The following is a 57671-nucleotide window of genomic DNA, read 5'->3' on the forward strand; positions in this document are numbered from 1 at the left end:
GGACGTCACAAGCGCAGGAACAATTAACGGCACGATAATTTTGTAGAAGATGCTGTACTTGCTGCATCCATCCATTTTGGCTGCTTCATCCAGCTCCGGTGGAATCGTACGAATAAACTGCATGATCAGAAAGATGAAAAATGGAATTCCAAAAAACTGCGGAACAATGATCGGTTTGAACGTAGATAACCAGCCAATTTTGGCGAATAAAATGTACTGCGAAATGATCGTCACATCTTGCGGCAAAAGCAGCGTCAGCATAACCGCCGAGAACCAGAATTTGCTCCCGAAAAACTTGATGCGCGCAAACCCATAACCGACTAACGCAGAGGAAACAACCGCACCAATCGTGGAAAGAATAACGATAATGAACGAGTTTTTCATAAATGTGGCAAAGGTTATGCCAGCGAAGCCTTTCCAGCCCGAAACATAGTTGCTCCACGCCAGTCGGCTCGGAATCAAACTGGTTGCCGTGGTGTAAATTTCATCGTTTGGCTTCAGCGAGCTGGCAACCAACCAAAGAATCGGATAAATCGCTGTGATCGCGATCAAACAGACAAGCACATGATACAGTATGGTTCGCACACTTTTCATTCGTATAACCATGTCAGATCCCTCCTAGCTTTCGTAGTGAACCCAATATTTCGATGTTTTGAAAATAACGAAGGTAATGACGCCGATCATAATCAGCATGAACCATGCCATGGCCGAAGCGTAGCCCATTTCGAAAAACACAAACGCGCGGTGGAATAAATAGAGCGAATACAGCAAGGTATTGTTCAGCGGCCCGCCTTCACCATTGGAAATAATATAAGCCGGCGTGAAGGTCAGGAAGCCTGAAATCGTTTGCAGAATTAAATTAAAAAGAATAATCGGGCTCAGCAAAGGCAGCGTTATATGAAAGAACTTGCGGATCGGCCCTGCGCCATCTACACTGGCGGCCTCGTAATAGGTGCCGGGAATATTTTTCAATCCGGCAAGAAAGATGAGCATGGAGGAACCAAATTGCCAAACGGACAGCAAGACTAAGGTACCAAGCGCGGTAGCCGGAAAGCCAATCCAGGATGTCGTCGTGGGGATGCCAATGTTGCCGAGAAAAGCATTAATGAGTCCTTTATCGCCAAAAATTTGACGCCACATGATGGAAACTGCAACACTTCCTCCGATCAAGGAAGGCAAGTAATACGTAGCCCGGTAGAGCCCAATGCCTCGAACAGCCCGATTGAGCAGCATCGCGACCAGCAAAGCGATGATGAGCCGCAAAGGAACAGACGTAAGCACATAAGTTAACGTAACGCGGATCGAATCCAGTATTTTATCATCGTTCGTAAACATCTTCTCGTAATTAGAGAAGCCCACCCATCTGGGCGAAGATAACAAGTCATATTCGGTAAAAGAAAAATACAGCGATGAGATCATCGGAAACAGCGTGAAAATCAAAAATCCCAGGATGAAAGGTGATATAAACACATAACCGACTATGTGATCATTTTCACGTAGTTTCATAGTTCCACTCCCTTGCCTTCGTCAATTTCTATTTATTAGCGGTTGGGCAGCCTCTCATGAAGCCACCCTTCAAACGATCAGAACTTCATTTCTTATTTCTAGCCAAGATGGCATTCGCTTCATTCGAGAATCTGGCCGCGGCCTCTTCGACCGACAGCTTTTTATACAGGATTTGCTCCTGCATATCCCGAAGCAGCTTGCTGACTTCCGCGGCACCAATCGGATCTGGAGGATCCATGCTGCTGCTGTTCTGCTCGACCCATGCCATGTAGTTGTAAATTTGCTGATCTTGCTCGGACAGCGTAGGTTTCAAAGCATCTTTCACCGTTTTGGAAATGGGAATGCCACGGTCGCCTTTAATGAGTTTGTTCGCTTCGATATCATTCAGAAACCATGAAATGAATTTGGCTGCTTCCGTTTTCTGCTTGGAGCTTTTGGCAATGGAGAACAGCATTGTGGGCTTAAGGTATAGACCCAACTTTCCATTCGGACCCGGAAGACCAATGAGTGTTAACGGTTTCTTCGCCGCTTCTTGCAAGGAAGCAAATTGATTGGACCAAGCCATCGTCATGAACCCATCGCCCAGTACAACCGGATTCTCTTCCGGCGTCAATTTGGATAAAGCTTCTTTATCCCAATCGCGCATATAGCCAGCTTCGTACCATTTCAGATACATCTTGAAGTAATCTATAAAATAGCGGGGATCCTTATACCCAAGACTCGTACCATCCAAGCTAAAATAGTGCTGACCTTGCGTTCGCAAGTAGTACGGAAAAAACTGATCAAACCGCATGTGATCGAGCACCTTGCCCTGCGCTTTCATCCGCTTCGCAATGACTTCTAAATCAGACCACGTCCAATCCGGCGGTATGGAGGAAATTCCCGCTTGCTTCAGCATGGCGGCGTCAAAGGTGGCCCCCATTGCGTTCATCCCAAGGGGAATGCCATACAGCTTGCTGTCGACTCGTCCGGTATTAACTGTTTCGGGCGTTGCGGCACGAACATCAATCGTCCCGCTGCTCGTCAGCGTTGACAAGTCCTCTAATTGGTCCTTCGTGCCATATTGCGTCAAGTAAGATATATCCATCTGGATAATATCTGGAAGCTGATTGGCTGCGGCTTGCGGCGCCAGCTTTTTCCAATAATCATCGAATCCCGCGTATTCCGTATCAATCTTCACATTCGGGTTCAGTTGTTGATACATCTCAATCAGCTTTAACGTGTAATCGTGCCGAGCTTGGCCGCCCCACCAGGCGATGCGAAGCTTTACGTCCTTATTGCTTTCCGATTTCCCGGTTTCAATCGTTCGTGGTATCCCCGTTCCCCCATTCGCTGAACCTTGATTCGAGCTGCATCCCGTGATGCTTGCCGCTAGCAGAGCGAGGAGCAGGATTGTTAGGGTTGTGTGTTTCATAGTTAGCTTCCTCCGATGCGTCACCTGCGCTCCACATGTCTATTATCTACTTGCAGGAGCGAAAGTTGAATCTAAATTACCGCGATAAATGTTCAAAAAACAGTGAAAACCATATCTACTGCGATAGCTTCTTATACTCGGAGGGAGCGCAGCCCGCAATCTTTTTGAACACCTGAGAGAAGTATTGCGGATTATCGCCAAAGCCCAGCTGCTCGGCTAATTCAAACATTTTCACATCCTCATTATGCTTGATCAGATCCATAGCTTTCTTAATTCGCACGGTAACGACATAGTTGGAGAAGCGCTCTCCAGTCTCTTTTTTGAACAATTTCCCGAGATAATCCGGGTTCATATACAGCATGCGGTGGGCAACCCAGTTCAGTGAAAGCTCTGCGTTCGCAAGCTCCGCATTCACAATATCAATCACCTTCTGCACGACTTGCGAGTGCTTGTTTCTATTCTGTTCAAAATTGGCGTGTGCGATTTCGGAGGCCATCTGCTTCAACTGCTGAATGATGGCTTGCATCGTTTCCATTTGCGAAATTTGACCCATAAGTCCCATGTAAATATCCATTTGGTGCTCGCTGCACAGTCTGGTTATCGAAATAAACAATTGAATGACATACGATTTGGTCGTTTGTATATCAAGTCTGGAATGAATGAGCTGATCGTGAAACAGATCAATACTTGCTTCAGCTTCTTTCCAGTTGCCTGCCCGGATAGGAAATAGAATCCGATCATCGTCATACACGAAATCAGCCTTATTCGGCATGCTGGAATCCAGAATATCGCGCATGGTAATCAGCCCGCCTTCACCAAGATAGAAACGGTGGCTTAAGCAATCAAGCGCTTGCAAATAAAGGCGCCTTGCCTCCACAATCTCCCCAGCTTCACTGAGCGCAACTGTCGTGTCCATTTTGTAGTAGAGCGTGAAAATACGCCTAATTTCTTTGATTTGCTCTTGCAATCGCTCCATTTCCTGCTGATCCTCGATCAGAATCAGAATTTGTTCGGCAATGGTGGAACTGAGCAAAGGCTCATCGAGCAGATCTTCGGCAATATTTTTCACAGCAAAAAGATGCTCGTATTCGAACTTGTCTTCTAACCGAAATAACAACAACCGGACTTTCTTCCCGCTGACCTGCAGTCCAAAAAGATCCTGATAATAGTCCCAATCCCGGCTGCCATACGATTTATTCGTCACGAATTCCTTCAGAAACTGCTCTTTGACATGCGGCAGCACCTTCTGCAAATTAGCTTTCATGGACTGGACGAAGCCTTCCTTGCTCTCCTCCATCTGGTATTCGGCCACTATTTCACGCAGGGCATTCAGAATGCTGTTCTCGTTGCAAGGCTTCAGCAGATAATGCTTTACACCATACTGCATCGCGATTTGCGCATATTCGAACTCGTCGAAGCCGGAAAGCATGATGAAGCGGGTATGCGGATGCGTTTCCTTCACCTTGGCCACCAACTGCAAGCCATCCATGCCCGGCATCCGAATATCGCTGATAATAATATCAGGTGCATGCTCGGCGACGAAGTCATACGCTTCAAGGCCATTTCGCGCCGTTCCGATCAATTCCGTTCCCACCGATTGCCAATCCACAATAGTTGAAATTCCCTCAAGTATCATTCGTTCATCATCTACCAGCAGCACTTTATACATAGGCGATTACCCTCTTTTCATCATTGGAAGTCGAATTGAAATACGCGTACCGCCATCCAAGCGATTCTCCACTTGAATACCGAATTCATCCCCATAGGACAATTTAATTCGTTCATCAATATTTTTCAGGCCGATTCCCGTCCCCTTCGATTTGCGCTCCCCGGTCAAAATTTGCTCCAAATACACTTCGTCAATACCAGGTCCGTTGTCTTCAACGATTAAAACCACAGCATCCGCCTCTTCCCTGCCGCTAATCTGAATCACACAAGGCTCAAGCATGACTTCTACCGCATATTTAATCGCATTTTCCAAAAGGGGCTGCAGTGTCAGCTTTGGAATGCTTTGACTTAACAAGTGCGCTGGAACATCCAGTCTGAAATCAAGCCGCTCTTCAAATCTAACGCGCTGGATTGTAATATAGTGCTGCACGAGCTGCAGCTCGTCTTCCACAGAAATCATATCCTGCTTCAAGCTTATCGACGAACGGAGCAAATAGCCAAGCGATTCAACCATTTGCGATACCTGCTTCTGGCCATTCATCTTGGAAATCCAATTGATAGATTCGAGCGTGTTGTACAGAAAATGTGGATTAATTTGCGCTTGCAGGGATCTGAATTCGGTTTCCTTAATGATCAGCTGCTTGGTGTAATTTTCTTTAATCAGCTCCTGAATCCGCACAATCATCATGCGATACGTACGCTGGAGCAAACCCACTTCATCCATTTGCTGTGATAAAGGGGCAAGCGTCGGCAGCTCTGAATTCTCCAGATCGCTGATCTGCAAGCCGCGCATACTGCTTATCAAGCCATCGATCGGTCTGGTCACGCTGCGCGCAACGGTCATGCCAAAGCCAACAAGGAGGAAGAAGCTGACCAGAAAAGCGGCAATCATCCAATTTTTCATCAGAATAATATGGCTGAAAATCGTTTGAAACGGCAGCCTATTGTAGTACGTCCAGCCCAAATAGTCCGAGTGGATATGAGAAACGAAATATTTCTCACCGTCTTGTTCCATGATCCGAAAACCTTTGGCTGCCGATTCAGACGGAAAGCTGTCATTCATGAATGACTTCAAGTTAGCGGTATGCGGATAAATCATATTTCCTTGCGAAACAATCAGCAGCTCGCCATCGCGTATGACCGCTTCCCGCGCATATTGATTGACAATTTTGTCTAAATTCACATGCAGCACGAGAGTGCCCAGCTTGTTTAAATCCAGATTATCAAAGGAACGAATTTGCCTTGTTGCAACCAGACTGTAATCCTGAGCATCAGGGTTCACCCAGCCTAAGCTGCCGCCTCCCTGTTCGGAAATTCGCTCTATTAAGGCTCGCCGCTCTGGAGAAAGCGTTGTCAAATTTCCGCTGGAATAACTGTTTCCCCGTAAATCAGTAATATCCGCTGCCGTAATATAGGTCTCCGTATTGATATATTGGACAAGCCGATCCACCAGCTTCGCTCGGGATTGAATGCGAGTATAGTCCGATTCGTTCGAGTTCATGACCATGAGATTTTGTTGAATCTGCTCGTCGGACATGATGCTGAACGTTAATCGCTCCACTTTGTTCAATTCGTTTTCAATCAAGGTGGAAGATAGATTAAGGACTTGGGACGATTTCTCATAAATCTGCTGATCATATATCGAATAGGCGATCTGCAGCCCTACCAAGGAAATACACGAGCTGACCGCCATGGAAACAGTAATCAGCAGGAACAGCTTCGCTTTAATGCGTAAATTGCGAACTTTATTAAACCATAAGCGAATACCTGATCTCATTCGAAATTCACCACATTTCTTCGCTGAATAAGGGCTAATCTGGAGAGACTCTTCGCGATGAAGGCTGCTTATTCCTCTAAGCGCATATAAAAAGGATGCTGGAATCTAATCCCAGGCATCCCATTATGGTTTAAATTAGGCTTTGCAATGGAGCGTGTCAACGCTGCTCCCGTTTTAGAATTCGCACCCCATACGGCTGAAGCAGCAGACTTTTGTCAGCAACCTTTTCCGCTGAAAGCATATCCATGTAGGTATGATCATCCAGTGTGAGCGTATGCGGCTTCTGACTGAAATTCATGATAAAAATGAACTCATGCACGCCGTCTGTCCGAATTTGGGCGGTCACTTCGGCTGGCAATTCAACTTCCAAGGCACCCTTAACCCCCGCTTCCGCCACTACCTTTTGGTAGAAATAGTTCAGGTGGGACTGCTCGGTCCGTGTCGCCACATAGTAGGCTTTGCCTTGACCAAACGAATTCACGGTCAGCGCAGGGCGTCCAGCGTAGAAATCATCCCCATAGACAGCAAGCACCTCGGCACCTTCTGTATGAATTAAATCACAGAGCTCACGCGCCTCATATTCTCCGGAAAGCTGCAAGGCATTGCCGTCTGTGAAAATAATTCGGTTCTTCTCATGATCATGCAGGCCGTCAATTTCCTCGGACCATATGCCCAGCGTCTTGCGCAGCGGTCCAGGGAACCCGCCAAGGAAACAGAGATCGTTCTCACTGACGATGCCGGACCAGTACGTCGTCACGAACGTTCCACCGCTGGCAACAAACTGTTCAACTTTCTCACCGACACCCGGTCGTACCATATACAACATCGGTGCAACGATAAGCTTGTATTTACTGAAATCGCAGTCCATATCAATCACATCCACTGGAACGCCTTGCTCCCAGAAAGCGCGATAATGACGAATCACCGTTTCCTCATATTTAATCCCGATGTTGCGAGGTCCTTGCGAATCCTTGACGGCCCAACGGTTTTCCCAATCCCATATGATGGCGGTTTGCGCAGGCACTTGAGTGCCGATAACGTCAGACAGTTTCTCCAAAGCATCGCCAAGTTCAGCTACATCTCGGAATACGCGTGTATGCTCATGTCCAACATGATCAATGACAGCCCCGTGCAGCTTCTCACTGGCGCCTCTGCTCTTGCGCCATTGGAAATACTGAACTGAATCCGAGCCATGAGCCACTGCCTGCATGGAAGCCAGCATATGCATGCCAGGCTTTTTCAATTTGGAAACCGCTTGCCAATTCGTTAAGCTTGGCGTGCTTTCCATCAACAGAAAGGGCTGTCCGCCCTTCAATGAGCGGAACACATCATGGTTCATAGCGAACCAAGCCGCCAGCTGGCTTTGATCCTCAGCATCATGCCAGGTCGGATAGGCATCCCAGGAGATGACATCCAGAATATCGGCGAATTTCCAATAATTCAGCCCTTCATAACCTTCCATCAAATTCGTAGTGACGGGCAATTGTGTGTTATATGCTTTAAGCGGAGCGATTTCGTGACGGCAGAAATCCACAGTTTGATCCGTCACAAACCGTTTCCAGTCCAGATTCATCGCATGCACCAAGTTTTCGCCATGAGGTGCCGGAGACTCTAGCTGTGACCAGCTTGTATACGTATGGCTCCAAAACGAAGTCCACCACGCCATGTTGAGCGCATCCAGTGTGCCGTATTTGCGCTGCAGCCAACCGCGGAACGCTTCCTGGCAGTAATCGCAGTGGCATTCGCCGCCGTACTCGTTGGAGATATGCCAGCCAACGACCGCCGGATGCTGCGCATAGCGTTCAGCTAGCCGCGTGTTCATGATGCTTACCTTTTCCCTGTACACAGGGGAGGTGAAGCAATGGTTATGACGCGCCCCATACAAGTTGCGCAACCGATTCGCGCCAACTCGCAGTACCTCCGGATATTGCTCCGCCATCCAGGCGGGTCTTGCTCCGCTTGGAGTTGCCAGCCAAGCGTAAATGCCGTTCGCAGCGAAGGCATCGAGCACACGATCGAGCCAATCGAAGGTAAACGTCCCTTCGACTGGTTCAAGCGCTGACCACGCGAAGATGCCAAGCGCCATCACATTGCATTTGGCCAATTTCATGAGGCGAATGTCTTCTTCAAGCACTTGCGGATCGTGCTGCCACTGATCAGGATTGTAATCGGCACCGTGCATGAAAACTGGTAGCTTAGAGCTAATAGGCGGATATTTATGAGACATGAACTTTCACCTCTTGAATCAATTTATCAAGTTACTATTTCTTCGCAATCAATGGATCTGCTTGGCTTTGCATCTCAGCGACAATTTTCTCGATGCCGGCTTGCTTCAGCTTGTCATTGAATATTTTCAAACCATGCGCAGCATCGTTCGGATCTACCAATCCGTAGAAAAGCGGTTTACCGTAAGTATCCATCACATTGCTGACAGCGGCTACTTCATTTTTCACTTTGGTATCGTCAAACGTGAATGTTTCCAGTGGATGGTTCACCGTAACAGCCTTCTTCCAGTTTTCTGTAAAGGCCTGTGTTTCTGTGGCAACCGTGGAATCCATACGCTCATGCAGCGAGTTCCAACCCCAAGGATCCGTACCGGATGGCGGGAAATCCGCAGAAGCCGGAAGCGGCTTGAACTGATCATTGCCTACTGGCTCGTAGTGCTTGCCTTTAATGCCATAGTTCGTCAAATCATGAATGTCAGGGTCATAACGAAGCAGGTCAATCGCCATAAGGCCGCGCTCATAGTTTTTGGAACCCGCATGGATCGACATGCCGTTGTTAATAAAAGGATTAGACAAACGCTTCTTATCGGAGCTCAAATCATACAATTCTACTTTCCAATCCGGATGTGTCGTTTGCATTTCGGATTTGGTACGCAGCAGCGTTCCTAAATTCCATTCCACAGAAGCCAATTTCCCGTCTTTAAAAGCTTGTGTTTTATCCACTTTGTTGGCTATCGCATCACGGGACCATGCGCCAGTTTTTTGCGTATCAAACATTTTCTTGGAGAACGTTGCAAATTCAGGCGTATCCACATAGTTGAATAATTTGCCAGTACCTTCTGTTACTTTATAAACGACAGGCAGCTGAGGGACAACGAAATTCCACTCATTTGGCTGCAGCAGCTCAACCGCATTAAACTCACTCACACCGATACTAGGCTTGAAATCCTTCTCTTTCTCCGCAACCGTTTTCAAATAGGTCACATAATCATCATAGGTTTTCAGTTCCGGCAAATTGTATTTCTGACGCAAATCACCGCGAATCCCAACCATATGATAACTGTATTCAAAATTATTTTGCGGCACCATATAAATTTTACCGTTAATTTTCGCTTGCTCCCATGCAACTTTTGGCTCTTCTGCCCACGTTTTTGGAGCGAACTTCTTAATCATGTCTTCGGTCAGTTCCATAAAGCCGTTTTTGGTAGCTTGCTGGGCATAATAGGACCAAGTCGCGGAGAACACAAGATCGAAATCCTCGTTGGCTGCGAACATCAGCGGATATTTCTGTTGGTACTCGCCCCAATCCAAGAAACTGACATCGAGCGTGGCATTAATCTTTTGCTTCATCAATTTATTGACTTCCCCATAAACCTCGTCAAACGCTTTGGGCTTGGAGCCCAGCAAAACCATCTTCAGTTTCACTTCTTTGCTTGTATCAATCCCCGAGCTTGACGTCGCGGAAGCGCTTGCTTGAGTCGCCGCAGAAGCGCTTGGCGTTGGTGCTGCATCTTTCGATCCGCAGGCTGTCAGAACAGTTCCCATTACAAAAAGCGACGCAAGACTGAGTGTGGCTAATTTCTTCGTATGTGCCATATTATTCTCCCCTTATAAAAGTATAATAGTTTATGATAACCGGGAATGTAAATTCCCGGGGTTACCCTTTGACAGCTCCAACCGTCAAGCCTTGAACAAAATAACGCTGTACGAACGGATACAAGAAGATAATCGGACCTGTGACAAGAATGGCGAGCGCCATCTTCAAGCTTTCACCAGGCAGTTCTGTAACCTGCATGCCGGTAATCGCCATCACCTTGCGAATCCCCTCGAGATTGCCCAGCATTTTATATAATAAATATTGCAGCGTGTACAGCTTCTCATTCTGCACAAACAGCAAGGAGTTAAACCAATCATTCCAATAATTCAAGGCCGTGAACAAACCAATGGTGGCAAGCCCCGGCTTAGCCAGAGGCAGAATCAAGCGAAGGAAGATCGTGAAATCACCAGCTCCATCAATCTTCGCAGATTCCGTAATCGCGTCCGGTATGGTCCGCAGGAACGTTCGCAAGATAATGATATAGAACACATTCAGCAGCGGAGGCACCAGCAGCGCCCAAAACGTATTTTTCATGTGTAAATAGTTAACCATCAAAATGTACCAAGGAACGAGCCCGCCGTTAAACAACGTCGTAAAGTAGAAAAAGAAGGAGAACCCGCTGCGCCATTCAAAATCCTGACGCTGCAACACGTATGCTGTCATCGCAGAAATGAATAGCCCCACTATCGTACCTGTTACGGTTAAGGCGATGGTTAACAAATACGAACTCACAAATTGCTCTGGATGTTTCAAGGCAAAGGCATAAGCCCCCCATGAAAATTCTTTCGGCCATAAGCGGAAGCCATCACTTGTAATCGACGATTCACTCGTTAAGGAACCGCTGATAATTAACAGGAATGGGATTAAACAAGCTAAACAGATCACAGTAATAAAGACATAGCCAATGATATCCAGCAACCGCTGATCGATGTGGCTTTTTTTTACGCTAGTCGTACTCATAGGATCACCCCGCAATGGACTTTATGTTTAAAATAAGGCATTATCTTTATCCGATTTGCGCACAAGGAAGTTCGTCGCCATAATCGTCACAAAGCATAAAATTGACTGATAGAAACCAATCGCTGAAGACATCCCGATTTCGTTATTAACGAGAAGTGAACGATAGACATACGTGTCGATGACATCGGTCGTTTGATAGAGCAGCCCATTATTGCCAACTAGCTGATAAAAGAGTCCAAAGTCACCACGGAAGATACCGCCGATTGCCAATAGAACCAGAATCGTAATCGTCGGACGCAGCGATGGCAAAGTAATGTAACGAATCCGTTGAAACACATTGGCACCGTCAATTTCAGCAGCTTCGTAGGTTTCACGGTCAATGCTCAGGATAGAAGCCATATAGAACACCGCGCCGTAACCGACCGCTTTCCATGCTGAGAAGAAGATAAGAATATATTTCCAATATTCAGGCGTTGTGTAGATGTCTAATTCAGGCAAGTGCAGCGAGCGCAGCAGCGTATTGATCGTGCCATGCTCGAAGTTGAACAAGTTATACGCAACCGCTCCTACAACAACCCATGATAAGAAATAAGGCAAAAACATCAACGTTTGCGCGGTTTTGCGAAACAGCTTTGAGCCGATCTCAGCCATAAAGATAGCGACAATAATCTGCAAAACATTGTTGAGTAGAATAAAAACTGCGTTATACAGCATGGTGTTACTCGTCACTCTAAAGGCGTCGCCAGTCATGAAGAAGAATTTAAAATTATCCAATCCAACCCACGGCGAACCTATAATTCCTAAATCATAGCGATACTGTTTGAAAGCCAGCACAATTCCCGCCATCGGCACATAACTGAAAAGCAGGAAGTAAATGACAGCCGGCGCAATCATGAACAACAGTGTTTTCTTGGACCTCATTCGGTACAGGAGCCCTGTTCTCATCTCTATCCAATCCCCCATCCGGTTCTAGTTGTCTCTCTCATGTATCTAAATTATCAGGATCGGCGAAGCGTGATAACCCGACAAAATATCGATTCCCTGTAAATTTTGCAGATCACCGCTTCAGCCAGTGGTATTGGAGGAGAATATGCGATAATCTATAGCTACGTCTAAGGGGGCTGCCTGAAGTGAAACTTTTATTTGCAGAAGATGAGAAATTTACGAGAGAAGGCGTACTCAAATCTGTCGCTTGGGAACGTCTAGGAATTACAGAACTTAGAGAAGCTGTGGATGGATTAGAAGCTGTTGCCCTTGCGGAGCAATTTAAGCCAGACATCGTTCTTACTGATATACGAATGCCTCGAATGGATGGCATAGAGCTTGCCTTTCACCTGCGCCGGAAATATCCGCAGTGCAAAATCGTCTTTATGAGCGGATATGCCGACAAAGAATATTTAAAGGCAGCCATCACTTTGAAAGCGGTTAGCTATGTGGAGAAACCGATTGATATTGAAGAGCTCGAAGATGCCTTGCAAGGCGCCATCACCATCATCCTCGAGGAGCAGCGGCATGTGGCGAATGATACAGTTGCCAAGGAAAACAAGAGCTATATGAAGCAAGAAGCAGCGCTGCAGCTCATTCGAGGCGGATACGAGGATGACATCCTGCGCAGCCGCCTGCTCGCTGCGGACTTCACCGCACCCTTGCATGCCCCTGCTGCAACTGTGCTTATTAAGTTGGTTTCTCCCAAGCCTAGCAAGGAAAAACTGGAAATAATGCTTGATTCCGCGCTTGCTCCCAGCGACAAGCCTTACTTGTACGCTTGGAAAGATGAAAGCCATGTCATCGTTCATTTCTTCTCTCTTCCACAGGACGTGCTTGAAAGCAGCAGCTTGCAGCATATGTGTTATGAGCTCTCCTCTGCTTTGAAGCAAGAGTTCAGCTTATTTTCTATTGCCGCAGGGTCCGTTGCATCTGCGGCCAAGAAGCTGCAAGAATCATACACAAGTGCTGTCCTTCGGCTTCAGGAGTCTTTTTTTCATAAGCCATGTACGTTAATCCTGCACGACAACAGGGGCAGCGATGCCCTTTCGCAGCATTATCAAGCCCAGCCCGAACACTTCAACCGCTTCACAGAAGCATTGATCGAAGAAAATTCCGACATGGTTCTTCAATTGCTGACGGCCATCACGTCCGATATTCGCCAGCATCCTGGCACCTTGATTGTCAGTGTGAAAGAGCTGTACTATCGCTTCCTCCTCGAAATGGATAAATTCGCCCAAAGCCGCAACATCACGCTTTTCGATACTTCTGCGGAAAACGATGTCGCCTGGAAGCTGATCTTGGAATGCCACTATTTGGATGATATTCATCGTGTGATGACCCTTAAGCTAGAGGAGTTAACAAGAGCCTTGAAAGAGCGAACAGCCGGAGGCATGACTTCAACCAGCTCCCGAATCGTTCGTTATATTCATCTCCATTTTGCTGAGGATGACTTGTCTGTGCAGGATGTCAGCGATCATATGCAGATGACGGCCTCTCATCTCATCTCGATTTTCAAAGAAGCCACCGGCAAAACTATCAAGCAATATGTCACCGAATATCGGATGGAAAAAGCGAAGGATTTGCTGCGCAACAATCGGCTGAAGGTGCTTGATGTAGCTTCTCAAGTCGGCTTTAAGGATGGGGAGCATTTCGCTAAAATATTTCGAAAATCTACAGGAATGACGCCTTCTGAATACCGGGAGCGATGCCAGCTATGATATTCTCCTTCATTCAAATCTTTCGGAAATGGCTGTACAATACCAAATTACGCCACAAAATCATGTACAGCTATTTGCTGCTCATCATGCTTCCGCTTGGCTTTTATCAATTCATCGCATCGGAGAAAATGTCCGAAATCATTATCAATCATGTCACCTATTCAGCCAAACAGGGTTTCGACCAGACCTACTCTTTTCTCAATTATCGGGTGCAGCGCATCGCTGAAACGACGAATATTTTGGTTTCCAACTCCACGATTTCCGATATTTTGATGGATAATAATGTGACCCAAGATATTAATCGCGAGCTTCAGGATTACAGCAATCTCAAAAAGCTGCTTCGCTCTATGCAAGACAGCCTGGATATTTCGCGTGTTATTTTGTATGTCCCGAGCAGCTTCATTTTTGCCAATGAGACGGAGAATTTCCTCCCCTTGGGCGAAACTTCGGAGAGCCCTTGCTTTGACCGTTTGAAGGAGCTTCATTCCAAATATTTGTGGTGCTCCGCACCCGAGCTGGGCCAACATGCCTCGCATGACGACTCTTCCCTTTATGTGGTCAGAAGTATTTTGGATCCTAACAATTATTCCTTGCCGATCGGTCAATTACGCGTGGATGTTCAAGCTGAAACCATTCGGTCTATGCTGCGCAAAGCCAACGTTGTAAGGAACAGCACGACCTTTCTTGTTGATCAAAATCATCAAATCGTCCTTGCCTCCGATCAAGTCCATTTAACCGAAATGGATTTGCCGGAAACGACGGCTGACACCGTCTCCACAACCTGGCAAACCAATAACAACTACTACTTATTCAGGCAGCTTCCTTCGAATTGGGGCATGGTGACCGTCATTCCGCTCGATGAAGTCGTGAAGCAAAGCCATCAGCTGCGCAATGATTTGCTTGTCATCCTGCTCATTGTGAGCGCTACTGCCTACTTGCTCGCTTATTTATTTTCTTTTTCTGTAACAAGGCGCATTACCCAATTGACCAGCCGTTTGCGGGATGTGCAGAAAGGGAACCTGATCGCGCTTGCCCAAACACAGGGCAAAGATGAAATCGGTGAACTGATCCAAACCTATAACTACATGATTGAACAAATCAGCTCCATGAATAAGGAACAATACCGGCTGGGACAAGAAGTGAAAAATGCGGAATTGAAAGCTCTGCAATCGCAAATCAATCCCCATTTTCTATACAACACGCTGGATCTGATTAACTGGATGGCCGACAGCGGCTTAAATACCGACATCAAAAAAGTCGTCAAAGCCCTAGCCCGGTTCTACAAAGTCAGCTTAAGCAATGGCAAAGACATTATCACACTGCGCGAAGAGCTGCAGCATGTTTCCTTCTACGTGCAAATTCAAAATATTCGTTTTGAAAATAAGATCAATTTTCAAATTGATGTTCCGGAAGAGCTGCTGAATCATCCCATTCCCAAAATCACCCTGCAGCCGCTCGTTGAGAATGCCATCCTGCATGGGATCTTAGGGCGAGCGCAGCGCGAAGGCACAATCACCATCCATGGGATGCCGGTGGACGGAACCATTCGCTTGCTGATCACAGATGACGGCGTCGGCATGAGCGCCAACCAGATCGAAGATATGCTCGCGGGCATCAGCCGCAGCAAAATCGGGGGCAGCAGCTACGGAGTGAAGAATGTCATGGAGCGAATCCGCCATTACTTCGGCGCTCCCGCGAACCTCGCCTTCCGCAGCGTCCCCGGAACGGGAACGGAAGTGGAGATTACATTTCCGCGTGTGGAGGAGGGGGAGTGAGGACGAGTGGGACTGAGGTCGAGTGAGGCTGGGGAGAGTGTGGGACTGAGGATACACGAAAGGAACTGTTTGGGGAAGATGCGCTCTGAGCAAACCAGAATGGGAACTACAGTCCGCTATTTAAGCAAAAACAGGCAATTCCCAGCTGAAATGGAACTAGGATACGCTATTTCACCAAAAACAGGTGGTACGAGCATGAATTCCTCTAAATAGCGGACTCCAGTTCCTTTTCGAGTTCTAAAGCAGCCTATTTGCTTAAAATAGCGTATCATAGTTCCGCTTCAACGATCTCATCCCCCATCCACACAAGGTACGCATCAAAAAAGAGCACATAGTTGGCCAAATGACTTGAGTAGTGCAGCACCCGGATACTGCCTTCTACTTACTACTTGCTACTTGCTACTTACTACTTTCTACTTTCTACTTTCTACTTTCTACTTTCTACCTCTACCATCTACTTACTACTTACTACTTACTACTTACTACTTACTACTTACTACTTACTACTTACTACTTACTACTTTCTACTTTCTACTTTCTACTTTCTACTTTCTACCATCTACTTACTACTTTCTACCTTCTACCCTCTACTTACTACTTACTACCTTCAACTCTCTACCTTCTACTTTCTACTTTCTACTTTCTACCTTCTACTTTCTACCTTCTACCTTCTACCTTCTACCTTCTACCTTCTACCTTCTACCTTCTACCTTCTACCTTCTACCTTCTACCTTCTACCTTCTACCTTCTACCTTCTACCATCTACCATCTACCTTCTACCATCTACCTTCTACCTTCTACCCATGCCCAACACTCAGCTCATCATACTAATAGGCTGTCCCTAAGTAGAAAACTACTTATGAACAGCCCATTTTTGTATCTGACTCTTATATAAAAGTCTGAATATAGTAGTGTCCAAGCTGCCCGTTGGCGTGTCACTGTTCCTCAGTAACGACTCAAGCGAGCATTTTGGGCATATTCCCTGCGAATATGCGTTTCTTTGGGTTCTCGCTCGAAGCAACTCAGAGCATTAAATGCCTGCGATTATGCATCTTTTTTGCTCATGAAGTCGCGCAAACCATGGAATTCCTGCGATTGTGCATCTTTTCGGGGCCATTTCGGGATTCCAAGAAGAAAAACCTTAAAATGCCTGCATTATCGCAGGCATTTCCATTTTTCACAGGATTCCGTCGAAAAAGCCTGCACTTTTGCAGGCTTACACCACCAGGCGCCGCTCTGCGGCCTTGCCGGGTGTGGATCCACACCCAGCGCAAGGCTAGCCTCATCGCCTATTTCAAATAAAAAACCTCAGGCATCGGTTGAATCGGCACAGCCTCGCGGAAATCGAAGGAACCAACTACCATCTTCGAGGTGATTGCGTTCCAGCGGTTGCAAGCCTCGCTTTCGGCTAAGTAAGCAAATGCCGCCTCAAGGTCATCGCACTGGAAGCAATAAAAAAACTGTGCTCCATTTTGGAAAATGGAGTAGTCTCGAATGCCTGCTTTGCTATGTTCTTCCATTATCTCCGGCCATGGAGCAAGATGCATACGAACATATTCCTCCAAATCTTCCTCTCGAATCGTCCATGTCCATGCGAATTTCCCGCTTTTGATCATGCGAATCACCCTTCCCCTCTGCCGTTTGCTGCACAGCATTTAAAATTCAACTATACTTTACTTCGCCAACCTCGTCCCGTCAATGCTCATTCCGAAACGCATCGATCTATGTTCCCGCCAACTGTTTCATCAGGGCAGCCAATTGCGCCATCCCCCATTCAAGTTCATCCGGCTTGGCATAAGCATAAGAAATCCGCAAATAATTGCCTGTTTGCCGATGATAGATGGTTCCGGGATTCAGCAGAATCCCTGCTTTTAAAGCACGCTCAAACAGCACCTGCATCTTGATCTCTACTGTAATTTCAACCCAAATATAGAAACCGCCTGCCGGCACATGCCAAGCAGCCATTCCGGTAAAATAGGTGGTCAATAACTGTACCGTCAGGTCCCGTCTTCTCTTCAGTTGATCTCTCAGAGAAACGAGATGCTCTTGATACAAGCCTCTCTGGAGCCATTCGGCTGCTGCCCACTGGGAGATGGAACTCGATCCGTAGTCGCTTTGCATTTTGATATCTGCTAAACGATCAATGACCGGCTCCGGGGCAACGACCCAACCAATCCTTAGACCTGGACTTAAGGTTTTCGAAAAGCTTCCCAAATAGAGAACTAAAGCATGTGGATCCCTAGCTTTCAATGGCAACGGTGGCGGTGTATCGAACCAAAGCTCGTTATAGACATCATCTTCAATGATAGGAAGTCCTTCATTCGTACAAATCCTCATCAGTTCCTGACGCCTGGCTTCTGACATCAACGCACCCGTTGGATTATGAAAAGTAGGTATCGTATACAGCAGCGAGGCGTGATAGCCCTCTTTGTAACGACTGATCAGATTCGTTTGCACGCCTTGTTCGTCCATAGGCAGCCCAACGAGTTTAATGTTGTTTGATTGAAACACATGCACAGAGTACAAGTAGGATGGTTTTTCTACAAGAATAGAAGAGCCCCGCGGCAATAGCCCCATGGATATGAGCTGCAAAGCTTGCAGAGATCCTGATACGATTAAAATATTGGATGGCGAAGCGGAAACGCCGCGTCCTTGCAAATAGTCAGCCAACTGTTTGCGCAGGTAGAGATTTCCCTTTGGTTCCTCATACCCCAATGAGAATGCATTCATCGAGCTTCCTGCAAAAATGCTCTTCATCTGCTCCGAGGGCAGTAAATCCTCGGAAAGCTCCCCGGTTCCCAGCCGGACAATGCCTTGCTGAAATTCGGCGCGGTTAATATTTTGAATAACAGGCTGGTTCGGATAATACGTGCCGGCTTGCACGTAGGAACTCCAGTCCGGTGGCGGCGCGGCGGCTAATAGGTTCCAAGAGTTATTAACAACCCTTGTCCCCCCTTTGGTATTGCCTTCCAGCAAACCTTCGGCGATTAAATCATGGAGCGCTGTCACGACCGTGCTTCGATTCACGTTATAAAGGGCAGCCAAAGCCCGCTGCGAGGGGATTTTGGTGCCGACCGACCATTCGCCAAGCGTTATTTTCGTTTTGATGAACTCTTTTATCTGTACATATAGTGGGATTTCTGACGAGAAGTCGGGTTTCCAGTTCATATGACGCCACTCCTTACCGTTTCACTATACCATTTGGTTGGGTCGGTCACCACCCATTTGGAGGGAGACAACGGACGAGAACGCCCTATACTAAAGAGAACTGGTCGAACAAAAGGAGAGATTCGTTGTGATATCCGCATTTTTGCATGGAATTATTTTGAGTTTTGGTCTGATATTACCGTTAGGGGTCCAAAATGTTTTTGTTTTCAACCAAGGTGCCCGGCAGCGTTCTTATATCAAAGCTTTGCCTGTTGTTCTCACAGCAGCGGTTTGCGACACACTTCTAGTTGTTGCCGCTGTTGCAGGCGTTTCGCTTATCGTGCTGACCTTCGCCTGGCTGCAAACAGCGCTCTATGGCGTCGGGTTCATCTTTCTCATCTACATGGGATGGGTGATCTGGACTAGCAAACCGAGCAAGCTTGCATCCCAACCAATCAATGACTCGCGAAAGCAAATCTTGTTTGCTGTTTCCGTTTCTTTAATGAATCCTCATGCGATTCTCGATACGCTTGGTATTATTGGCACGAACTCCTTAGCCTATGTCGGTGGTGACAAATGGGCTTTCACCTTGAGTGTAATCTTGGTTTCCTGGCTCTGGTTTTTTGGCTTGGCCTATGCAGGTCGACTTGTCGGGAAGCGAGATACCACAGGCATTTTTATTGCAAAAATAAACAAGGTATCTGCTTGCATGATATGGGGAGTAGCGATCTATATGGGATTGCACGTCTTTTAAAACGGTCAAAAAAAAACAGCTGCAAAAGCAGCTGGCTGATTATCGCTTCACAAGATCTTCGCGAATCGGTGTAAAAACGTCTAGTAAAGCAGATTCCTCTAACGCTGTAACGCCATGTTTAGCTTCGCTAGGGATGTAGATTGTCTGGCCTTGCGTAATTATAGTTACTTCACCATCTATGGTAAACTCGATTTTCCCCTTCAGGCAATAGGACATTTGTTCATGCACATGGCTGTGTTGATATCCGATCGCACCAGGCTCGAAGTGAACCTCCATCATCATTAAACCAACTTCCGCTTTCAGAATACAGCGTGTTACACCAGGCTCTGCTGCTTCCCATACGCCAATATTAGACATCTGACTTTCTCCTTTCGTCTTGGAACGATCTTGGTACTCATGAGAAAAAGGACCGCAAGCGGTCCTTCACTTACTCACATATTATAACTTAAAAGAACCTAAATGAACACACTTGAATATAAACGAACATTATGAACACCTGTTAGTACCTATGTGTTCACAATTGCCCGATCTTTGCCTTTATCCGCTTCGCCGGCATTTTTGTTGGCTGCATCACGATCCTGCTGCATTTCCTTCACCGTCTTCACCTTCAAGCGAGCAGCGCCTTCATTCTGCCGGGTTGGCACCAGATTCCCTGCGGCAAGGCGCTCTTTGGATTCAGCGATAGCTTTGCCATATTGCGGCAGCCATGCTTCCTGCGCGACGAGCATCTCGTCGACCATTTGCCATATTTCCTTAGGATTGCAGACAGCTCCAACAAGCGGATCCATCATGAATGCTTGGCGCAGCAGCTTGTCATTCCCATGCACTGCTGCTTCTACGGCAAGACGCTGCACCGATATACTGACATTGCACACAGCCGCCGGCCCAAGCGGCAAATCGCCTACAAGCGGCATCGCAATGCCATTGCGATCAACATAGCCTGGCGCCTCAATGACCGCATCATCGGGCAAATTTGAGATCACACCGTTATTGATCAAATTAAAGTGTCCACGATATACGCGTCCGGTCTCAAGTCCTTCAATGATATAAGAACCATGCTCCTCACTGCGTTTCTCCGCCGCATACACAATAGCCGGATCTTTCATCCAATTCGGGAAATCCGTCTCGAACCAGCTGCGTCCTTCCGTACATACGCGCAAATAACCGCCTGTCTCCCCGTTAATCCAGCTGCCCATGTCGATCCACTCGTGGATTTCGCTTGCACGTTTCCGATACCAAGGCACATATTCGCTCAAATGCCCGTTGGATTCTGTGCTGTAGTACCCGAAGCGGCGCAGCATATCGATGCGCACTTTCTCGGTGCGTGCGAATTCGGCATGATTTTCAAAAGCTTCAAGAAGCCCTTCCGTCAAATCTTTCCCCTCATGGCGAGCCTCGATATACCACGTTTGGTGATTGATCCCTGCGCAGATGATATCGACCTCTTTTTTCGATAAGCCATATACGTCAGCAATTTGTTGATGCCCATGCTGTACACCGTGACATAAGCCAATTGTCCGCACGTTGCCGTATGTATTGCAGGCCCAGGTCAGCATAGCCATCGGGTTGGCATAGTTCAAGAGCAGCACGTCAGGCGAGGCGACTTCACGAATATCTTGGCAAATGCGCAGCATTTCCCAAATGCCGCGTTGTCCATACATAATGCCGCCAGCACAAAGCGTGTCACCGACACATTGGTCAACGCCATACTTCAGCGGAATATCTACATCGGTTGTAAAAGCTTCTAAACCCCCGACGCGTATTGTACACAAAACGTACTTTGCATCTTTCAAAGCCGCTCTTCGCTCTGTTGTTGCTTGAATCGTAATCGCTAACCCATTTTCATGAATATCTCGTTGACATAGCTCCGTCACCATATCTAAATTGTGTTGATTGATGTCTGTAAAAGCCACTTGAATATCGTGAAATTCCGGTACAGCAAGCAGGTCACGCAGAAGACCGCGGGTAAAACCAATACTTCCTGCACCAATAAAGGCTACTTTAAATGACATATGAATCGTCCTCTCTGTTGTTTGCTCTACACATTTATTGTAGCAAGCATCCTCCAGAAAACGTTATCAAATTCCTAACTTCCTTCGCTGCATTTTGTCAAAAATTCTAACTTTCCTGTGGATAGTCCATATGCTGCTTATTCATGGAATTGCGAAATTCCGTAGGCGTGAGGCTCGTATAATCTTTGAAAAGCAGATGAAAATACTGCCGGCTTCCTACCCCGATATAGTCGCTGATTTCGGAAATCGGTACGTCCGTTTCCAGCAGCAGCATCTTGGCTTTCTCCATCCGAATGACCGTTAAATACCCCATTAAGGTTTGGCCTGTGACCGTTTTGAAAATACGCTGGAGGTAGCCTGGATGCAAATTAACAGCTCCCGCGATATCCTTCACTTGGATGTCACGATCGTAGTTCTGATGCAAATAGTCCATGCTTTGCTTCACATACCACTCACTCTGCGCTAGACCGCCTGCCATTGCCTCCTGCCGCAGTCGCGCAATTCGAATGAGAAGCTGCGCAAAGAGCAGTTGAACCATGGTTTCGCTTTTGGTCGCAGCTTTATCCAACTCGAGCACCAAGCTTTTCATGATGTGATACACTTCATCCGGGTCGCGCAGAACAAGAAAAGGCGTCTGCACCTCCATCAAGGAAGCTAGGAATTTATCCTCAGAAGCCAGCTGCTGAATGGATGGAAACACACCCTTTTGCTCCATCAGACGAAACTCAACATTCAACATGCGGCATGGGAGGGCCTCATCAACCATCAAGCGATGTGACACATTGGCATCTATGACGATGAATTCCCCTTTTTTTAGACGAACACTTTGCGTTTGTGCAGGTTCCGTTTGGACTTCAATGTCGCAGACCCCTTGAATCGTGTACATAATCTCAATGGCATCATGACGATGGAAGGGCATATGAAAGCCTTGCCACTGTTTAAAATAATAAGCCATCACATGCGGATGGCCATGCGGCTCCGTCAGATGCGCCGGGAAAAGCATCCCTTTCTTCTCCATTGAAATCTCCCTTTCCATAGATATGTAAAGCTATTGTAGCTTGCTGCAGACCAAAAGAAAATCCCTACGCAAGGCAGGGATTTTCAACGACTTACTTTCCAAAAAGCTGATCCATCACTTTGCATAAAATATGTATCATTTCGTCAATCTCAGCTTTGGTTACGATATAGGCGGGCATCAAACGAATAGCCGTTGGACTTGGCGCATTAATTAACAATCCTGCTGCCATGCAGGCTGACACCAGTTCGGCTCCCAGCGGCTTAGGAAGGTCAAAAGCGAGCAGCAACCCTTTCCCGCGAATCTCGGTGAGGCCGTACTTGGCTTGAACTTCTTTGAGCTTAGCTTGCAAATAGGCCCCCTGCTCAGCGGCTCGTTCAGGCAGCTTGCGCCCAATAATCTCGCCTACAACCGCTAAACCTACTGCCATGCCAAGCGGCTGTCCTGTGTACGTTCCTCCTTGATCACCTGGCTCGAACAGGTTGTAAGCTTCTTTCGCCAACATGGCGGATAACGGGAAGCCGCCTCCGATCCCTTTGGCTAACGTAAGCACATCCGGCATAATGCCATAATGCTCATAGGCGAACATCTTGCCTGTGCGCCCCAGCCCCGTTTGGATCTCATCGAGGATCAAAAGAATACCGTGCTCGTCGCATAGCTTGCGCAGCCCTTGCATATACGCGATGCTCGCTTCATTGACGCCGCCCTCTCCTTGCACGGGCTCAATAAGGATAGCGCACGTATTCGGGTTAATCGCCTGTGCCATGGCGTCCAAATCATTAAACGGCACCTTCACGAAGCCAGGCAGCTGCGGAACAAACATCTTATCCCAATTGGGTTTCCCTGTGGCCGCCATCATCGCCATCGTTCGACCATGGAAACTGCGGGTCGTCGTTATCACCTCATAAGCGCCGCCTTTGCGCAAGGTGCCGTATTTACGTGCGAGCTTAATGGCACTTTCATTCGCTTCTGCGCCAGTGCTGCCGAAGAATACCCGTTCTAATCCGGATAGCTTCGTCAGCATGCGAGCAAACTCAATCATTGGCTTATTATAGTAAGCCGGACTCACATTAACCAATTGCGTTGACTGCTGCTGCAAGGCATCCGTTATCACTTTTGGGGAATGGCCTAAGCAGGTTACCGCCCAACCCCCGATGAAATCCAAATACTTCTTCCCTTCGGTATCCCAAACCAGCATGCCTTCCCCGCGTTCCATAACCACTTCAGGACGGTTTGCGACAAATAACAGCGATGAACTTGCGTCATGCAGCAATTCATCCGTAAGTTGTTTTAATTGTTCCAAGTTATCATCATCCTCACTTTCTATAATGAATAATTATACATAAATAAGTATTTTTATTCAATTGTGAAATAAAAAAAATCTCCTCCCCTATACGTCCAGGGAGAAGCTTTTCATTTTACTTATCGTCTTCGGAATCTTCGGTCGAGAAAGCCTCTTTCACATTATCCATAATTTCCTCGACCGCTTCACTCACCATATCCGTTGGTGTTGTATCTTCTTCATCAGGCTTCGTGGGAATCGTATCGTTGCATACGTGATCGAAATAATGACTTTTATCCATATCATAACCTCCTGTACGGTTGTTGTTTGCATATTCGGTATCCTTTATTCACCTTATCGCTAAGTTTTGAAACATCGCACGGAAAAACCTTGCTTAATCTGTTCGATTGGAGTAAATTAAACCTATATGAACATATATCAACTCAAATAAACCAACTCAAAGGAGCAATTATTCCATGGATATCCGTTATGCTTCCCACCCGAATGAAGTCAAGCAATTTGACACTGAACGTCTTCAAGCTGAGTTCCAAATTAGCTCGCTGTTCACACCGAATGAAATCAAATTAGTATACTCCCACGTAGACCGTTTCATCGTTGGTGGTGTTCTTCCCCTTACAGGAACGCTTCATTTGCAAGCTGACAAGAAAGAAATGGCTGCTGACTACTTCTTGGAGCGCCGCGAGATCGGTATCATTAACATCGGCGGCCGTGGAACCATTACGGTTGATGGCACGGTTTATACGATGGACTCCAAAGATGGCATTTATATCGGACTTGGCGCAAAGGATATTTCGTTTGCCAGTGAAAATGCCGCTGAACCTGCGAAATTTTATTTCAATTCGACACCGGCTCACAAAACATATCCAACTGTTAAAATCTCTATCAGCGAAGCTACGCCTGCTCATTTGGGCAGCATCAACACTTCCAATGAACGCACCATTTACAAATACATTCACACAGGCGGCGCGCAAAGCTGTCAACTCGTCATGGGAATGACGCTGCTGAAGCCAGGCAACATGTGGAATACAATGCCATCCCATACACATAACCGCCGCTCTGAAGTTTACCTGTACTTCGATATGCCTGAAGATGCTGTCGTGTTCCACATGATGGGTGAGCCGCAGCAAACTCGCCACGTTGTGATGCGCAACGAGCAAGCTGTTATTTCCCCTAGCTGGTCCATTCACAGTGGCGTGGGTACGAACAACTATACATTCATTTGGGGTATGGCTGGCGAAAATCAAATTTTTGATGATATGGACCCCGTGGCCATGAAAGATTTAAAATAATCGGTAACCTCTTTTTAGAAATGGATGGCAACCGATGAACCCTTTACGCAGATATGAAACGATTATGGAAATTCTGCTTGCCCAGAAAGAAGTCACCGTTAACGAGCTTAGCGAGCGACTGGATGTAACCGGCAAAACGATTCGCGAGGATCTCGCCAAACTCGAAGAGAAAGGCTTGCTTCTTCGCATTCATGGCGGCGCCATGCTCGCTCAGAGCGATCAACTTGGCATCCTTTCGGCGAAAGAGCCGATTATTAAACATGCTGATCAGAAGTCGGAGATTGCAACGCTGGCTCTTCGCTACATTCAGCCGCGGGATATTATTGCACTCGACGGAGGCAGTACCACACTTGAAATTGCTAGGCGGCTGGATAATCAGCCGCTTACTGTTGTAACCAATGATTTGTATATTATTTCCGAGCTTGTCCATAAGGATGAGATCCGTTTGGTCGTGCCGGGCGGCTACCGCCTTCGCAATATGCTGGCAGGTCCTGAGGCTTCCGACTATGTGAGCAAGCTCAATATACAGAAAACCTTTCTCTCCGCCACCGGCGTTCATTTGCAGCACGGCTTTACAATTTACACAAGCGATCTTGTTGATTATAAACGCGCTTTAATCAAGTCCAGCGCAGTCGTCTATGGCGTGGTCGATCATTACAAGTTCGGACAATGCGCCCTGCGCACCTTCGCAGAGCTGTCCGAGGTCGCTATGATCCTCACGGATAGTTCGCTGGCCGCCGATACAGCGCGGCAATTCTCTGACGCTGGCATTACAGTCGTAACTCAATAGCGAAAAGGAGTATTCCTCATGACACTTTTTAATTTAGCAGGCAAAACCGCTTTCGTAACCGGCGCTTCCGGCGGCCTTGGCCAAGCGATGGCCATCGGACTTGCAGAAGCGGGCGCAAACGTCATTGCCGTTTCCTCATCGGAAAGCATTCAAACCGTTGAAGCTATCCGCGCTTTAGGCGGTAAGGCAGAGCTGATTGCAGCAGATCTAAGCAACGAAGACATCCTTGAAGATGTCGTCAACAAAGCCATCGGCCTCTATGGCAGCATCGATATTCTTGTCAATAACGCGGGAATCATTCGCCGCACGCCAGCGGTTGATCACGGACGTCAAGATTGGCACGATGTCATTGACCTGAACTTGAACTCAGCGTTCTTCCTGTGCCAGCTGATCGGCCGCCATATGATTGAACGCGGCAGCGGCAAAATCATCAACATCGCTTCCATGCTGACCTACCAAGGCGGAATTAATGTGCCTGGCTACACCGCCAGCAAGCACGCGATTGCCGGTGTCACCAAAGCTTTGGCCAATGAATGGGCTGGAAAAGGCATTCAAATCAATGCCATCGCGCCAGGTTACATGACAACGAACAACACAGCTCCTATCCTGCAAGATGAGAAGCGGACACAATCCATTACGGATCGCATTCCGGCTGGCCGCTGGGGATCGCCTGATGATCTTAAAGGCCCGGTCGTCTTCTTATCCTCCAACGCTTCGGACTATATGAACGGTCACGTGTTATGCGTCGACGGCGGATGGATGGCGAGATAGATGGGAATCGGCACGTTAGCTCATACCGTCGGACAACTTCCACTGAAGCAGCTCACCGAGAAGCTAAGCGGACGAGGCGTCGACTTCGTTCAACTGGCTCTCAGCAAGGCAATTAGTGATATCGACACAAGTATCGGCAAACTCAGTCCAGCTCTGGCTAACCATATTGGCGAGCAATTTCATAGAGCTGGTCTACGTATCGGCGTGCTCGGCTGCTATATCAACCCGATTCATCCTGACCCGCAGCAGCGCCGCCACGAGATCAATCGGTTCAAAGAACATCTGCGTTATGCGCGGGATTTCGGCACTTCCATTGTTGCGACCGAGACGGCGGATCTAACGACCTACCTCACACACGATGCGGAGCGTTATGAACAGATCGGTTGGACAGCGCTTAAGCAAACGGTTGAGGAACTAGCAGAGGAAGCAGAGCGCTGGGGCGTTTTCATCGGTCTTGAGCCTGTTGCCACGCACACCTTATCCAGCAGTGAGAAAATGGCGCGGATTTTGGAAGAAATTCCATCCAGTAACTTGGGGGTTGTCTTTGATCCCGTGAACTTGCTCCCCTTCGAAGCGATTGACTCGCAGGACGCATTCCTTGATCAAGCATTTGCCGCATTTGGCGACCGTATCGTCCTTGCTCATTTGAAGGATGTTATCGTGCAAAATGATCGACTGGACGCGGTGCGTTCTGGACAAGGCATTTTCCAAACGGAATCCTTTCTAACGAAGCTCCGGCAAGCAAAGCCTGGCATTGATATCTCCTTAGAACAGGTGTCCCATGACAATTTGGATGCAACGATTCAATATGTTAGGACTCTTATGGAATAAATTAAAAGCCCCGCTCTCTCGATTGAAGAGAGAATGGGGCTTTTTCTACTTGAAATGTGCGGCTATTTCTTAATATCCGGCTCTGTTGCAACCGTGTAGGAGTTCCCCAAGTAGCTCTGGAGCGCTCTTAGCGCTGCAACGCCAACCGTAATATCATCTTCCCCGTTCCCTCCGCTAACGCCAACACCGCCAATAACCGTCCCATTAACCACAATAGGGAATCCTCCTACGAAAATGGCAAACTTGCCCGGCATCATGGCATGAATGCCAAAAGCCTCCCCATGGATCGTCGCAGGACCGCCCGGCTGTGTGAACAGATGCGTGGATCGCCTGTGTCCACTGGCTGTGAACGCCTTGGCGATTGCCATATCCGGGCTCGTATTCCTGGCCCCGTTCATTCGCTCAAGCGCCAGCAAGTAACCTCCGTCATCCACGACACATATTGTTTCTGCGGAATTAACCGCTTTAGCGGCTTCTATGCCTGCCGCGATCATAATCTTCGCTTCCTCCAATTCCAGCTTAAACACGGATTTCATCTGGAGCAGCTCTCCTTTCTTGCAAGTGATTTTTCGACAGATCACGAACTTCTCTTCCATTCATATGGGATTGCCAAAGGAATAAGTCGTAAGCTCACTTCAAAAAATCATAACGAGAAAAAAGGGATTGAAATCCATTCCGCGAAATTGTAAGATAATAGCAATTGAACCGATGTGTAACTGGCGTAAACATGGGGTACCATGAGGGAGCACATTGTGAACAGCCGTACGCCTGGGCAAAGTATTTGATCTTAGATCAAGTGCTTTTTTTGTTTTATGGACAAAAGAAAGGTCAGGTGTTTATTTATGAAAATGGCTTTCATTCTATTTGACGGTATGACCACGCTGGATTTTACTGGATTCTATGAAGCTATTACATGGTTGAAAATTTTGGGAGCACAGCAAGATGTCTCATGGGATTTCTGTGCAATGAATAATGAGATCACGGATGATCGAGGGTTAACCATGAAGGCTAATCTTGTTTCGCCTCATTTATCCAGCTATGATCTCCTTTTTGTGCCCGGTGGATTTGCGACACGAAGTCTACGTTTTGATTCTGATTTTGTTGCTTGGCTCCTCACGGCTGCTGATGTGCCCATCAAAATTTCAGTCTGTACAGGAGCCCTGCTCCTTGGAGCAGCCGGATTTCTTCATGGGCGAAGGGCGACCACCAATCCGTCAGCCTATGAATTGTTGACACCCTATTGTGCCGAAGTCGTCCATACTCGAATCGTCAAAGATGGCAGTCTCTTTACCGGAGGCGGTGTTTCGGCCTCGATTGATTTAGGGCTGTTCGTCGTTGAAGCTCTCACGAATATCTCCTTTGTTCAGCAAGTGCAGCTGAAGATGGATTATCCTTACTACCGTGCAGGAGAGTATTCTGAGATATCTACAAAAGGAAGTGACAGCTGATGATTCGCTCGCTGCTGGCCAAAGATCAATCCTCAGTTAAACAGATTATGGAGGAGAATTCCTTTCAAATCCCTTCAGCTTATGTCCACTCACCCTATTTTACCTGCCAGCCGTCGGAATCCTGCTGCAAGCTCCACAAATTTGCATAGATACCCTCTTGGGCGCATAGCTCATCGTGAGATCCGCTTTGAACGAGTCGGCCTTGATCCAACACGAGGATGTTGTCCGCGTTTTGGATGGTTTTTAGGCGGTGGGCGATGATGATCAGAGTCTTATTGGCTACTAATTCATTAATAGCCTGCTGCACAGCAGATTCATTCTCCGGGTCGAGCGAAGCTGTCGCTTCGTCGAGCAGCACAATCGGGGCGTCTTTGAGCAGCGCGCGGGCAATGGAAAGACGCTGCTTCTCACCGCCAGATAACGTCGAGCCCCCTTCTCCCACTGGCGTATTGTAGCCTTGCGGCAATTGAGAGATGAATTCATGGCAGCACGCCCGTTTGGCCGCAGCTTCTATTTCTTCCTGTGTAGCGGCCATATTCCCGATTCGTATGTTATTGCCGATGGTATCCTGAAACAGATACACATCCTGAAACACCATCGAAATATGCTTTAGCAGGATTTCCGGATTGGCTTCCCGTATGGACTGCCCGCCAATGTGGATCGAGCCCGTCTCGACATCCCAGAAGCGGGCAATAAGTCGCGTTACGGTACTCTTCCCGCTGCCTGAAGGACCCACCAAAGCCGTAATCGTATGAGGCTCGATGGTAAAAGACAAATCCTTCAGAACAGGCGTGTCGGCTTCATAACCAAAGGTGACCCGATCGAATACAATCGATCCCTGCGGCTCGATAGCTTGCGTCCCCTGCATCGGTTGCTCCCGCTGTACATCCATGATGCGCTGGGAGCTATAAGCCGAATACCGTATCTCGCCGTAGCTCATTAGCACCATAGTCAAGGGCTCAAAAATCCGGCTTCCCACCAGCAAGAAAAGCAGAAAAACAGGAAGTGAAAGCGTGCCGCTGGCCAACAAATAACTTCCGACCACAATCATAATGGTCAACCCGGAACGAGTCAGCAGCATGGCTCCCATGATCACAGGACCCATGATCCCTTCCAGACGAATAGAGGCGCGTTTTAATCGGTCGAACGACAAGCGTAATCTTTCGAATCTTTTCCCCCCCAGATTATGCGCTTTAATTTCACGTATCCCGGTTAAATATTCCTGCAGCCGGCTAGCCGCCTCATTTTTGGCTTGCACATGATTCCTGCTCAGCTGAGCTTGCAGCGCATCTGTCAGCCAAAGCAGCAGCACGCCAAGCGGTACAGCAACGAACATGGCCAGGGCCATTCTCCAATCGACGAAGAGCAATCCGACCAACGCCAGTATAGGCATCATAATCGCAGTAATCAGCTGCGGGACGTTATGAGAAATCGTATGCTCAACCTGAGCATAGTCGCCTAACAACAAATTCGTTAAATCGGCTGGATCACGTTTGCCAAAATAGCCTAGCGATAAATGACGCAGATGCTCAGCCAATTTGAGCCTTCCGCCAGCAGCCAGCGTATAAGCGGCCCGATAGGATTTGTCATACAACAGAGCAAATGCGGCATACGAGATCAGCAGCCAAGCAAACAATATCACGCAGTCTATCCAAAGCCGTCCGACATTCAGCCCTTTATCCGGTTCTGCAATGAATCGATAATAGGTGTTGAATAGATCGACCAAAAGCGCAGCCGGAATCACTTTCACGATGCCATCCAGCACTGCCGCAAAGGCAGAAGGCCACAAACTACGGACATTCCCTCCAGAAATGTTAGTAAAGTAACGATTCACGGCTTGAGCCCTCCTTTGTACCCTCTGCCTGCGAGGTAATCTTCACTCCCAGCTTCCATGAAGCTGAACTGATATGGGCCTGCCACATCTGTTCATACAATCCGCTTATTGCACGCAATTCATCATGCGTTCCCCGCTCCACAATTTCTCCTTTTTTGACGACCAGAATCTGCTCGGCAGCACGAATCGTGGACAAGCGGTGTGCGATCATAATGACGGTTTTTCCTTTGACAAGCTCAACCAGCGCTTGCTGGATTTTCTTTTCATTTTCGGCATCCGCATAAGCAGTCGCTTCATCCAGCACGAGAATGGGGGCATTTTTCAGCAACGCCCGAGCGATCGCAAGCCGCTGCGCCTCGCCGCCGGAAAGATAGGTGCCGCCTTCACCGATTTTGGTCGCATAACCCAGAGCAAGCTTCTCAATAAACTCATGACAGCAAGCTTTCTTGGCAGCTGCAACCACCTCATCCTGCGTTGCGTCCATATTGCCCATTCGAATATTAGCTTCGATCGTATCATAGAACAGGTGCACATCCTGAAAAACGAAAGAGACCTTATCCATCAGCATTTCCGTCCCCATCTCGCGAAGCGGTACACCGCCTATGGCGATTTCTCCCTCCTGGATGTCCCAGAATCGCAGCAATAGACTGGCAATCGTTGACTTGCCGCCTCCGGAAGGACCAACTAGCGCAGTCATCTCGCCGGCTTTGGCCACAAACTGAATATCCTTCAAGATCGGTTTGAAATCCTTGCTTGCTTGCTGCTCGTAGGCAAACGAAACATGTTTGAAAGCAATATCATGCATGACTGGAATCTGCGGCGAAGCCGGCTCAGTCACAACAGCCTCAGAGAATACGGCAGTAATTCGCTTATTGTTTTCCACAACTTCTCTCATGCCGCTGCCCACAAACATCAATTTCAATAAAGGCATGGATAAACTGGGGGTAAGAACAATGAACAGCATGAACGTAATAGCGAACGCTTGGCTGCCTGCATTGCCGCTTGAAAGCAGGATGCCAACAGGGACAACGAAAGTGAACAAGGAGCTGACCACCACGGAGAAAAGACCATACGGTGTCTTGTATATATCCGTAATTCGCAGCGAAATATCCCGATATTTGGCAACCGCATGCTTGAACGTCAAAAAAGAATCGGCTTTGATCCCAAATATTTTCACCACGGGCATGCCTCGGATATATTCCACGCCTGTCGCATTCATCTCCTCAATCGCATGTTGAAATTCACGATACGCTTTCTGACCGCTTTCACTGCCAAATAGTTGGCTTTGCAGCCAGAAGCCAATGCCGATTGGAATGAGCAGCACCAACGCCAAGCTCCAATTCATCCAGAACAGATAGCCGATTAATAGCAGCGGAATCGTAATCGCACTAACGATATCGGGTAATTGATGGGCGATGAATTTCTCGATTTTTTCAACGCTGACCTCGATAATCTTCTTTAGTTCGCCTGTCGCTGTTTGGGTCAGGTAACCCATAGGCACTTTGGCTATATGGTCGGTAAGTCGAACTCTAAGCTCATACAGAATGTTGAAAGCAGCAATATGCGAACACATTCCTCCGATATACAAAGCGATTAAAGCGCCAATGAAGGTAACCAGCGCAAAGACACCCCAATACAAAATAAGCCCCTGATCGGCGCTAGCCGGATTGCCTGCATGCTGTAGAAGTTCCTGCACAATTTGGTACACAGAGACAAAAGGAGCGATTTGCAGCAGGCTGGAAACAATAGAAAAAAAGCTCGCTACGATCAACAGCCCTTTTTTCTCACCAGCAATGTGCAGCAAGCTTTTCATTTCTAATTTGGAATCCATCTTCATTCCTCCTTCGTTCTAGCCTTTTTTCTGTTTATCCAAAATTAGCTGCCCAAGCTTGTCAACTAATGCCATTCGCCCCAGCGCCGTATACGAATAATTATAATTATCGACATTCGTAATTTTGTAAATGTTCTTGTTCTGTACCGCCTTCAGGCTGCTCCAAACCTGGGAGTCGCTCATTTTATTTTCACTATTTTCCATTAAAATCAAATGATCGGGATTGATCGCGGATAATCCTTCCAAAGTGATTTGAACGCCGCCCCATGCTTCTGGCTCTGGAATGCCTGCTGCCCGCTTTATGCCCAGCTCCTTATAGATAAGCTCTGCTGTTCCTGTCGAGGAGTAAACGACCAGATTTTGGGGATAAGTTTCAATGATAGCAAAAGTCTCGTCCTTAAGAACTGGCTCTAATTTCTTTGTCCAAGCTGCTAGTTTGGTTTCGTATTCCGCCAGCCATTTGTCTTTCTTTTCTTCTTCTCCCAGAAGCTTGGCTAGAAAGGTCAACCGGTTTCTCCACTCATAATAGGGGTGAGGTACAATAACCGTTGGCGCTATTTTTGATAACTGATCATACATTTCTTGATTAAACAAGCTGCCAAGAATAATTAAATCCGGATCAACCGCTACTACTGCCTCCATACTGACGGGCTCTCCGTACCACCCAATATTGGCTGTATCTGTTCCCAATCGGTCCTTCAGCGTGGGAGAAAACACATTCCGGTTCCCAAAATCAGCATTCGCGGAGGCAACCGGCTTCTTGCCTAGGATCACTAGCTCCTCCGTTGAGCCCGATAGATCGGCAATACGTTTGGGATTTATCGGAACACTGACCTTCTGGCCATTTGGATTTTCAATTACCTGCAGGTTGGAAGGCTCTTTCCCTCCGCTTGTTTGTGAACTCCCGCATCCTGCCAACAGCACAATGCAGCATACAATAGCGAATCTAATAACGATTTTCATTGACTTTCTCCTCTCAGTATCTCTTCCTGCTGTACAGCCAACGCCTCAAACTAAAGATAATAATAATCATTATCAATTGAACTTGAAAAAAAAGTCCGTTTTTCTTTAGCCATTGTCAGCACTCGCAACCTACTATCTCACATAAGTTCATGAAGCAGATACCCCAATCGGGAGTAAAAAGACACGAAAACGGATTGAATACGTGCTTAACGCCGCAGATGCCGGAAATACTCCGAAGGATTAACGCCGAATTTTCTTTTGAAATGTTCCGAGAAATGACCCGCTTTCCCAAAACCAACCGTATAGGCGGTCTCCGTAATCGTCAATTGCTCATCTATCAGCAGCCTATAAGCGGCTTCCAGCCTTTGATCAATCACGTATGCATAAACGGGCATACCAAACAACAGCTTAAATCCTTTCTTAAGCTTGAACTCGTTGAGACATACGCGCTGCGCGAGTGCTGCCAGACTTGGCGGGGAAATCAGATTTGCATCCAATATGTTTTTTGCGCTTTGAAGGCTTGCCATGTCCGTTCTGGAGAGTCCCGATATGGAAGCAGCGGCTTTCTTCTCCAGCAAAGATTCGCTTGCATACACAGCAATCAACTCCATGACTTTTCCTTCCAAATAAATACGTTTGATATCGTCTTGGTACTGACAATGCGTAATCTCATGAACAATGCGGTTCATTGCGGGCGTCGATTGACTGTTATAGAACAGTCCGGAATTTGCGCTTAGCCAAGATGACATTTTGTGCAAAGGCAGATGCTGCAGCGCTCCATTCGATGCGATGTGATTGAATTTAATCGTCAATCCCTGAAACCGTTGGTTCCTATCATACAGACAGCTATTGCTTGCTTCACTGTTGCCATAGGCAGACACGCCGCCAGCGACAAGCCCGAACTCCCCCTTCCTCCCCTCGACACTCCAGCGAATGCTCTCGCCAAGGCAAAATCCAAGGTTCAGGCTGTTTCCACCTTCTTTACTGCTCATATGCATATTTTCATGAAAAGTCACATCACACATAACTATTTCCAAATAAGAGTTCGTTTGCACCCGCTGCCAGTAGCCTTGACCTAATTGTTCAGGCAGCTTGACGATCTGATCGAATGAATACGTTTGATACATCTGATTCAACTCGCCAGTAAGTTCACAGTCCTTATTTGCTGTATTGTCAATTAGACACCATCTCTCAGCGCTTCCCATTTCAAATACCTCGCTTCATGTTCCATAAAAGTTATATCCCTGACTCCAATTATAGGTCATATTGAATCGATGTACATGGACATTATCTACCCTCTCAGCGCGCAAAAAGGGCTGCCTCAAAAGTCGAAAATGACTGTGAGGCAGCCTGCTGGTGCCGCGTTAACGGTATGGGCGTCTAGAACGTAATGGTCAGATCACTTCTGTATTGCCTTTCGCACAGCGGGAGCAATCTCCGTTGCCAATCTTTCAATGTTCTCCGCTACTTTATGAAATGGCATCCCGCCCATATCCAATTGGGCCATGAATCGCTGATGTCCAAATAACTCGTACTGACGCAAAATTTTTTCAATAATCTGCTGCGAGCTTCCAACAAACAACGCAGTCTCATCTCCAGACAGCCGTTCAAAATCCGCTCTTGAAATATCATTTCCCCAATAATTAATATGATAGGGATAGAATTCATCTCTCGCCTTCTGAGTTGTTTCAGCAATATAGACATGCCCGGTTACTCCTACCTTCAAATCTGCGGGTGCATGGCCAGCTTCATAAGCAGAAAGCCGATATCTATCTACAAGCGGCTTGAACCGAATCGGATCGCCTTCAAACACCACTAGCGCTAGTCCAGTACCAAATCTGCCGGCCCTTGCAGCACTTTCTAGACTTTCTTGAACGCCGATCCATAATGGGATACTTTTCTGAACAGGTCGCGGCGAAATTTCAGCGTCGAGAAATTCGGAGCGAAAACGCCCCGTCCAAGTAACCCTTTCATGGGCACTCAGCTCTCGAAATAAATGGATATTTTCTTCGAACAAATCATCGCAATTGTCCAAATTATAGCCAAATAGAGGGAAAGACTCTATATAGGCACCGCGCCCCGCCATGATTTCGGCGCGTCCATTGGATAAAAGATCAAGTGTTGCAAAATCCTCGAATAGACGTACAGGGTCTACCGTATTGAATATAGTTGCAGCACTGGTCAGTTTAATTCTCTTGGTAACTTGCGAAATTGAAGACAAGACCATCTGCGGCGATGATACTGCATAGTCCAGACGATGATGTTCGCCAACGCCAAAAACGTCCAGCCCTGCTTCATCTGCCATTTTCGCCGCTTCTATGATTTCGTTCAGCCGCTGTCTTGCACTGATACTTATCCCTGTATGTGGATCTGATCTTAAATCTGCTAATGTATATATCCCAAATTCCATGCCTGAATGATCGATCTCGGGCTCTGCCTTCATAGCTATTTCCTCCTAACACCCCATTAACGACCAAGAATGATCCAATATTTATTTAATCGCCATAACCTTCTTCAAGATGCTGATCATACATAATATTCTGTTTTTTCAAATGGTTACTGCTTATGCATACATAATCTGAAGCTTTAAAAGGTTAAGAAAGTTCTAGGCAACAAGAAAGCAGACCCTTTAGCCCTTTAGTCTCCCAGTAGGATTCAACTGCCCCCCAACCCTATTGCCAAATTCCATTGGAATAACTCCAGTGTTATCGGGTTTCGGAAGGTGAACATGCTACTTTGACTGGAGTTTATCCAGTGAAATGCAAAAAAACGCCTTCCTAGAAGTGCACACGCAAATTTAACTGGAATAACTCCAGTGTTATCGGGTTTCGGGAGGTGAACATGCTACTTTGACTGGAGTTTTTCCAGTGAAATGCAAAATCCACCCACCTAAAGACAGATGATGCCACCTGTGGCTCCGCTCACCATGTTCGCGGTCGAGACAGCTATCGTCCGAAGGGATGGATGTGGGGTTCCAACCGCTGTTGAAATCGTGTTTTTTGAATTTATTATGCGGTATAAACACGATTTCAAAGGCGACCCACCGCAAAGCGCCTTTCCACCCTCACCCCCATCCCACTTCTATTCTACTTTGTGCTGCCTTCCACTTCTTTGTTCTTTTCCAAAAATTTTGAATAAGGGGTAAGCTTCGCTCACCCAAACCCCAAAACATATAAATTATATGTAAACAAAGGAGCTAAGCGTACAAGCCGCTTAGCTCCTTTGTTTTTCCAATATGCCATATGTTCATCAGCGAAAGAGCATCGCTATACTTTGGGCTTCTGCCCTGTGACACGAACAGGACGCTCCACCCAGTTATCACGATTCATCCGCTTTACTTGATTTATCGGATTCTTAAGATCAATAATTTCAACGGACTTGCCTTCTTCTTTCAAGGTAGCCACCAGCTTCTCTTTGTAGCTTGTTCCGGGCGCCGGTCCACCGCCGCCATTCCGTTTTCCTTTGTTCCACACTCTGCCTTTACTCATTTCACCACTCCATTTTTGTTTTAAGTGTAAAGGCAGACGACAAAAAACGCAAATATTTACTGGAATACCTGTGCTAACAAGCGATAAGAATGGACGCGCGCTTGCACATCATGAATCGGCGAAACAACCATAATTTCATCTGCTTGATACGCCTCATTCAGCTTCAGAAGCTCCGCCTTTACCTGCTCCGGCGTACCGACAACCCGCTTATGCTGGCGTCCGCGAATAAGACTCAAATCCGACTCTGTGTACGGATAATTCATTGCGGTCTCCACCGAAGGAAAAGACGGCAGCAGCGCACCGCGGCCCAGCGAAAGGAAGAACAAATCCGTGCTCGTCGCCAGTCGTTGGGCTTCCTCTTCCGTATCTGCGCAAATGACCATGACAGCCGCCAGCGAATGAGCTTGGTCATTCAAGATCGAAGGCTTGAAGTGCTCACGATAGATTCGCAGCGCTTGCTCGCAATCGGCATTGCCAAAAAACTGCGCAAAGCCAAAAGCAGCTCCTTGATCTGCGGCAATTCTGGCGCTGTCATAGGAGGAGCCTAACAGCCACACGTCAGGTGCTGTAGCAATGACAGGCGATGCATGCAGCCCAGCGAAACGATGGTTCCCTGGCAGCGAATCGTGGAGATAGCCTGTCAAATCCGCTACCTGCTGCGGGTATTGATCAACGCTAGTGTATTTGCCCTCTTGGAGAGCTCTCGTCGAGATAGGCATTCCCCCAGGTGCGCGTCCAAGTCCTACATCAATACGGCCAGGATGCAGCGCCTCAAGCAAGCGGAAATTTTCCGCTACTTTGTAAGCACTGTAATGAGGCATCATAATACCGCCCGAGCCTAAGCGAATCCGCTTCGTTTTGGCTGCCAAATGAGCGATAAGCACCTCCGGACTGGAATGCGCAAGCGCTTGTGATGCGTGATGCTCAGATACCCAGTACCGTGTATAACCAAGCTCATCGGCAACTTGAGCCAGTTCTGTCGTTTCAACCAGCGTCTGTGCAGCCGTGCGTCCTTCTCCTATTTGTGATTGGTCCAATATCCCCAATTTCAACATCTAAATCACCTCTGAACTAACTGTAACATAATGAAGCACAGAATAGCAAAAAACAGTCATGCAGAAGCACACGACTGTTTCATTTTCTGTTATTGCGCGATATCTGCATGCGAGAACAACGTCTTTTTCATAAAAACCAAGGTATCAGTTTCGCCCAGCGGTCTCTCAAAAAAGGCGGCATAGCCTTTGCGCTCATACATCGGAAGCAGCCACGGATGCTTCTTCGACGTTGCCAGTACAACGCCCGCTGCCAGCAGCGTATCTCGGACAATAACTTCCTCCACATAGGCAAGCAGCCGGTTGCCGACTCCTTGATTTTTGAAAGCCGGGGCGACAGCAAACCAATACAGAAAAGGCAGCTCTGTCAGCTCAGGGAGGTTTTTCAAGGAAAGTGTTGCCGCAATCGAACCGTTGATCTCCAAAACATAGCTCGTATTCGCCGCCAAATTCTCACGTATGTCCTCAATACCCGCATTCGCTGCTTTAAACGTTATGCCTAACTCACGAATCGATGCATAAGCGTCATGAATCACGTTGAATTGTTCCTCAGCGTCTTCGATTGTTGCTAATCGATATATTTCGCTCATTTTCTAACCACTCCTATCTCTACACAGCTCTCTCTTCTTGAAATCGGGATATCGCAAAAGATGACATATCGAATGCCGTTTTACCCTCTTGGGCCAGCTCCGATAATATTTCACCGACGACGCTGGCGAATTTAAAGCCATGCCCAGAGAAGCCTCCCGCAACAAGAACATGATGATAATTGGGATGATGGTCAATAATGAAGTCCTCGTCAGGTGTCATTTCGTATTTGCAGACTGCCGAGCGAACGACTTTCCCTGCTGCCTGCGGCAGAAAAACTTCCAATGCGCGCCTTAGATCGTTCTCGTCGTCCGCATAATGTCCAAACGGCTCGAAAGTCTGTCCCGGCTTCCACAGCTGCCCCGCATCGTGCCGGCCGATCTTCACACCAGAGCCGTTAATGCTTGGAAAACCATAAAACCCGCCATGCTCCGCGCCAAACGTAAATCCCGGAAACCTGGACGAATCATACAAGGATTCATCAGATTGGAACCACGCAACCGCTTTGCGAACGGAACGAATCGGCAGCTCGATCAGGTCTGCCAGCTCACTGAACCAAGCTCCAGCCGATACAATCAGCTGATCGGCATGGTAAGTACCGTCCAGGGTATGTACCGTCACGCCACTTCTCCCTACGTTAACTTTGGACACCTGCGTGTTCACCAGAAGTCTGGCACCTGCGGCGAGTGCCTGCTGACGATAAGCTCGCACACAAGCTTCGCTTTGCAAATAACCGGCCTCCTCCTCATACAGTCCCACATAACCATCGGGGGGACGGACGCCAGGCCAACGTTTGCGGATTTCATCCGCAGCAAGCAGTTCAACCTTTAGTCCAAAGTCAGCTGCTGTCTGCCGCTTATTTCCCAGATTAGCAGATACTGCTGCGCCCATATTCAGCACGCCGCTCCGTACTAATAATTGCTGCCCACTTGCTTGTTCGAGATCCGTCCACAGTTTATCAGCCCTTAGCGCCATAGACGAATACACCGCATTACCTGAGTAGGCATGCCTAATTAATCGGGTTTCCCCGTGGTGACTGCCGGACACATGCGGAGGATCGAATTTATCGATGAGCAGCACTTTCACTTTATTTTTTGCCAAATAGTATCCTGCACTCATCCCCATCGATCCAGCACCAATGATAATTACATCATATGAGGTTGGTATATGTCCTCACCCCTTTTCCATTACTAATCAAATCATACAACACCGCCACGATTATAGATCGTAACTTTTTTCTCCAAAAAGGCCGTAAGCCTTTCCGCCAGCAGTGTCAGTCCCCAATAAATAAAAGCAGCAGCAATATAAGCCTCCAGAAATTTCAAGCTGACAGAAGCAACGATACTGGCTTTGCCAAGCAGCTCCATCTGTGACACAGTAAATGCCAGCGAAGACGTATGTAAAAAGCCCACAAATATGTTGCATAAGTTAGGTAAAATAACGCCTATTGCCTGTGGGGCAACGATTCGCCAAAGCGCTTGCGGGGTGGACATCCCGATGGCATAGGCCGCTTCAATTTGGCCTCGATCAACCGATAGAATGCCTGAACGAATAATTTCCGACATATAAGCCCCTGCCGTGATCGAAAACGCCGTCAATACGATCAGCAAAGACGGGATGGAAGACGATTTGAAGCTCCACCCCCAATAAGCGGACAATCGATCAATGATGAGCGGAAGACCGAAGTAAATAACGAAAATATGCAGCAGGATCGGCGTCCCTCTAAGAAACGATACATAAAAATCCAGCAATCGATACACATACTTCACCTTATAAATGCGGGCAAATGCCGTCAATAAGCCGATGCCAAAGCCAATCACAAGCGGAATAAAGGTAAGCACCAGCGTCAGCGGCAGCGCCTTTAAAATCTCGAAAAATGATGTGTAAATAAAATAAATATCGATTTTCATCTTCTCACCTCACCCCGTTAACGGACGATCATGTCTTTGCAGTCTGAACTCGGTTATCTTAAATACTTTTTCCAAAATAATTACCGTTGCGTAATAAATAATCGTTAAGCTAAGGTACACTTCCAATGTGTGCGCCGTGGCTGCAATCAAGGTTTGCCCTCGTCCCATCATATCCATGACGCCGATAGAAAACGCTAGCGACGTATCTTTCAGAAAGCCGATCACCGAGTTCGTAAAGTTAGGAAAGAAAATCAGCAGCGCTTGAGGCACTACGATCCGTGTAAACGATTGTTTGCCAGTCATCCCTACCGAATAAGCAGCTTCCGTCTGTCCCCTATCGACAGCATTGACCGCTGCGCGGATATTTTCAGATTTAAAAGCAGCTATACTAAGACCATACGTGATGATGACGAAATAGATCGGGTCCCATCGCGAAATGTTGATATGGAAGATCTCCAGCAGCATCGGCAGTCCATAAAAGATAAGAAATAGCTGAATCAGAATTGGCGTCCCCCGGATAAACGAAACATAAACGATGGATATCTGGTTTAACACCGGAATTCGGTAAAGACGCGTTAAGGCAATAAGTGTGCCCAAGATGAGACCTAATGCCAGAGAAGCAACCAAAATGAGCAAGGTTAACGGCAAGTACACCAGCAGCTTAGGAAGGAACTCTACAACAAGAGAAATATCGAATGACTTTCCCATCTAATTCCCCACAGTATAGTCGGCTCCCAGCCACTGCGTACTTAATTTACTAAGCGTACCGTCCGCTTTGATCGCTTTCACAGCCTCATCAATTTTCTTTTTCAATTCTTCGCCATCCTTGCGCAAAATAAAATACACTTTGGAGTTGGATAGTGGCTCACCCACCGTTTTCAGCTGGGCATCCACCGACTTATTGACGAAATCAATCGCAAACTGCGTGCTGATGGAAGCGTCAGCGCGCCCTTGCTTAATGAGTGTTTTGGCATCTTCGCCTGCTCCTGTGTAGATGATATTAATGCCGGTATTATGTTCCTTATTATACTTTTCGGCTAGTACTGCCGCGTTGCTCGTCGCCGTGACCAGCAGCTTTTTGCCTTTGAGATCATCGATCGACTTCACGGTGTTATTGTCTTTGTGAACGATAATTTTGTTAGGGAAAATATTATAGGCTTCATCATTAAAAAGGAATTTCTGCTTTCTCTCGTCGTTGACTTCCATCTGATGGGCAATGAAATCTATTTTATTCGTTTCTAGGCTGAGCAACAGATTTTTGAATTCCATCGTCTTCAATTCAAATTCATATTCCGGCAATCGTTTACCGATTTCTTTGACAAGCTCTACATCATATCCAGTGAGATTGCCTTTGTCATCAATAAAGCAAATGTTGGGGAATTGCGTTCCTGTCCCTACTACAATTTTTTTAACTGCTTTTGGTGCTGCCGCGCTTGCCTGCGTGCCTGTTGCGGAAGCTGTTGCAGCGGCCGAAGCTGCGGGTGTTGTGCTGGCTGTTTTCGTTTGCGCGCCACAGCCTGCTGCGAATGCTGCTGTAAGAATAAGGGATGAAAGTACGGTTATTTTTTTCATAAGAAAATTCTCCTTTGTATAAAGCTGATTTATACTTCATTATTCCAATGAATTAACTATGTATTAAGCCGAAAAAGAAAACGGGCGTCCCCCGTTGCATGCCTGTCTTACTATGTACAATTTCTTACTAACTCACAAAGGATAATGACATGCTGTCCAGTGCTCATCCCGGATCTGGATTAGCTCAGGCTGCTCATCTCTGCATCTGGCCGTTGCCGCTGGACAACGGGTATGGAATCGGCATCCTGACGGAGGGTTGGCCGGAGAAGGTATTTCCCCTTCGATCGCCAGCCACTCGCGTTTCCTTGTCGGATCGGGGGAAGGAATCGAGGAAAGCAGCCCCTTCGTGTAAGGGTGGGCAGGATGAAGAAACAGCTCTTCACTTGGTGCGATTTCGACCAGTTTGCCTAAATACATAACACCGATACGATCCGAAATGTGGCGAACAATATTCAAGCCGTGAGCGATAAAGAGATACGTTAAGCCTAGTTTTTTCTGCAAATCCTGCATCAAATTAATAATTTGGGCTTGGACGGAAACGTCCAAAGCCGATACCGCCTCATCTGCCAGAATAAATTGCGGCTGCAGGGCAATCGCTCTGGCAATCCCAATACGCTGTCGTTGACCGCCGGAAAACTCATGTGGGAACCGATCATAGCTGGAACGGCTTAAACCAACTAGCTCTAATAACTGTTCCACCTTCTCGCGTTTCTCCGTATGACTGAGCGTATCGTGGATATCAAAGGGCTCTCCGATAATATCGCCAACTTGCCAGCGCGAGTTCACTGAACCGTAGGGATCCTGGAAGATGACCTGCATATCTCTCCTTGCGGCCCGCAGCTCTTTGGTTGAAAGCTTGGCTAAGTCCTGTCCGTCAAAGCGAACACTGCCTTCTGTCGCTCTTTCCAATTGCAGCAGCACTCTGCCCAAAGTCGACTTGCCACTGCCCGATTCTCCGACCAGACCGAATGTCTCTCCTTTTTTAATATGAAAGGAAACGTCTTCCACAGCGCGAATAGCTGCCTTCGAACGGTGAAGCTTGCCTTTCCCAATCGGATAAAATTTACTTAAGCCCTGCACCTCAAAAAGCGTCTCGCGAACTGCCCCCTGTTCGATCAAGGTGTCTGGCTGACTTATCGCAGCCTCCGAATTCCTTGGAGCTATGACAGGAGCTTCCTGTGCTCCAGCTTGCGGCTGCCACTCTTCGCGTTGAACCAGCTCTTCCGCATGCCAGCATGCCGTTAATCGGTCATTCACTAGCTGCAGCAGCGGACTTTCCTGCTCACAACGTTCCGTTGCATAAGGGCATCGCGGATGAAATCGGCAGCCAGCAGGCAAATCGGATAACGGAGGGATCGTGCCCTCAATGGAAAATAACCGGGAAGAACGATCGCTCTCCATCGTAGTAATGGAGCGCAGCAAGCCTCTCGTATACGGATGATGCGGCTTCGTAAACAACTGCTGAACGGTAGCTTGTTCCACGACCTGACCGGCATACATCACAATAATACGGTCCGCCATTTCGGCGGCAATCCCCATATCGTGGGTAATCAGCAGAATGGACATGTTGAATTCCACTTTCAGCTCTTGCAGCAGGTGCAGGATTTGCGCTTGAATCGTGACATCAAGCGCAGTCGTCGGCTCATCTGCGATAAGCAATTGCGGCCCGCAAGCAAGTGCCATGGCGATCATCGCTCGCTGCAGCATCCCGCCTGACATTTCATCTGGATATTGTTTCATGCGTATTTCTGGCTCAGGAATGCCGACACGCTGCAATAAATGCACAGCCCTTTCCCATGCTTGCTGCCTGTTGCCTTGCTTATGCTGGATGATAACCTCCATAATTTGGCTGCCAACGGTAAAGACAGGATCAAAAGCAGCCATCGGCTCTTGAAATACCATCGCCATCTTCTTACCACGCAAGGCTCGCAGCTCTTTTTGCGGCAATCGAGTCAAGTCATCCCCGTCAAGCCAGATGCTTCCGCCGGCGATTTTCCCGTTCTCATAATCGATTAAACGCATCACGGATTTCGAAGTGACCGATTTGCCGCTGCCGGATTCACCAACAAGACACACCGTTTCCCCTTCGCCAATGGTCAGAGACACGTCCTCGATAGCCTTAAGCGCGCCTTGTTTGGAAGTAAATTCCACACTTAAATTTGTAATTTCGAGCAATTGCTTCACATGCCTGCCTCCCCGTTATGACTTTCTCTGTTTCGGATCCAAGGCATCGCGCAGTTTATCTCCGATTAGATTGACCGACAGAACGAATAGGGTGATCGCAAGACCTGGATACGTACATATCCACCAGGCAACCGTTAAATAACCTCTGCCTTGGGATAATAATGTTCCCCAATCCGGAATTTCCTTCAGCACGCCTAAGCCTAAGAAGCTTAAGCCAGCTCCAATCAAGATGGATGACCCTAGTCCAATGGTCGACATGACCAGAAGCGGTGACCAAGCATTGGTCAGAACGTGCCGGAAAAAAATTCTCACCTCAGAAGCGCCGATAGAGCGTGAAGCCGTGATGAAGGAACGATGCTTAATGCTGATGATTTGGCCTCGCATAACTCTGGCATACTGTGGAATCGAAGCTGCGGCTACAGCAAAAACCAAGTTAACTAGATGAGGTCCCAGCGCAGCAGCGATAGCTAAAGCCAGCAGAATTCCGGGTATCGTCATCAGCACATCAATAATTCTCATACAAATCGTGTCTATCACGCCGCCCACATAACCGGATACGGAACCAATGATGCCTCCGATCAGACCTCCGGTTAGAACAGATGCAAAGCCGATAAACAAGGAGTCGCGACTGCCATAAACAACAACACTAAAGATATCTCGGCCAAAATAGTCTGTTCCAAACAAGTGAGCTTTGCTCGGCGCTTGCAGTATCTGATCGGTCAGCATTGCCGTTGGCGCATACGGCGCAATCCATTGCGGGAAAACCGCACAACCGATGATGCCTAAAGTCACGATAACAGCGAGATACACAAGGATTTCCGAAGGGTTCAGCTTGCGGGTTACTTTTGGCAAGCGAAGCTGCCAGTTCCCCTTGTGCCAGACAGCCCTTGTGGACACGGCTTCTTTCATGATCATTCTCCTCTCTGAGGTGATTCCTCACGCTTTATTGTGTTCTTCGAACTCGGGGATCAATGAAAACGTAAGAGATATCAACAAGCAAATTAACCAAGACATAGATGATAGCTGAGAAAAAGACAACCCCTTGAACAACGGGCAAGTCCTTGGACATAATAGCATCCGCTAATATTCGGCCGATCCCTTGCCTTGAAAACACCGTTTCGATAACAACGGTTCCTGCCAGAAGATCTCCGATATGGATTCCGATAATCGTCACCGCTGGAATTAAAGCGTTGCGAAGGGCATGTCGGTACATCACTAGTTTCTCAGACAACCCTTTGGCTCGCAGCGTTACAATGAAATGCTCATTGATAACTTCCAGCATCGAGTTGCGAACCATTCGGACGATAAATCCAGCTCCTACAAAGCCAAGCGCAAGTGAAGGCAGAACGAGCGTAATCAGCCCTTTGGACCCCATCGCCGGGAACCAGCCCAAGGATACGGAGAAGATAAGGATTAAGAGAATGCCAGACCAGAAGGTAGGCATCGAAATTCCGAACAAACCCACAATGCGAGCGAGGACATCGATCAGACGATTGCGGTGAATGGCTGAAAGCACCCCAAGTCCTACACCCACAACGGTTGAAATCAATGTGCTTGCTAGCGTTAATGCCAAAGTCGCTGGCAGATGCTTCATAATTTTGGGCAGCACCGGCTCGCTGTTAAGCAAGGACTTCCCGAAATCGCCATGAAGGATCGCTAGAAAGTAGTTGCTAAACTGGATATAGAACGGCTCGTTCAATCCTAACTGGTGCCTTAAATTCGCAATCGCCTCCGGTGTCATAGAGGAAGGATCAATCATGGAGAGAACAGGATCTCCCGGAAGCAGATAGAGAATGCTGAAAACAAGAACCAAGGAACCGAGAATGACTAGCAAGGAAACTGCAAGCCGTTCCGTTATTATCCTGCCCATCGCGATTAGCTCCTCTTTTCATTATTTTTGGATAAACGCATCGTTGAAGAGCGGATAGCCGAGAGGATCGAATTTCAATCCTTTCACCGTTTTGGATGCGGCTACCGTATACGGGAACACATAGATTGGAATGATGACCGCTTGATCAATAATCGATTTCTGAACTTGCTTATACAGCTCCACACGTTTCTTGTCGTCATTCTCGATTGCCCCTTGCTCCAACCATTTATCCACCTGCGGATCAGCTAGACCAGGCAAGCTAGGTCGAGCTTTCGGATCGCTTGTATGATAGAACGCATACAGCGCATTCGGATCTGAGTTGACCTGGCTGTTGCCATAAATATCATACTCGCCTTTGGTATACACCACGTTCGCGGTATCCTTCGTAATCTCAACCTCGACAACAACGCCAATCGGCTTCAATTGCTGCTGTATCATCACGGCAATATCATTGCGCTTCTCCCTATTCGGCGAGCCGTCTACATAATGAAGGGTTAGCTTTTTGCCGTCTTTGACGCGGACACCGTCCGCCCCCTTCACCCAGCCAAGCTCGTCAAACAATTTATTCGCCTTGGCGGCATCCGGCTTAATTCCGTTCTCTAAGGAAGCATCATAACCGACAACGCCCGGAGACAACGGCGACCAAGCGCGAGCATAAGTGCCTAAGTACAATGTTTTGACAATCGCATCCACATCAATACCCGCTTGCAGCGCTTGTCTGGCTTTCACATCGCCCCAAGGCGCTTTACGCTGATTAATAAATAAGGTGTAGGGTAATCCCGTCGTATTCACTTGGAGCACTTGCAGGCTTGCATCGGATTTCAATGATACAACGTTCTGTGGCGGCACAGTCTCACCGGCAAGCACTTGTTTGCTCTGCACACTGCCGATTCGTGTGGCTTCTTCTGGAACAATACTGAACGTAATTTGATCCAGATAGGATTTCCCTTTGTTCTCCACCAATTCAGGCGCCCATGCATAATCTGGATTGCGTTTCACTTGAATCGTTGCGTTTTCTTCCCATTTCACGAAAGTAAAAGGTCCTGACCCCACCGGATTTTTGCCAAACTGATCCCCCGACTTCTTGGCAGACGTTGGTGATACAATTCCCAGCAGGGCTTGGCTTAAATTACCGAGAAATGCCCGGGAAGGTGTTTCCAGATTTATTTTTATCGTATAATCATCGATGATTTCCGACGATTTGTAGGGCTTGATCAGAGCCACCGAATTCGCTGCTTTGGTTGCCGGATCCAAAATGCGATCATAGCTGAATTTCACCGCCTCCGCATTAAACGGTGTTCCGTCATGGAATTTCACATCTTTGCGCAGCTTGAACGTATAGCTCAGTCCATCAGGAGCCACCGTCCATTCGGTTGCAAGCCAAGGTTTAATCGAACCGTCTGGCAGTTGTACAACTAAACTGTCATAGATCGTGCGAAGTACGCGAACCGCTACAGCAAGACCGCTGCGATGCGGATCTAGTGTATCCGGCGATGTCGCCAGCGCAAAAGTAAGCTCTCCGCCTGCAACAGCCGCTTGCTTCGTATCAGACTTCGATGATGATGAAGCATCTGCGCTTTCTTTATTCGCTGAACCGCACCCGGTTAATCCAATCATCAACGCTAAGGCCAAAGTGCTTAACCTAACCAATCTCTTCACTTTCCTCAAAATAGAACACTCCCCTATATATCTATATCCGTTTAGTTGTTAACGGTCTCTTTGGCATACCGGTTCACCGGAATGGCTATCCCCAAGTTCCCTCGCAGCGTATCCGCTTCATACTCCGTCCGATAAATGCCGCGTTCTTGGAGAATGGGAACGACCAAATTCACGAAATCATCCAACGCTTTGGGAATCGTTGTACGAATAACGAAGCCGTCTGCCGCTTCTTCCCTGAACCATGCTTCCACCAAATCGGCAATCGCCTCCGGCGTTCCATGGAAATCCCCTCGTGGCGTTGCCGCTCTAAGCGCTGCTTGACGCAGCGTCAAGTTAAGCTCCTTCGCTTCCGCTTTTATTCGATCCGTTGTGGCGCGAAAGCTGTTTGTCCCTAAATCACCTAATTCCGGAAAAGCCTCATCCAGCGGATATTGCGAGAAATCGTGATGCTCGAAGTAGCGACCCAAGTAATCCAGTGCGCTCTCGATCGTTACCAGATCCGCAACTTCTTGATACTTGCGTTCTGCTTCTTCCTGCGTTCGGCCAATAACCGGATTAATGCCCGGCAAGATAAGGATTTGCTCGGGATTGCGGCCATACGCCGCTGCTCTGCGCTTAATATCTTGATAGAACAGCTTTGCTTCCTCGATAGTTTCATGCGCCGTATATACGGCTTCGGCGGTTCGGGCCGCCAAATCCCTGCCGGATTCAGAAGAACCCGCTTGGAATACAACGGGATGCCCCTGTCTTGAACGACCGATATTCAAAGGGCCTTGAATCGAGAAAAATCGGCCTTTGTGGTTCAAGGTATGCAGTTTATCGGGATCAAAGAAAACACCGGATTCTTTATCCCTTACAAAAGCATCATCTTCCCAAGAATCCCATAACCCTTTGACAACTTGAACATACTCATCTGCGATCTGATAACGCAAGGCATGGCTTGGATGTTCGCCTTTGCCGAAATTGTTGGCTGATCCCTCCAGAGGTGATGTCACGACATTCCATCCGGCACGTCCACCGCTGATATGGTCCAACGATGAGAACTGCCTGGCAACCGTGAACGGCTCGCTGTAAGATGTCGATAAAGTAGCGACTAAACCGATTTGCGAAGTCACCGCACCCAACGCCGAAAGAATCGTAAGCGGTTCGAAGCGATTTAAGAAGTGTGGATTTGATTTCTCATTGATATATAAGCCATCTGCGATGAAAACAAAATCCAATTTGCCTGACTCTGCTTTCAGCGCTTGCTGCTTGTAATAATCCAGATTAACACTTGCATCATTAGCAACTTCGGGATGTCTCCACAGTGACATGCTATTCCCGACACCGCTTATATTAGCTCCAAGCTTTAATTTTCTTTGTAGTGTCACACGATTTCCCCCTTCACATTCACAACAACACATATAAGTTAAGTCGGAATTGCAAGCGCATTAATGAGTTACTTTTTCTTTCACATAGCGATTTGTAGGGAAAGGCAGACCCAAATTTCCGCGCAGCGTATCCGCTTCATACTCCGTCCGATAAATGCCGCGTTCTTGCAGAATCGGAATTACGAAATCAACGAAATCATTCAGCCCGTTTGGAACTCCTGAACCTACGATAAATCCATCCGCTGCGCCACTTTCATACCAAGCTTGAAGTCGATCGGCAATTTGCACAGGTGTACCGATAAAAAGCGGACGCGGCGTTGCCGCTTGCAGCGCAACCTGACGCAAGGTAAGTCCCTGTTCTTTGGCATTTTGCTTGATGCGGTCCGTTGTGCTTTGGAAGCTGTTTTTGCCTAGCTCTCCTAATTCAGGGAATGGGGCATCCAACTCATATTGTGTAAAATCATGATGCTCGAAATAACGTCCGAGATAAGCCAATGCTTCCTCAATCGTCACCAAATTGGCGACTTCCTGATATTTACGCTCCGCTTCTTCTTCGGTCGCCCCAATAATAGGACCGATGCCCGGCATCACCACGATTTCATCCGAATTTCGTCCGAAACCCGCCGCCCTGCCTTTTACATCCGCATAAAAGCGCTTGGCATCGTCCACCGTCGGTTGTCCAGTGAAAATGGCATCCGCTTCTTTGGCCGCCAGGTTTTTACCGTCCTCGGATGATCCCGCTTGGAAAATAACCGGTCTGCCTTGCTTGGATCTTCCGATATTGAGCGGACCCTGCACAGAGAAGAAATCACCTTTATGATCCAAACGGTGCAGCTTCTGCGGGTCAAAGAATTGGCCTGATTGTTTATCTCTTACAAACGCATCATCTTCCCAGGAATCCCATAACCCCTTCGTCACTTGCAGATATTCGGAAGCAATGCGATAGCGCTTAGGATGATCCGGATGTTCTTCAAGCTTCTTATTGTAGTTCAATGCGGACCCCTCAAGCGGGGATGTCACAACATTCCAGCCTGCTCGGCCGCTGCTGATATGATCCAGCGATGAGAACTGTCTCGAAACCGTGAAGGGTTCGCTGTACGAAGTGGACAATGTGCCGACAAGACCAATTTTGGAGGTTACAGCCGCCAACGCTGATAAAATCGTAATGGGTTCAAACCGATTCAAGAAATGAGGAATTGATTTCTCATTAATGTACAGCCCATCTGCGATGAACAATAAATCAAATTTTCCTTCCTCTGCTTTCTGAGCTTGCTGTTTGTAATACTTAAAGTTCACACTGGCATCAACAATCGCGTCAGGGTGCTTCCAAGATGACATATTCCCACCAACACCATGAATAATGGCGCCGAGCTTCAGTTGTTTTCTTGTGGACATTGAGATTCCTCCTTAGATGAAAACGAATAATTAGAGCGTCTCTTTCAACGAACAACCAGTTCTTTGATTTAATTAATTATAATTCCAATTGGTTTTGTCGGTATTAATACTTTACTAATGTATCACCGTGCCCTAGTGCGGTCAATTTGGAATTAGGATGTTCTATTGATGGATAGAATTGTTCTATACAGCACTAGTTTTCTAGATAATTTGTTTCAGCGCGTCTACGCAAAGCGGTGAGAAATCCATCGAAGAATCCTTTAGTGAAATCAAATTTGTACGAAGGGACAAGCCTCCGAGTGCGGGAACATGGATCGGTACCAGCACCCCTTCCTTCACTTCTTTTCGCGCGCACAGTTCCGGCAAGAAAGAAATTCCCATCCCTTTGGCAACCAGCTTCTTCGCAGTTTCCAGATTATCGATGTGATAATCGATATTCGGCGGATGGTTGAGCGTAGCGAACAGTCGATGAATTTTCATCCAATCCAAAGATCCGCATTCGAAAAAAACGAGCGCCTCCCTGCTTACGTCTTCAATCGTGATCTGTTCTTTCTCCACAAAAGGATGACCTTGATGGACGAAAAGCCGAATCGGATCTTCATAGAACCCTGTGCAGTCAATGTACGGATGAGTCACATTGCGAACAAAACCGATATCTATTTCTTTATTAAGCAGCTTCTCCAGAATAACTTCCGTTGGCGCTGTCGTTAATTTAATTTGCAAATTACGATACTTTTTCTTAATAATCGGAAGAATATCAGGGATGACATAATTAGACACAGACACCGTACTTCCAATTCTCAGTTCATTGGGGGCTGCGCTCAAATTAAGCAGCTGCTGCTTCCCTTTCTTGTAGGTCTGAAGAATTTGCTGGGCATATGGCAAGAATTGTTTCCCTTTCTCGGTAATCGAGAAATTCCTGCCTTCCCGTTCGAACAGCAGCGTATTCAGCTCCCGCTCCAACGATTGAATGCGAGCCGTCACCGATGGCTGAGATAAGAACAAGGCATCTGCTGCCTTGTTGAAACTATTGAAATGGATAACATAGACGAATGCTTCAATGTTTTCGATATTCATACCTAATAAACTTCCTCTCTGACTTATGCGGCTACAAACTGCGGGAAAACACCTCGGGTCTTAGATATTCACCACCTTGCAAATAAATCGACACCTGATCGAAAGCTTCCTGTGCATCTGCGCCGTCTACCTGCAATACAATAGAAGACTGTGCACCTAGGGAGAGGCTCAAGGAAACGATCCCCAACAGCCCTTTTGCATTAAGCATTTTACCTTGAGCTCCGACATAAATTTGGCAGGAATACCGATTCGCGATGTTCACAAAATCCAGAACGCGATCAAGCGTCCATGGCTGGTTCATCGCAAAAGTCCACTCGATTCTCATCCAAATACCTCCTTAGTTAGCATGCTGATGAAACGAAAAAGAGGCACATCTCATCCTGCTTAGGATCATGCACCTCCAGTTGACTGGTTTGGTAGATGGTATAATTCAACGGTTTCACCGTCTGGCTCAAAAAATAGGAATCCGAAATTTATCGCCTTCATCGGAATACAGAAGCGCTTCGGAGCTGAATAAATCAATTTGCAGCGGTGGATTATGAATCGCTCCCAACGTAATTTTGTTATGCTTTAGAGCGGACAACAAGGATGGGATCAGCTTGAGATCAGTGCCGATCAAATTCACGACAACTGGAACATCATTATAAGAAATATTTGTACGATTCATTTCCGCTACCACCTTTGGATTAATATTTTTTATTCGCGTGTGCGAGCGATTGGATCTGAGATCCCGCTGCCGAGCCATGTATGTTAGAGGAAAGCTTCAGCTTCGTGAATGTATGTTCAAGCGTCAAATCGGATATCGTTGTTTGTTTATTAATAAGCTTAATGGAATCCAACAACAGTCCCATTGATTACACCTCCGTTTTAACTTTGAATAAAAAAAGCATGGATTAAGCATCCACGCTTCCGGTTTTCCGGTCAGAATTAGATTTCGTTAAATTCCAATATGTTTACTTGGTATTAATAATGTATTTGAATTGTAGCATTCACGCCCAATATTTGTCAACGCTATCTCCAAGAAAAATTGTACCGCAGTTAAACACTGAGATAGTCCAACCGTTTAAGTTCATGCTTGCAGCGGAATAAAGCCACTATGGACGGGGGCTGGGGGGGCGGAGCTGGGACTTGCAGAGCAGAGCCTTGCCGAGATGCGGCGTCTGCGATCAGGAGAGATTGAGAAAACCTGCAAATGTGCATCTTTTTGTTCCAAAAACGGCTAGTTTTTGTGAATGCCTGCAAAAGTACATCCTTTTGCGCGTTATTTCAGATTTCAGCGTGGTAAGGCCTGAAATTCCTGCATTTTTGCAGGTTTTCCTCCCTTTCAGCCAATTCACATGAAAAATGCCTGCATTATCGCAGGCTTTACTCATGCTGAACGTTGAGGCGCCTCGTTCGTTGACGAATTAACGGGGAATCCCCGTCCCCATTAATTTGCTATCCTTTCAACGACCCTGCCATTACTCCCGCGACAAAATATCGCTGCAGAAACAAGAACATCACAACCATCGGCGCAGCGGTAAGAACAACACCAGTCAACAGCATCGGATCGGTGAGTGACATACTCGCCGCGGAACTGCAGCATAGCCAGTGACAGTTTCAGCTTCCATTTGCTATTAATGAGCAGCATCGGAATTAAAAGATCATTCCACACCATCACGAACAAGAATGTGGCGGTCTCCGCCAAGGATGGTGTGGACAAAGGCAGCGCAATGCGCGAATACACCCTCCATTCGTTAGCCCCATCTATGCTTCCTGCTTCCAAGATTTCTGCGCTTAACACTTGCATGAAACCCTTCAGCATGAAAACGGACAAAGGCATCAGCATTGCATCGACAGCAATGCAGAAAAGCGAATAAACCAAACTAATTTGTCATAGTCAAAAATAGACATTTTCTATCATTTTACACCTCTACCAAAATGTTGCGATTGATGATAGTTTAAGAGATACACCAAAGCGAGGGAGAGATCAGAATGAGAACGATCTACGAGAACTACCGAGGTTTCAAAATTAGCAAACAGGATAGCACATATAACGCCATACAAGCTGACGGCATTGTCTTTAGCCGGTGGCAGCTGAGCCAGGTCCTGGACACGGTTGACAATTATGTAGAGGTGTCGGAAAACATCCTCAGTGAGGGTGCGGATACCGAGTTTCCCCTGAACTAAAGAAATGCAAGGCACATGGACGGTGAAACAAGGGATTGGCGCTGCGAAAGACTGCGAAAAGGAACTCAGGTCCCTTATTTCCTGAAAAACGAGCGATTTCCCGCTCAAAGGGAACTCAGATCCCTTATTTCATCGTATATGCTTGTTTTAAACGATAATGACATGAAATAAGGTACTGTAGTTCCGTTTCGCAGCAGAATGCCGCAGTTTTGGAGAAATAGCGGATCGTAGTTCCGTTTCGAGGCTGGCTGGGTGCTTGGAGGTATGGAATGTTGAATGTAGAGTATAGCGTGTGGCTTGTAGCTTGTAGCGTGTGGCGTGTGGCGTGTGGCGTGTGGAGTATAGCGTGTGGCATGTGGCTTGTAGCTTGTAGCTTGTAGCTTGTGACTTGTAGCGTGTGGCGTGTAGCGTGTGGCGTGTAGCTTGTGTTGTAGCTTGTGGCGTGTAGCTTGTAGCTTGTAGCTTGTGGCTTGTGGCTTGTGGCTTGTAGCTTGTAGCGTGTAGCTTGAAGCTTGTGGCTTGTGGCTTGTGGCTTGTGGCTTGTGGCTTGTGGCTTGTGGCGTGTGGCGTGTGGCGTGTAGCTTGTAGCTTGTGGCTTGTGGCGTATAGCGTGTGGCGTGTGGCGTGTAGCTTGTAGCGTGTAGCTTGTGACGTGTAGCTTGTGGCGTGTGGCGTGTGGCGTGTAGAGTGTGGCTTGTAGCTTGTAGCTTGTAGCTTGTAGCATGTAGCATGTAGCATGTGGCATGTAGCATGTAGCTTGTGGCTTGTGGCTTGTGGCTTGTGGCTTGTAGCTTGTGGCGTGTAGCTTGTGGCGTGTGGAGTATAGCTTGTGGCGTATGGTGTGTAGCTTGTGGCGTGTAGCTTGTAGCTTGTGGCGTGTAGCTTGTGGCTTGTGGCTTGTGGCGTGTAGCTTGTGGCTTGTGGCTTGTGGCTTGTAGCTTGTAGCTTGTAGCTTGTGGCTTGTGGCTTGTGGCTTGTGGCTTGTGACTTGTAGCTTGTAGCTTGTAGCTTGTGGCGTGTAGCTTGTAGCTTGTGGCGTGTAGCGTGTGACGTGTAGCGTGTAGCGTGTAGCGTGTAGCTTGTGGCATGTAGCATGTGACTTGTGGCGTGTAGCTTGTGGCTTGTGGCTTGTAGCTTGTGGCGTGTTGCGTGTTGCGTGTGGCTTGTAGCTTGTAGCTTGTAGCGTGTGCCGTGTAGCTTGTGGCTTGTGGCTTGTGGCTTGTGGCTTGTAGCTTGTAGCTTGTAGCGTGTGCGTTGTAGCTTGTAGCGTGTGGCCGTGTGGCGTGTAGCTTGTGCCGTGTAGCTTGTGGCGTGTGGAGTATAGCGTGTGGCATGTAGCATGTAGCGTGTGGCTTGTAGCGTGTGAAGGTGCAGAACTGTAAACGTGTGGGCGGCCAACTTAGGTGTATCAGAGGTAGCAAGCAGTGCTCGCTACTCAACATGCTGGTTACAGCTGGATGTATAGCTAGTAGGATGAAGCGTCAACAATTCGACTCCGATTACAGCACGCAACATCCACCAGCCAAACCAATTAAACATGCCAAAGAGCCTTAATCCCACACAATGTGAGAATAAGGGTTCACTGGCTCCTTTGTATTTGTGCTTTAGGCACCCCCAGTTGCCGGAGTGCCTACCGGACCAAATGGCAGCGTCCCTCATAGAAGGACTACTTCAATTCATTCTCATCCGTAATCGCCGGAAGCTCGATCCAAGCTCGCACCCCTTGGCCTTCGCGATGACTGTAATGCAGGCCATAGCTTTCCCCGAAGTGCAGCTGAATCCGCTTCTGAACATTAATAATGCCGAAGCCGCGGCTGCTTTCCTTCCCTTTCAGAATCGCATTCAACAAGTCGATATTCGCCTGCCGATATCCATTATCTTCCACGCTAATCATGACTTTATCCTCAAGCTTGCGTACGGAAATCCACAATTCACCGTCATGACTCATGTTTTTGATGCCATGCAGAATCGCATTTTCAATGACTGGTTGTAATATCACCTTGGGAATAAGGAAATGCTTCGCTTCCTCTTCCATATCCCAATGCACTTGAAAGGCATATTCGTAGCGGAACAGCTGCAAGCGAACGTAAGCCTCCGCATGGTTAATCTCCTCCATCACCGGAATCAACAGCTTGCCTTTGCTAAGCCCGATCCGCATGATGAGGGACAAATCTTTGATCATTTCCGCAGATTCATTAGCGCCTTCCATCAAGGTATGCCAATAGACTGACTCCAGCGTGTTATACAGCAGATGGGGATTAATTTGCGTATGCAGGATCGAAAGCTCAATTTCCTTATGCTTCAGCTCCAGCTCATATTGATCATAGATCGTTTGATTCAAACGATCCGTCATGCGGATGAATTGATTGTTCAGCAGCACGATTTCATTTTTGCTATCCGAGTGAAGTGAAATGGCAAGCGGTCTGCCAGGGTGATACGAATTCGTGATTCGGGCTAGACGTGAGATCGGTTTAAGAATGGATTGGATAAAATACATACTAGCCAAAATCAAAATAAGGAAATAAATAAGCATAATCCAGTCCACTAAGCGCTGCACACTGATATGATCAATAATGATGGACTGCACCGGGACGCGCATGAGCAGCTTCGTAGTCGTACTTTCACTGGTGTGAAGCACGCACATGTATTCATGACCGTCCTCTTTTAACTTATACACACCTTCGACTTTGCCTGTGGGAACATACACCTTGGCACCGATTTGAAATTTCTCTGTATTCGTCGCCAAAACCACATTGTCTTGGTTCAGCATCATCACTTCACCGTCCGCATAGCGGTCAAAGGGTGTAAAATCCATTTGCAGCGGCGTCTCAATGCCGGATACAACCAAATACCCAATCACGGTCTCACCGTTATAGATGCTGTTTAATTGCCGAAGATAGGCGACCGTTTGCAAATTGTAGGGATTATAACCAAATTTATCAATAACGCTGATGATGCCTTTGCCCTTGGCTTGGCTCACTTCTTTGTACCAAGATAGCGCATTCATATCCGTTGAATAGAAGATTCCGTTGTTCAAAAGATCCGAATTCGGCACGAAGGAGTACATCTTATCTTTATCCGAGAAAAATAAGGAATAGCGCACCGCATTCGTCGAATAGTTGCTTAAGTATTTATCCAAAGCTTTGAATATTTCAAAACGCTCATACTCCGATGAGGTTGAAATGCTGGCCAGCTGTTGAATTTCCTGGGAGATCATGATCTTCTCTGTTTTTTCCTCAAAATCGTTCGTTTCCCGGTCCAGCGTCAAGTGACTCCCCTGTACAAGCTGCAGAAGGGCATTGCCTACTTGCTCTTCCGTAATGGACTCCAATTTCTTAGCGACCAGCAGATCCAAAACCAAAATCGGGATGACGACGAATATGATGAGCAGCACGATCAACTTTTTCATCAAATTCATATTGCGCAGCCTTTTTAGCATGTCGGCATTCCTTCCTCTCCTACCCGTCACCTTAGATCAAACTTCATTCATTGCTTTCTCTCTCTATGTAGCTTCGATGCTGCGGGAACAAACTCCTTTACGCAAAAGAAAACGCCGTCAGAATAAACATTCTGAGGGGCGTTCTTTTCGTTACCCTTTCACTCCGGAAACGGATAAACCGCGGATAATAAACTTTTGGAAAATAAGGAAAAAGACAATCGGCGGTGCCATCGCCATCGTCAGAATGGCGAACCTCACACTCCATGGGATGACAGAAGTTGAG

At 47.3% G+C, this 57671-nt stretch carries 52 protein-coding genes and 1 riboswitch (2 of these 53 cut by a window edge); of the genes, 9 read left to right on the top strand and 43 right to left on the bottom strand.

Annotation, left to right across the window (positions count from 1 at the left end; all coding sequences use genetic code 11):
- From BC351_RS11160 to BC351_RS11200, 9 genes are all read right to left on the bottom strand, one after another.
- On the bottom strand, positions 1-594 hold the 5' portion of the coding sequence (locus BC351_RS11160) for a carbohydrate ABC transporter permease (protein ID WP_079412029.1). It extends 240 nt beyond the left edge of the window; the window shows 594 of its 834 coding nt (coding positions 1-594); it begins with the start codon at positions 592-594; its stop codon lies off the left edge, out of view.
- Between the two features lie 24 nt (positions 595-618).
- A complete protein-coding gene (locus BC351_RS11165; RefSeq protein ID WP_079411836.1) occupies positions 619-1506 on the bottom strand; it encodes a carbohydrate ABC transporter permease in 888 nt (295 codons plus the stop codon).
- An 85-nt stretch (positions 1507-1591) separates the two neighbouring features.
- Entirely contained in the window at positions 1592-2920 is a 1329-nt protein-coding gene (locus BC351_RS11170; RefSeq protein ID WP_079411838.1) for an ABC transporter substrate-binding protein, read from the bottom strand.
- A 115-nt stretch (positions 2921-3035) separates the two neighbouring features.
- Positions 3036-4589: a response regulator gene (locus BC351_RS11175; protein ID WP_079411840.1), complete on the bottom strand. Its 1554-nt coding sequence runs from the start codon at positions 4587-4589 to the stop codon at positions 3036-3038.
- 6 nt (positions 4590-4595) lie between these two features.
- On the bottom strand, positions 4596-6365 hold the full coding sequence (locus BC351_RS11180; protein ID WP_079411843.1) for a cache domain-containing sensor histidine kinase: 1770 nt from the start codon (positions 6363-6365) through the stop codon (positions 4596-4598).
- Positions 6366-6522: 157 nt separating this feature from the next.
- Positions 6523-8592, bottom strand: coding sequence for a beta-galactosidase (locus BC351_RS11185; RefSeq protein WP_079411845.1), 2070 nt, complete (start codon positions 8590-8592; stop codon positions 6523-6525).
- Between the two features lie 34 nt (positions 8593-8626).
- Positions 8627-10186: an ABC transporter substrate-binding protein gene (locus BC351_RS11190; RefSeq protein ID WP_079411848.1), complete on the bottom strand. Its 1560-nt coding sequence runs from the start codon at positions 10184-10186 to the stop codon at positions 8627-8629.
- Between the two features lie 61 nt (positions 10187-10247).
- Positions 10248-11147: a carbohydrate ABC transporter permease gene (locus tag BC351_RS11195; protein WP_079411850.1), complete on the bottom strand. Its 900-nt coding sequence runs from the start codon at positions 11145-11147 to the stop codon at positions 10248-10250.
- Between the two features lie 27 nt (positions 11148-11174).
- A complete protein-coding gene (locus tag BC351_RS11200; protein WP_079411852.1) occupies positions 11175-12092 on the bottom strand; it encodes an ABC transporter permease in 918 nt (305 codons plus the stop codon).
- Positions 12093-12277: 185 nt separating this feature from the next.
- On the opposite strand from BC351_RS11200, the gene BC351_RS11205 reads away from it, so the two are divergent.
- The gene (locus BC351_RS11205; RefSeq protein WP_079411854.1) at positions 12278-13852 is read left to right on the top strand and encodes a response regulator; all 1575 of its coding nucleotides are present in this window, start codon (positions 12278-12280) and stop codon (positions 13850-13852) included.
- Positions 13849-15627, top strand: coding sequence for a cache domain-containing sensor histidine kinase (locus tag BC351_RS11210; RefSeq protein WP_079411856.1), 1779 nt, complete (start codon positions 13849-13851; stop codon positions 15625-15627). Before BC351_RS11205 ends, BC351_RS11210 begins: the two co-directional genes overlap by 4 nt.
- A 1289-nt stretch (positions 15628-16916) precedes the next feature.
- On the opposite strand, the gene BC351_RS11225 is transcribed toward BC351_RS11210, so the two are convergent.
- Both BC351_RS11225 and pdxR read right to left on the bottom strand, forming a co-directional pair.
- Positions 16917-17243: an L-rhamnose mutarotase gene (locus BC351_RS11225; RefSeq protein WP_079411860.1), complete on the bottom strand. Its 327-nt coding sequence runs from the start codon at positions 17241-17243 to the stop codon at positions 16917-16919.
- Between the two features lie 106 nt (positions 17244-17349).
- Entirely contained in the window at positions 17350-18795 is a 1446-nt protein-coding gene (gene pdxR / locus BC351_RS11230) for a MocR-like pyridoxine biosynthesis transcription factor PdxR (RefSeq protein WP_079411862.1), read from the bottom strand.
- A gap of 127 nt (positions 18796-18922) precedes the next feature.
- On the opposite strand from pdxR, the gene BC351_RS11235 reads away from it, so the two are divergent.
- A complete protein-coding gene (locus BC351_RS11235) occupies positions 18923-19528 on the top strand; it encodes a LysE/ArgO family amino acid transporter (RefSeq protein WP_079411864.1) in 606 nt (201 codons plus the stop codon).
- Between the two features lie 39 nt (positions 19529-19567).
- Here BC351_RS11235 and BC351_RS11240 read toward each other — a convergent pair whose 3' ends face one another.
- From BC351_RS11240 to BC351_RS42185, 5 genes are all read right to left on the bottom strand, one after another.
- Entirely contained in the window at positions 19568-19885 is a 318-nt protein-coding gene (locus tag BC351_RS11240; protein WP_079411866.1) for a cupin domain-containing protein, read from the bottom strand.
- A 149-nt stretch (positions 19886-20034) separates the two neighbouring features.
- On the bottom strand, positions 20035-21540 hold the full coding sequence (gene melA / locus BC351_RS11245; protein WP_079411868.1) for an alpha-glucosidase/alpha-galactosidase: 1506 nt from the start codon (positions 21538-21540) through the stop codon (positions 20035-20037).
- 106 nt (positions 21541-21646) lie between these two features.
- Positions 21647-22558, bottom strand: coding sequence for an AraC family transcriptional regulator (locus BC351_RS11250; RefSeq protein ID WP_425270914.1), 912 nt, complete (start codon positions 22556-22558; stop codon positions 21647-21649).
- A 91-nt stretch (positions 22559-22649) separates the two neighbouring features.
- Entirely contained in the window at positions 22650-23858 is a 1209-nt protein-coding gene (locus BC351_RS11255) for an aspartate aminotransferase family protein (RefSeq protein WP_079411870.1), read from the bottom strand.
- Between the two features lie 115 nt (positions 23859-23973).
- A complete protein-coding gene (locus tag BC351_RS42185; RefSeq protein ID WP_158082052.1) occupies positions 23974-24138 on the bottom strand; it encodes a hypothetical protein in 165 nt (54 codons plus the stop codon).
- A 175-nt stretch (positions 24139-24313) separates the two neighbouring features.
- Between BC351_RS42185 and kduI the strand changes: the two genes are divergently transcribed.
- Genes kduI through BC351_RS11275 form a run of 4 tightly spaced genes read left to right on the top strand, consistent with a single transcriptional unit; the run spans position 24314 to position 27539 of the window.
- The gene (gene kduI, locus BC351_RS11260) at positions 24314-25147 is read left to right on the top strand and encodes a 5-dehydro-4-deoxy-D-glucuronate isomerase (protein WP_079411872.1); all 834 of its coding nucleotides are present in this window, start codon (positions 24314-24316) and stop codon (positions 25145-25147) included.
- Between the two features lie 34 nt (positions 25148-25181).
- Positions 25182-25937 (top strand): DeoR/GlpR family DNA-binding transcription regulator, encoded by a 756-nt coding sequence (locus BC351_RS11265; protein ID WP_079411874.1) that lies wholly within the window; start codon positions 25182-25184, stop codon positions 25935-25937.
- A gap of 18 nt (positions 25938-25955) precedes the next feature.
- Positions 25956-26708: a 2-dehydro-3-deoxy-D-gluconate 5-dehydrogenase KduD gene (gene kduD, locus BC351_RS11270; RefSeq protein WP_079411876.1), complete on the top strand. Its 753-nt coding sequence runs from the start codon at positions 25956-25958 to the stop codon at positions 26706-26708.
- Entirely contained in the window at positions 26709-27539 is an 831-nt protein-coding gene (locus BC351_RS11275; RefSeq protein WP_079411878.1) for a sugar phosphate isomerase/epimerase family protein, read from the top strand.
- Positions 27540-27601: 62 nt separating this feature from the next.
- Here BC351_RS11275 and BC351_RS11280 read toward each other — a convergent pair whose 3' ends face one another.
- Entirely contained in the window at positions 27602-28075 is a 474-nt protein-coding gene (locus BC351_RS11280) for a GlcG/HbpS family heme-binding protein (RefSeq protein ID WP_079411880.1), read from the bottom strand.
- Positions 28076-28241: 166 nt separating this feature from the next.
- Positions 28242-28320: riboswitch (ZMP/ZTP riboswitch) on the top strand.
- A 61-nt stretch (positions 28321-28381) separates the two neighbouring features.
- Between BC351_RS11280 and BC351_RS11285 the strand changes: the two genes are divergently transcribed.
- Positions 28382-28987, top strand: coding sequence for a DJ-1/PfpI family protein (locus tag BC351_RS11285; protein WP_079411882.1), 606 nt, complete (start codon positions 28382-28384; stop codon positions 28985-28987).
- Positions 28988-29081: 94 nt separating this feature from the next.
- Here the strand turns inward: BC351_RS11285 and BC351_RS11290 are convergent, their stop codons facing one another.
- The 23 genes from BC351_RS11290 to BC351_RS11395 form a co-directional block, all read right to left on the bottom strand.
- The gene (locus BC351_RS11290) at positions 29082-30821 is read right to left on the bottom strand and encodes an ABC transporter ATP-binding protein (protein ID WP_079411884.1); all 1740 of its coding nucleotides are present in this window, start codon (positions 30819-30821) and stop codon (positions 29082-29084) included.
- Positions 30802-32652, bottom strand: coding sequence for an ABC transporter ATP-binding protein (locus BC351_RS11295; protein WP_079411886.1), 1851 nt, complete (start codon positions 32650-32652; stop codon positions 30802-30804). The genes BC351_RS11290 and BC351_RS11295 overlap by 20 nt, the downstream gene beginning before the upstream one ends.
- A gap of 18 nt (positions 32653-32670) precedes the next feature.
- Entirely contained in the window at positions 32671-33615 is a 945-nt protein-coding gene (locus BC351_RS11300; RefSeq protein ID WP_079411888.1) for an ABC transporter substrate-binding protein, read from the bottom strand.
- Positions 33616-33821: 206 nt separating this feature from the next.
- A complete protein-coding gene (locus BC351_RS43330) occupies positions 33822-34820 on the bottom strand; it encodes a helix-turn-helix domain-containing protein (protein ID WP_144028353.1) in 999 nt (332 codons plus the stop codon).
- Between the two features lie 194 nt (positions 34821-35014).
- Positions 35015-36058, bottom strand: a complete 1044-nt coding sequence (locus BC351_RS11310; protein WP_079411890.1) for an LLM class flavin-dependent oxidoreductase — start codon at positions 36056-36058, stop codon at positions 35015-35017.
- Between the two features lie 823 nt (positions 36059-36881).
- On the bottom strand, positions 36882-37103 hold the full coding sequence (locus BC351_RS11315; protein WP_079411892.1) for a hypothetical protein: 222 nt from the start codon (positions 37101-37103) through the stop codon (positions 36882-36884).
- Positions 37104-37159: 56 nt separating this feature from the next.
- On the bottom strand, positions 37160-38158 hold the full coding sequence (locus BC351_RS11320) for an LLM class flavin-dependent oxidoreductase (protein WP_079411895.1): 999 nt from the start codon (positions 38156-38158) through the stop codon (positions 37160-37162).
- An 89-nt stretch (positions 38159-38247) separates the two neighbouring features.
- The gene (locus BC351_RS11325; RefSeq protein ID WP_079411898.1) at positions 38248-38745 is read right to left on the bottom strand and encodes a GNAT family N-acetyltransferase; all 498 of its coding nucleotides are present in this window, start codon (positions 38743-38745) and stop codon (positions 38248-38250) included.
- A 19-nt stretch (positions 38746-38764) separates the two neighbouring features.
- Positions 38765-39910, bottom strand: a complete 1146-nt coding sequence (gene solA / locus BC351_RS11330) for an N-methyl-L-tryptophan oxidase (RefSeq protein WP_279628336.1) — start codon at positions 39908-39910, stop codon at positions 38765-38767.
- Positions 39911-39942: 32 nt separating this feature from the next.
- The gene (locus BC351_RS11335; RefSeq protein ID WP_079411902.1) at positions 39943-40653 is read right to left on the bottom strand and encodes an amino acid ABC transporter permease; all 711 of its coding nucleotides are present in this window, start codon (positions 40651-40653) and stop codon (positions 39943-39945) included.
- A gap of 9 nt (positions 40654-40662) precedes the next feature.
- Positions 40663-41361 carry an amino acid ABC transporter permease gene (locus tag BC351_RS11340; protein WP_079411905.1) on the bottom strand — a complete coding sequence of 233 codons (699 nt, stop codon included), beginning with the start codon at positions 41359-41361 and terminating at the stop codon, positions 40663-40665.
- The gene (locus tag BC351_RS11345; protein WP_079411907.1) at positions 41362-42225 is read right to left on the bottom strand and encodes a transporter substrate-binding domain-containing protein; all 864 of its coding nucleotides are present in this window, start codon (positions 42223-42225) and stop codon (positions 41362-41364) included. It abuts the gene before it with no gap.
- A 132-nt stretch (positions 42226-42357) separates the two neighbouring features.
- Positions 42358-44409: an ABC transporter ATP-binding protein gene (locus BC351_RS43880; RefSeq protein WP_079411910.1), complete on the bottom strand. Its 2052-nt coding sequence runs from the start codon at positions 44407-44409 to the stop codon at positions 42358-42360.
- Positions 44410-44424: 15 nt separating this feature from the next.
- Positions 44425-45318 (bottom strand): ABC transporter permease, encoded by an 894-nt coding sequence (locus BC351_RS11355; protein WP_079411912.1) that lies wholly within the window; start codon positions 45316-45318, stop codon positions 44425-44427.
- A gap of 34 nt (positions 45319-45352) precedes the next feature.
- Entirely contained in the window at positions 45353-46279 is a 927-nt protein-coding gene (locus tag BC351_RS11360; RefSeq protein WP_079411915.1) for an ABC transporter permease, read from the bottom strand.
- A gap of 21 nt (positions 46280-46300) precedes the next feature.
- Positions 46301-47896, bottom strand: a complete 1596-nt coding sequence (locus BC351_RS11365; protein WP_079411917.1) for an ABC transporter substrate-binding protein — start codon at positions 47894-47896, stop codon at positions 46301-46303.
- Positions 47897-47979: 83 nt separating this feature from the next.
- Positions 47980-49308, bottom strand: a complete 1329-nt coding sequence (locus BC351_RS11370) for an LLM class flavin-dependent oxidoreductase (protein ID WP_144028354.1) — start codon at positions 49306-49308, stop codon at positions 47980-47982.
- Between the two features lie 60 nt (positions 49309-49368).
- Positions 49369-50703, bottom strand: a complete 1335-nt coding sequence (locus BC351_RS11375; protein ID WP_079411922.1) for an LLM class flavin-dependent oxidoreductase — start codon at positions 50701-50703, stop codon at positions 49369-49371.
- Positions 50704-50904: 201 nt separating this feature from the next.
- A complete protein-coding gene (locus tag BC351_RS11380) occupies positions 50905-51780 on the bottom strand; it encodes a LysR family transcriptional regulator (RefSeq protein ID WP_079411924.1) in 876 nt (291 codons plus the stop codon).
- A 31-nt stretch (positions 51781-51811) separates the two neighbouring features.
- Positions 51812-52105: an HPr family phosphocarrier protein gene (locus BC351_RS11385; protein ID WP_079411926.1), complete on the bottom strand. Its 294-nt coding sequence runs from the start codon at positions 52103-52105 to the stop codon at positions 51812-51814.
- Between the two features lie 126 nt (positions 52106-52231).
- The gene (locus BC351_RS11390; protein ID WP_079411929.1) at positions 52232-52447 is read right to left on the bottom strand and encodes a hypothetical protein; all 216 of its coding nucleotides are present in this window, start codon (positions 52445-52447) and stop codon (positions 52232-52234) included.
- Between the two features lie 19 nt (positions 52448-52466).
- Positions 52467-52631, bottom strand: coding sequence for a hypothetical protein (locus tag BC351_RS42190; RefSeq protein ID WP_158082053.1), 165 nt, complete (start codon positions 52629-52631; stop codon positions 52467-52469).
- Between the two features lie 578 nt (positions 52632-53209).
- Positions 53210-53569 (bottom strand): ABC transporter permease subunit, encoded by a 360-nt coding sequence (locus tag BC351_RS11395; RefSeq protein ID WP_244208961.1) that lies wholly within the window; start codon positions 53567-53569, stop codon positions 53210-53212.
- Positions 53570-53754: 185 nt separating this feature from the next.
- Here BC351_RS11395 and BC351_RS11400 point away from each other — a divergent pair, with 185 nt between their 5' ends.
- Positions 53755-53949: a hypothetical protein gene (locus BC351_RS11400; RefSeq protein ID WP_079411931.1), complete on the top strand. Its 195-nt coding sequence runs from the start codon at positions 53755-53757 to the stop codon at positions 53947-53949.
- Between the two features lie 104 nt (positions 53950-54053).
- On the opposite strand, the gene BC351_RS44300 is transcribed toward BC351_RS11400, so the two are convergent.
- The 3 genes from BC351_RS44300 to BC351_RS11415 form a co-directional block, all read right to left on the bottom strand.
- Complete coding sequence (locus BC351_RS44300; RefSeq protein ID WP_425270915.1) at positions 54054-55391, bottom strand: hypothetical protein; 1338 nt, start codon at positions 55389-55391, stop codon at positions 54054-54056.
- Positions 55392-55615: 224 nt separating this feature from the next.
- Entirely contained in the window at positions 55616-57388 is a 1773-nt protein-coding gene (locus tag BC351_RS11410) for a sensor histidine kinase (protein WP_079411936.1), read from the bottom strand.
- Between the two features lie 150 nt (positions 57389-57538).
- A protein-coding gene (locus BC351_RS11415; RefSeq protein ID WP_079411939.1) for a carbohydrate ABC transporter permease crosses the window boundary here: on the bottom strand, positions 57539-57671 show its final stretch. Its footprint extends 749 nt past the window's final position; 133 of the gene's 882 nt are visible here — the last part of the coding sequence; the start codon falls outside the window, past its right edge — the gene reads right to left on this strand; its stop codon occupies positions 57539-57541.

This window comes from Paenibacillus ferrarius (genome assembly GCF_002027705.1).
Lineage (GTDB): Bacteria > Bacillota > Bacilli > Paenibacillales > NBRC-103111 > Paenibacillus_E > Paenibacillus_E ferrarius.

What these genes read in the sequence shown, in the direction of transcription:
- BC351_RS42185 (WP_158082052.1), bottom strand. Translation starts at nt 24,138, where the DNA reads ATGGATAAAAGTCATTATTTCGATCACGTATGCAACGATACGATTCCC.
- BC351_RS11390 (WP_079411929.1), bottom strand. Translation starts at nt 52,447, where the DNA reads ATGAATCGTACAAATATTTCTTATAATGATGTTCCAGTTGTCGTGAAT.
- BC351_RS11320 (WP_079411895.1), bottom strand. Translation starts at nt 38,158, where the DNA reads ATGTTGAAATTGGGGATATTGGACCAATCACAAATAGGAGAAGGACGC.
- BC351_RS11170 (WP_079411838.1), bottom strand. Translation starts at nt 2,920, where the DNA reads ATGAAACACACAACCCTAACAATCCTGCTCCTCGCTCTGCTAGCGGCA.
- BC351_RS11285 (WP_079411882.1), top strand. Translation starts at nt 28,382, where the DNA reads ATGAAAATGGCTTTCATTCTATTTGACGGTATGACCACGCTGGATTTT.
- BC351_RS11280 (WP_079411880.1), bottom strand. Translation starts at nt 28,075, where the DNA reads ATGAAATCCGTGTTTAAGCTGGAATTGGAGGAAGCGAAGATTATGATC.
- BC351_RS11335 (WP_079411902.1), bottom strand. Translation starts at nt 40,653, where the DNA reads ATGAAAATCGATATTTATTTTATTTACACATCATTTTTCGAGATTTTA.
- BC351_RS11225 (WP_079411860.1), bottom strand. Translation starts at nt 17,243, where the DNA reads ATGATCAAAAGCGGGAAATTCGCATGGACATGGACGATTCGAGAGGAA.
- BC351_RS11345 (WP_079411907.1), bottom strand. Translation starts at nt 42,225, where the DNA reads ATGAAAAAAATAACCGTACTTTCATCCCTTATTCTTACAGCAGCATTC.
- melA (WP_079411868.1), bottom strand. Translation starts at nt 21,540, where the DNA reads ATGTCATTTAAAGTAGCCTTTATTGGTGCAGGAAGTATTGGTTTTACC.
- BC351_RS11180 (WP_079411843.1), bottom strand. Translation starts at nt 6,365, where the DNA reads ATGAGATCAGGTATTCGCTTATGGTTTAATAAAGTTCGCAATTTACGC.
- BC351_RS11190 (WP_079411848.1), bottom strand. Translation starts at nt 10,186, where the DNA reads ATGGCACATACGAAGAAATTAGCCACACTCAGTCTTGCGTCGCTTTTT.
- BC351_RS11385 (WP_079411926.1), bottom strand. Translation starts at nt 52,105, where the DNA reads ATGAGAATCGAGTGGACTTTTGCGATGAACCAGCCATGGACGCTTGAT.
- BC351_RS43330 (WP_144028353.1), bottom strand. Translation starts at nt 34,820, where the DNA reads ATGGGAAGCGCTGAGAGATGGTGTCTAATTGACAATACAGCAAATAAG.
- BC351_RS11185 (WP_079411845.1), bottom strand. Translation starts at nt 8,592, where the DNA reads ATGTCTCATAAATATCCGCCTATTAGCTCTAAGCTACCAGTTTTCATG.
- BC351_RS11295 (WP_079411886.1), bottom strand. Translation starts at nt 32,652, where the DNA reads ATGGATTCCAAATTAGAAATGAAAAGCTTGCTGCACATTGCTGGTGAG.
- BC351_RS11375 (WP_079411922.1), bottom strand. Translation starts at nt 50,703, where the DNA reads ATGTCCACAAGAAAACAACTGAAGCTCGGCGCCATTATTCATGGTGTT.
- BC351_RS11340 (WP_079411905.1), bottom strand. Translation starts at nt 41,361, where the DNA reads ATGGGAAAGTCATTCGATATTTCTCTTGTTGTAGAGTTCCTTCCTAAG.
- BC351_RS11275 (WP_079411878.1), top strand. Translation starts at nt 26,709, where the DNA reads ATGGGAATCGGCACGTTAGCTCATACCGTCGGACAACTTCCACTGAAG.
- BC351_RS11165 (WP_079411836.1), bottom strand. Translation starts at nt 1,506, where the DNA reads ATGAAACTACGTGAAAATGATCACATAGTCGGTTATGTGTTTATATCA.
- BC351_RS11395 (WP_244208961.1), bottom strand. Translation starts at nt 53,569, where the DNA reads ATGCAAGTGTTAAGCGCAGAAATCTTGGAAGCAGGAAGCATAGATGGG.
- BC351_RS11310 (WP_079411890.1), bottom strand. Translation starts at nt 36,058, where the DNA reads ATGAAGGCAGAGCCCGAGATCGATCATTCAGGCATGGAATTTGGGATA.
- BC351_RS11250 (WP_425270914.1), bottom strand. Translation starts at nt 22,558, where the DNA reads ATGGAGAAGAAAGGGATGCTTTTCCCGGCGCATCTGACGGAGCCGCAT.
- BC351_RS11175 (WP_079411840.1), bottom strand. Translation starts at nt 4,589, where the DNA reads ATGTATAAAGTGCTGCTGGTAGATGATGAACGAATGATACTTGAGGGA.
- BC351_RS11240 (WP_079411866.1), bottom strand. Translation starts at nt 19,885, where the DNA reads ATGTCTAATATTGGCGTATGGGAAGCAGCAGAGCCTGGTGTAACACGC.
- BC351_RS11365 (WP_079411917.1), bottom strand. Translation starts at nt 47,896, where the DNA reads ATGATTGGATTAACCGGGTGCGGTTCAGCGAATAAAGAAAGCGCAGAT.
- BC351_RS11400 (WP_079411931.1), top strand. Translation starts at nt 53,755, where the DNA reads ATGAGAACGATCTACGAGAACTACCGAGGTTTCAAAATTAGCAAACAG.
- BC351_RS11360 (WP_079411915.1), bottom strand. Translation starts at nt 46,279, where the DNA reads ATGGGCAGGATAATAACGGAACGGCTTGCAGTTTCCTTGCTAGTCATT.
- BC351_RS11265 (WP_079411874.1), top strand. Translation starts at nt 25,182, where the DNA reads ATGAACCCTTTACGCAGATATGAAACGATTATGGAAATTCTGCTTGCC.
- BC351_RS44300 (WP_425270915.1), bottom strand. Translation starts at nt 55,391, where the DNA reads ATGTTGAGTAGCGAGCACTGCTTGCTACCTCTGATACACCTAAGTTGG.
- BC351_RS11325 (WP_079411898.1), bottom strand. Translation starts at nt 38,745, where the DNA reads ATGAGCGAAATATATCGATTAGCAACAATCGAAGACGCTGAGGAACAA.
- BC351_RS11315 (WP_079411892.1), bottom strand. Translation starts at nt 37,103, where the DNA reads ATGAGTAAAGGCAGAGTGTGGAACAAAGGAAAACGGAATGGCGGCGGT.
- BC351_RS11210 (WP_079411856.1), top strand. Translation starts at nt 13,849, where the DNA reads ATGATATTCTCCTTCATTCAAATCTTTCGGAAATGGCTGTACAATACC.
- pdxR (WP_079411862.1), bottom strand. Translation starts at nt 18,795, where the DNA reads ATGAACTGGAAACCCGACTTCTCGTCAGAAATCCCACTATATGTACAG.
- BC351_RS11300 (WP_079411888.1), bottom strand. Translation starts at nt 33,615, where the DNA reads ATGAAAATCGTTATTAGATTCGCTATTGTATGCTGCATTGTGCTGTTG.
- BC351_RS11380 (WP_079411924.1), bottom strand. Translation starts at nt 51,780, where the DNA reads ATGAATATCGAAAACATTGAAGCATTCGTCTATGTTATCCATTTCAAT.
- BC351_RS11355 (WP_079411912.1), bottom strand. Translation starts at nt 45,318, where the DNA reads ATGAAAGAAGCCGTGTCCACAAGGGCTGTCTGGCACAAGGGGAACTGG.
- BC351_RS11200 (WP_079411852.1), bottom strand. Translation starts at nt 12,092, where the DNA reads ATGAGAACAGGGCTCCTGTACCGAATGAGGTCCAAGAAAACACTGTTG.
- kduI (WP_079411872.1), top strand. Translation starts at nt 24,314, where the DNA reads ATGGATATCCGTTATGCTTCCCACCCGAATGAAGTCAAGCAATTTGAC.
- BC351_RS11410 (WP_079411936.1), bottom strand. Translation starts at nt 57,388, where the DNA reads ATGCTAAAAAGGCTGCGCAATATGAATTTGATGAAAAAGTTGATCGTG.
- kduD (WP_079411876.1), top strand. Translation starts at nt 25,956, where the DNA reads ATGACACTTTTTAATTTAGCAGGCAAAACCGCTTTCGTAACCGGCGCT.
- BC351_RS11195 (WP_079411850.1), bottom strand. Translation starts at nt 11,147, where the DNA reads ATGAGTACGACTAGCGTAAAAAAAAGCCACATCGATCAGCGGTTGCTG.
- BC351_RS42190 (WP_158082053.1), bottom strand. Translation starts at nt 52,631, where the DNA reads ATGGGACTGTTGTTGGATTCCATTAAGCTTATTAATAAACAAACAACG.